The organism is Novosphingobium sp. fls2-241-R2A-195 (assembly GCF_030209485.1).
Taxonomy (GTDB): Bacteria; Pseudomonadota; Alphaproteobacteria; order Sphingomonadales; family Sphingomonadaceae; genus Novosphingobium; species Novosphingobium resinovorum.
Map to the genome: position 1 here is coordinate 1 of NZ_JARVRY010000013.1, position 54934 is coordinate 54934.

Sequence of the window (54934 nt, forward strand, 5' to 3'; positions counted from 1 at the left end):
GAACTCCGGGAGCCGATACCTGCACTATGTAAAACGTATGGTTACGTTAGGACATATGCAGCATCGGCTTGCTTTAAACTGGTACCCGTGGCCCAAAGACCCACGAGACCAGGCGCCGTCGCCCACATGTCCCTTCATCTAAACCTACAATGTCAAAGAACCACCAGGCAACAAACCCGGACAACCCGTCGTCCCCGGCTTTAACCTCGGAGAGCTTGGTGCCCGTCAGTGCTTGGCGACCGATGCAAAACCGTGTGGTCCGCTGCGGTGAACGGGCCTCTAAGGCCACCAGGTGAGTCGGTCAAACACTAATTTCAAAAAAAGTTCATCAAGCACCAGAAACCCCGGTTTCCTGCGCCTTTGCAATTACATAACCCCTCTTACCGCGCAGCATCACCCCGTTCAGCCTGCATAAAAGCGCGAATCTCCCGTCGCTCCCTGCCACCAGTCGGGCATTCCTGCGTTCGCTATCGCAGCATGATTGCTTCGCGGGGCTCAGGTGCTATCGGAATGCACGTGTCGAGAATGTTGAAACCACGCGCGCGACTGGGCGGCGCGGCGCTTATGGCGCTCGCGCTCGCTTGTGCAGGATGCGCCGAGACCACGAGGGACGTCGCCAGCGCCCCGGCCCCTGCCGCCGGCGCCGAGACTCCTGTCGTACCCGCGGCCCCCGCATGGTGGCGTGAGGCGGGAGACCCCGTTCTGGCGACACTGATACAGCAGGGCCTCGATACCAGCCCCGAAGTCATCTGCCGGATCGCTTCGCTGCGCCAGTACGATTACCAGACCGAGCACGACGCCAAACGCATCGGCGCCAAGCTGGGGCGGCTGTTCGGCGACAAGAGCGTGAACGCCGACCCGCAGATCAGGACTGAGAAGGTCGACCGGGTATCGGCGCGTCGGGAACGACTCGCCCGGCAGATCGCGCTTACCTATGTCGAAGTGCGGCGCCTGCAGAAAGACGTCGCGCTGCGCGGCAATCTGCGGGCTCAGTACAAGGATAATGCGGAAGTCGCCCAGTTCCGCCGTGAGGCCGGGCTCGTTCCGGCGATCGACGGATCGCTCGCCCGTTCGCAGGACGAGACCGCGCAGGGTGAACTGGGGTTCGCGCAAGGGCGGCTCGATCAGGCCATTGCCGAACTGGCCCGCCTTGTCGGGGATCAGCCCGATGCCCTTGCCGCGAAGCTCGGCACCCCGGGGACGCTTCCCGATCCTGCGGTAGACCCGCTTGCCTCGGCCGCACCGGAGAACCCGCAACGGGCCGTTCTGGCCGATGCCGTCCTCAGGGAAGCCCGACTGACTCAGGCGCTGGAGGAATCGCGCCGCTCCGTCCGTGACGCGCGTACCGCCTACCGCGAGGGAGCCGGGGCCTTCTCCACGCTTTACGTGACCGAAGCCGCCGCGCTCGCGGTCGAACTCGCGCTGGCTGATGCGCGCGCGGCCCGGGTGACGGCGACGCTCGATCTCTGGTCCGGGCAGGACGGGAGTTGGGCGCGCGAAGGTCTTGCACCGGTCGTTGCACCCGATCCTTCCGCGACAGGCCCCACGATAACGGTGACCGCCGGCTGTGACTGAACATGATACGCATACCCCGCTCGACGCCCTGCTCGGCGCCGCACCGCGCCGCGTGTTCCGCCACTGGCTGAGCCTGCTGATCCTGGCCATCGCCGCGCTGGGGGCGATGACGTTCTTCGTGCGCTTCGTGAGCGGGGACGACTCCCCGTATTATTCCACCCCGGTCGAGCGCGGAAACCTGACCCCGCTGATCTCCGAACGCGGGCAGATTCGCGGCGCCGGCGAAGTGACAGTGTTCTCGGCGCTTCCCGGCCGCGTGACCTGGGTATCCGGCAAGAGCGACGGCGCGGTCGAACAGGGCGAACTGCTCGCCATGATCGACGCGGGTGAGATCAAGGGCGCGGTGGAAGTCGGCCGCTCGCGCCTGACTGCAGCGCAGGCCGCCCTTGAAGCGGCGCAAGTCACCGCGCAGGATACCGGATCACGCCTTGCCCGGTTCGAGAGCGTATGGCGTCGCTCGGGCGGCCGCGCGCCCTCGCTCAACGAGATCGAGCTTGCCCGTGCCGATGCCCGCCGCGCGGACCTTGGCGTAGAGGCGGCGCGCGCCGAAGTGAAGGCCGCGCAGATCCAGTTCAAGGAAGACGAGACGCGCAAGTCCGGAGCCGAAGTGCGCGCTCCGTTCTCGGGCATACTGACCATGCGCCATGCGCAGCCGGGGCAGATGATCGGCGATCACCAGCCGCTGTTCACGATCGCGCAGGGCATCGCACCGCTGACCATCGAAGTCCCGCTCGACACCCACAGGGCAGAGCCGATCAAGGCGGGAACGCTTGCGAGTATCCGGCTCGATACCCTGCCCGACGCGCCGCAATCGGCCACGCTGACGCTGATGCGCGTATCTCCGCCGCCGCAGACCACACCGCCGCTTGCCGTCTTCACGATCGAAAAGCCCGGCCCGCAGGTCCGTCCCGGCATGAAGGCCACCGTCGAGATCGAACTGCCCGAGCGGCAGAACGTGCTGCTGGTCCCCAATGCCGCGCTGGAATTCGAGCCGGGCGCGCGTGGACCACAGCGGCGCGAGCGCATCTTCGTGCTCGACGGCGGCGAGCCGCGCCGGGTCTACGTCACCGTCGGCGCCAGCGACGGCAAGCGCACCGAAGTCTTCGCGAACGACCTCAAACCCGGCGATCGCGCGATCATCGGTTGGCGGGACGCGACGGCCGGAGGCGGCCAGTCAGGCGGATGAAAGGTTCCTCCTGCAACAATTGCCGCGTCCGTGCGTATGGGCATTCGACGGAAAATCCGAGGCAACAAGGGTAAGCAGCATTCTGAACGACGACGCGCAGATGTCGCGCCGCACGGCCATGGGGCTGATGGCGGCGCTCGCAGCGGCAAGCGCCCTGCCTGACGGGGTGAAGGCCGCGACGGGCGGTCGTCTCGGTACGCCCGAGCCGTTCTCGTGGGATCGCCTGGTGGCCCAGGCCCGCGATCTAGCCCGCAAGCCTTATGCGCCGATCGCCGAATCCACGCGCGCCGCCGCCGACTACGATGCGGCCGGGAAGCTGACTTACGGCGATGCGCCGATGGTCGCGGGCAACGTGCGGCTGTTCCCCGCCGTGCGCGGCACCGCGCCCAAGCCCGTCGTCATCTCGGTCGTCGAGGGCGGGCAGGCGCGCGCGATCGTCGATACCAGCGATCTGTTCGTCGGCGGCCACAACACCGACGCCGTAGGCTTCCGCGTCATGGACGCGACCGGCCGCAGCGACTGGCTGGCCTTTCAGGGCGCGAGCTATTTCCGCTCCTCCGGCGACCGCGACCAGTATGGCCTCTCGGCCCGCGCCATCGCCATCGACACCGGCCTTGCCACTGGCGAGGAGTTTCCCGACTTCACCCGCTTCTGGATCGAGCAGACCGGCGCCGACAGCGTACGCATCCATGCCCTGCTCGACGGGCCGAGCCTTGCCGGCGCCTATGCGTTCGATTGCCGCAAGACGGCGAATGGGGTGACGCAGGACGTCACTGCGGCGCTGTTCCTGCGCAAGGACGTCAAGCAACTGGGCCTCGGCGCTGCTTCGAGCATGTTCTGGTACGATCAGTCGAGCCCCGCCCGTACGCACGGCGACTGGCGGCCGGAAATCCACGATTCGGACGGCCTCGCGATCTGGTCGGGCAATGGCGAGCGGGTCTGGCGGCCGCTGGAAAATCCCGCGGTGGCGCGACTTCACGCGCTGCGTTCGGATTCGCCAAAGGGCTTCGGCCTGCTGCAGCGCGACCAGGCTTTCGATCACTATCAGGACGACGGCGTATTCTACGACCGTCGCCCCTCGCTCTGGGTCGAGCCCAAGGGAGACTGGGGCGCGGGCGCGGTCGGCCTCTATGAAATGCCGACGGGCAGCGAGACGCTCGACAACATCGCGCTGTTCTGGCGCCCCGACCGTCCCGCCAAGGCCGGGCAGCGCCGCGATTTCGCCTATCGGCTGACCTGGACGTCCAAGGACCCGACCATCGATGGCGGCTCACGCTGCGTCGATGTGTTCGAAGGCCCCGGCGGCAGTCCGGGTTCGCCGCCGCTGGAAGGCGTGCGCAAGTTCGTGTTCGATTTCTCCGGTCCCGCGCTGGCGGGCCTCGACCGGACCAGCGGCGTCACGCCCGATACCGACTTGCCCAAGGCTGCGGTGGTCTCCGCCGTCGCCTATCCGGTGGCGCGGTCTGACGGGCGCTGGCGAGCGATGATCGACGTGCGATCCGCCGCCCTGACCCAGCCCCAGTTCCGACTTTTTCTCAAGCGCGGCAACTCCGCGCTCAGTGAGACCGTTATCAAGGCTCTAGAATCGTGAGTGCGACGCCGATGAACCATTCGCCGATGCTTCCGGCCGAATCGCCCATGGCGATGCCGATCCAGAACCTGTGGGGCAATCCGCCCGGCGCGCGCGAGGTGAAGACCGCGCCGCACGGGATGCTGGTCAAGCGCCTGCTGCTGCTCGCGCTCACTGCCGCCATCGGCCTCGCCGCATCGAGCACGGTGCGCATGGAACTCTCGCGCGACGGGCTCGACTGGGTCGAAGCGCTGCTGCTGGTGTTCTTCGTGCCGCTGTTCTGCTGGATCTCGTTCGGCTTCGTTACCGCGACGATGGGCTTCCTCAAGCTCATCACCGGCGAGCATCCCGGCTTCACCGCGCTGCCAAGCCCGGCCTCCAGCCTGCGCCACAAGACCGCCGTGCTGATGCCGGTCTACAACGAGGGCGTCGAGGAAGTCTTCGCCCGCGTGCGTGCCATGGCCTACTCGATCGCCGAAGCCGGCGGCGCGCCGTGGATCGACTTCTTCGTCCTCAGCGATTCCAACCCCTTCCACGGCAAGCGCGAGGAAGCCGCCTGGCACGAACTGGCCGACCACGCGCCGATCAAGATCTATTACCGCCGCCGCGAGAAGAACATCGCCCGCAAGCCCGGCAACATCGCCGAATGGGTCAAGCGCTTCGGCGGCGCCTACGAGAACATGCTGGTGCTCGACGCCGATTCGATGATGAGCGGCGAGACGATCGTGGGCATGGCCTCGATCATGGAGGAGCGTCCCTCGATCGGCCTGCTCCAGACGGTGCCGATGATCACCAACGCGCGCACCCTGTTCCAACGCTGGATGCAGTTCGCGAGCGAGGCTTACGGCCCCATCGCAAGCGCCGGACTGCTGTGGTGGTCGGGCTCGGAAGCCAACTTCTGGGGCCATAACGCGATCGTGCGCACCCGCGCCTTCGCCGAAGCCTGCGGCCTTCCGGAGCTTCCCGGCAAGGCGCCGTTCGGCGGCCATATCCTCAGCCACGACATGCTTGAATCCGCCCTGCTGCGTCGGCGCGGCTGGGCGGTCCACATGGTCATGATCGGCGGTTCCTACGAGGAATTCCCGCCGACGATCATCGACATGGCGATCCGCGACCGCCGCTGGATGCAGGGCAACCTGCAGCACCTGCAGCTGCTCGGCGCCTCGGGCCTGCACTGGGCCAGCCGCCTGCACCTGCTGATCGGGGCTTCGGCCTACCTCACCTCGCCGGGCTGGCTGCTGCTGATCCTGACGATGATCGGCCAGGTCGCGACGCATGGCGATGGCGGCTTCGTCACCCTCGCCCCGCCAAGCGTGCTGGCATTGACAGTGATGCTGCTGTTCGGCCCGAAGATCATGGGGTTGATCTGGGTCCTGGCCGACGGCGAGCGGCGTCGCAGCTTCGGCGGCGGCTTCGCGGCCGTCCGCTCGGTCCTGCTGGAGACGGTACTGGCCATGCTGCTCGCACCAATCACCATGGTGACCCAGACCAAGGCACTGCTCGGCCTGCTGCTGGGCATCTCGGCGGGCTGGAACACCCAGACCCGCGATGCCCGCCGCATCACCGTGCGCGAGGTGCTGCCCGACTTGCGCGAGCACCTGCTGCTCGGCGCGGGCCTGACGGCGACCGCGTTCCTCGACATGACGACGGCGATCTGGCTCTCGCCGATCATCGTCGGCCTGTTCCTCTCGCCATGGCTCATCAGCCTGTCGTCTAGCGAGAACCTCGGCGACAAGGCGGACGCAGCCAAGGTTTTCCGCGTGCCCGAACCCGGCATCGTCGAGGCCAGCGAAGATCCGCGCAAGGAGGCCGCGATCCTCACCGAAGGTCAGTCGCTGGTCGAAGCCTGAACGAAAAACCGCGCCGCCGCTTCGGGAGCGGACGGGAAGTAGCCATGCATGTAGCTCGCCGTGAGCGAGCCGACGCGATAGAGCGCTTCCCCGTCCCGCCCGTCCGGCGTGCTGGCGCGAGCCTCCGGGACGAGCCCGGTTTCCAGCCGCGAATAATGAAACGTGTGCCCGCGCAAGGTCCCTCCCGGCAGCGCGATGTGCTGCATGCCGAGGGCGGCGAAACGCCGCTGCATCGCGGCGTGCCCCTCCAGCAATCCGAGCAGATCGGCCCGATACCCCTCTACGTCCGTCAGCGATGCACAGGCGTAGAGCATGCCCCCGCACTCGGCGAGAATCGGCCTGTCCGCCGCATGATGTGCCCGGATCGCTTCCAGCATCGGCGCATTGGCGGCAAGCGTCTGCAGATGCAGTTCCGGATAACCTCCGGGGAGCCAGATCGCCTCGCAATCGGGCAATCGCGCGTCATGAAGCGGTGAGAAGAAGGCGAGCTGCGCGCCTGCCCGTTCCAGCCATCGCAAGTTGGCGTGGTAGATGAAGGCGAAAGCCTCGTCCCGCGCGATGGCGATGCGCAGACCCCCCAGATTGGGGCTTTCCTCCGGGACCTCGGGCGCCGGGAAGCTCACCGGCGGCGGCAGGTCCAGCACGGCATCAGGCAGCAGGCTCGCCGCCCGATCCAGTCGCGCGTCGAGATCCGCGACCTCGGCTGCCTGCACCAGCCCGAGGTGCCGCTCGGGCAGCGTCACTCCGGCCTCGCGCGGGAAAGTGCCGAGCCACTTCACCGACGGAGGCACGCCCTGCTCCAGCAATTCCGCGTGCCGCGCGCTGCCGACGCGGTTGGCGATCACCGCATGGACCTCCAGCCCCGGCCGATACGTCGCAAGACCGTGGACCACCGCCCCGAAAGTCTGCGCCATCGCCGATCCATCGACCACCGCAAGCACCGGAAGGCCGAAGCGCCCGGCGAGGTCGGCGGCGCTGGGATCGCCGTCGAACAGGCCCATCGCGCCTTCGACGAGGATCAGCTCGGCCTCGTGCGCCGCTTCGTGGAGAAGGGCGCGACACTGCGCTTCTCCGCACATGAAAAGGTCGAGTTGATGGACCGGCGCGCCACTCGCGACTTCGAGCACCATGGGGTCGAGGAAGTCCGGCCCAACCTTGAAAACGCGCACTTTTCTGCCCGCTTTGAGGTGCCTTCGGGCCAATGCCGCGGTCACCAGCGTCTTGCCCTGACCCGAGGACGGAGCGCTTATCAGGTAGGCCGGGCAGGCCGGGGCATCGTCTTGGCGCGGAGTGTCCATCGCCTCCGCACCTATGGTTTCCCGCAGGTTGGCGCAAGCATTGGCCTCTTGCGCGGCAGCCCGGCGCACGATACTTGCCGCGCCGCGACAGGTTCCCCGCGAGGGGATTGAAAGGGAACGCGGGTGAAATACCCGGGCTGCCCCTGCAACTGTAAGCGGAGAGCCGTTCGGCCACATGCCATTGGGGATGCAAGTCCCTGAGAAGGCGGCCGAAATGGGCGAAGACCCGTGAGCCAGGAGACCTGCCCGTCGCCGTCGTTCTTCGACCGGACAGGGTGTGCCGGACGAACGGGGGAAGTCATTCCTCGCGCAACGACAGCCATCGTTCCGGCGGCCTGAGGGGGCTTGCGGGAGGTGTCGCGCTGTCTGTCCGCGCCCACTGCCCATGATCCTTCACCAGCCGGCGGAGCACCGCCGTTTGCATGAAGGAATACCAGTGAAACAGTACCTTGCCACGACCGCAGCCACCATCACGCTGCTCGTTTCGGCCTCTCCGGCGCTTGCGGACACAGCGGCACCCAACGATACCACAACGGCACCTGGCGACACCGAGAGTACACCAGGCGCGGCCGACAACATCCTCGTCAGCGCGCTTCGCACCCCCGTCGCGATCGAGCGCGTCTCCGCCACCGTGACCGTGCTGGGCGAGCCCGCGATCGTCGCCCTGCAGCCCATCGCCCTGACCGATGCCCTGCTGCGTACCCCCGGCGTCTCGATGTCGCGCAACGGCGGATACGGCACCACCACTTCTCTGCGCATCCGCGGCGCCGATGCGGGCGAGACCGTGATGGTGATCGACGGCATGCGCTTGTCCGATCCCTCGGCGACGGCGGGCGGCTACGGCTTCTCCAACCTGCTGCTCGACGACGTCGACCGCATCGAGATCCTGCGCGGGCCGCAGTCGATCCTGTGGGGCAGCGACGCGACCGGCGGTGTCGTCAACGTGCGCATCCGCCGCCCGACCGAGCCGCTCGAAGGCAGCTTCGCCGTTGAGGCGGGAACCCATGACACCGTCTCCGCCCGCGCGGGCGTGGGCGGCACCTCGGACCTCATCGACTGGCGCCTCTCCGCCTCGCGCTTCACCACCGACGGTATCTCCGCCCGCGCGAACGGGACCGAGGCCGACGGTTTCCAGCGCAGCGCCGCCAGCGGCACCGTCACGGTGCGCGTCGCCCCCGGCGTCAGCCTCGACCTGCGTGGCTACTGGGCCGACGGGAAGAACGATTTCGACGGCACTTCGGGCGACACCCTCGCTTATGGCACCACGAAGGAATGGTCGGGTTACGCCGGCCTCAACTTCGCGCTGCTGGACGGCAAGCTCGTCAACCGCGTCGCGGTGCTGCAGAACGTCACCGACCGGGAGAACTTCGACCCCACCCGCTCGATCCGCGCGATCACCTTCGACGCGCACGGCCGCCTGCGCCGCTACGAGTACCAGGGCACCTACACCTTCAGCGACGCGATCCAGGCCGTGTTCGGCGCCGAGCGCGAGGAGCAGCGGATGACCACCGCCTCGCCGACGAACTCCGCCACGCCCTATACGCTGACGCCCTACGCGGTGGACATGGACAGCCTCTACGCCGAACTGCGCGTGAGCCCGGTCAAGGGCCTCACCCTCGACGGCGGCGCGCGCTACGATCACCAGTCGCGCTTCGGCGGGCAGACCGTGTGGAGCGCGGGCGCGGCCTATACCCCCAACGAAGGCGCCACGGTGCTGCGCGCCAGCTATGACGAGGGTTTCAAGGCCCCCTCGCTCTACCAGATGTACAGCGCCTACGGCACCGCCGACCTCGCCCCGCAGAAGGCCAAGGGCTGGGAAGTGGGTGCCGAGCAGAACTTCGGCGAGGCGCTGCGCCTCACCGCCACGTGGTTCCAGCGCGACACCGACAACCTGATCGACTTCGCCTACTGCCCGACGGCTAGCGATTCAGGCGGCACGCTCCCCACCGCCTGCTACATCCCCGGCACCACGACCACGCGCTTCGGCTACTACGCCAACGTCAAGACGGCCAAGGCCAGCGGCCTGGAACTCGCCGCGTCTGCGAAGCTGGGCGTGCTGTTTGCCGAGGGCAACTACAGCTGGACCCGCGCCGAGGACCGCACCGAAGGCGCCTCGACTTATGGCCGCCAGCTGCAGCGCGTACCGCGCCACATGGCCAATGCCGAAGCGGGCATCGACCTGCCGCAAGGGCTTCGCGCCAGCGTCGCGGCGCGCTACTCGGGCGAGACCTTCAACGCCGCCACCGGCACCGCGAAGCTGGACGACTACTGGCTGATCGACTTTCGCGCGCAAGTGCGGATCAAGGAGAACCTGATGCTGCAAGGCCGCGTCGAGAACCTGACCGACAAGGACTACCAGACGGCGGCGGGTTACTCCGCGCTGGGACGGACGGTCTACGTCGGCGTGCGCAGCCGGTTCTGATGACAAGGAAGGCCCACCCCCGCCCCCTCCAGCAAGCGGGAGGGGAGACTTGCCCAAGACTTGGGAGCCCGCTGCCTGAAGCGGAACCGTCCTTGATAGTACCGTCGTCATTCCCGCGAAGGCGGGAACCCATCTCCCGACTTCGCCTGTTGCACCCGCATCAGTTGGGTCCCCGCCTTCGCGGGGATGACAAACTAGCTTTCAACCGCAGCAGGGCGGGCCTGCCCTCAAGAGAAACACCCCCATGCTGACCCCCGTACCTCCCGGCCCTTCGGTGGTCGTCTGCAACACCTGCCGCCACACCGCCGACGCCCGCGAGGACGAGACCGGCCAGCGGGGCGGCGCCCTGCTCGAAGCGGCGATGCGCAGCGTTCAGGCCACCGACCCGGACCTGCAGGGCGTCCAGATCCAGGCCATGCCCTGCCTCTTCGCCTGCAGCCGCCACTGCACCGTCCACGTCCGCGCACCGGGCAAGGTCGGCTACGTGCTGGGCGACTTCATGCCGGACGAAGACGCCGCCCGCGCCATCCTCGAATATGCGGCGCGCCATGCCGAAAGCGAGCACGGCCGCGTGCCCTTCAAGGAATGGCCGCAAGGCGTGAAGGGCCACTTCATCACCCGCACGCCCCCGGAAGGCTACGTCTGCACATGACCCGTTTCGCCGATCCCGCCTCCTTCGCCGCTGCCCTTGCCGCGCTGCCCGAACCCGACGAGGCCAGCCGCGCCGCCGCGCTGAACCGTCAGGCCCGCCTCACCAAGCCCACCGGCGCGCTCGGCCGACTGGAGGACATCGCGGTGTTCATGGCCGGCTGGCAAGGCTGCGAGCGGCCCGAGGCGGACCCGGTGCAGGCCGTCGTCTTCGCGGGCAATCACGGCGTCACCGCGCAGGGCGTCAGCGCCTATCCGCCGGAGGTCACCGTGCAGATGGTCGCCAACTTCGAGGCGGGCGGCGCGGCGATCAACGCGCTGACGGAGGCCTGCGGCGCGCGGCTTTCGGTGGTGGCGCTCGATCTCGACCGGCCGACCGGCGACATCACCCGCGAGGCGGCCATGAGCGCGGAGGAATGCCTCGACGCCCTGAACCGGGGCGCCGCCGCGCTGGGCGCCGATACCCGGCTGCTGCTGGTGGGCGAGATGGGCATCGGCAACACCACGCCCGCCGCCGCGCTCTGCGCCGCCGTACTGGGCGGCTCCGCGCAGGACTGGATCGGACGCGGCACCGGGATCGACGACCTCGGCCTGTCGCGCAAGGCGGTGGCGGTGGAGGCGGCCGTGGCGCTGCATTCCGGCGCCGCCATCGACGCCTTCGAGACGTTGCGCCTTCTCGGCGGGCGCGAGATCGCCGCGATGGCGGGCGCGATCCTCGCCGCGCGGCTGGCGCGAGTGCCGGTGCTGCTGGACGGGTTCATCGCCTCGGCCGCGATCCTGCCGCTGCTGCGGGACAACCCGCGTTTCACCGATCATTGCATCGCCGCACACTGCTCGGCCGAGGCGGGGCATGTGCGGCTGCTGGACAAGCTGGGGCTGGAGCCACTGCTTCACCTCGGCCTGCGGCTGGGCGAAGGCACCGGCGCTGCGCTGGCGGTGCCGATCGTGCGCGGGGCTCTGGCGACGCACAACCGGATGGCGACGTTCGACGAAGCGGCGGTGACCGATAAGGCATGAGCGGCATCGCGCTCCACCTGATGCGCCACGGCGCTCCGGCAAGGCCGGGCCTCCTGCTGGGCCACCGGGACGAGCCCGCGTTGCCGTCCGAGATCGCCCGCTGTGTCGCGCGCGCCGAGGGACTGGCGTTCGACCGCGTGGTGTCCTCGGACCTCAGCCGCACCCACGATCCCGCCGCACGCATCGCCGCCGCGCGCGGGCTGGAGCACCGCGTCGATCCCGACTGGCGCGAGCTGGATTTCGGCGACTGGACCGGCCTTGCCGCCGCGGAGGTCGACCCTGCCGCCTATGCCCGCTTCTGGCAGGACCCCGACGCCCACGCCCCGCCGGGCGGCGAGCGCTGGTCGGCCCTGCGCGCGCGGGTGGAGCGGGCGCTGGCGGGGATCACGGTGCCGAGCCTCGTGCTGACTCACGGCGGCGCGATGCGCGCGGCGCTGGCGGTACTGTTCCACATGGAGCAGCCGCAAGTCTGGGCCTTCGACCTGCCTTATGCGAGCGTGCTGAGCCTGCGCCTCTGGCCTGGCGAAGGCGCGCAGATCGTGGGGTTGAGTACATGACCCTCCCCTCCGCGCGCATGCCCCGCCCCGCCCGGCCTCCCCACCCCTCGTCATTGCGAGCGCAGCGAAGCAATCCAGGGCGGCGCAGCACTGCCCTGGATTGCTTCGCTGCGCTCGCAATGACGGTGAGGCCGGGGAAATCCTCATGAAGCACCTCGTCCTCGCCCTTCAGTTCCTCACCCGCCTGCCGCTCCCCGCCGTTCAGGCCGACGCGCAGGATTTCGCGAAGGCCATGCGCTGGTTCCCGGTCGCCGGGCTGCCGGTGGGCGCGGCGGCAGCGCTCCCATGGTGGCTGCTCCAGCCGCGCGATCCGTGGCTGGGCGCTCTGGCCGCGCTTGCCGCGTGGGTGGCGATCACCGGCGCACTGCATCTCGACGGCCTCGGCGACGTGGCGGACGGTGCGGGAGCCGCCCACGGCGACCGCGCGCGCCTCTCCGCCGTCATGGCCGACCCGCACGTAGGCAGCTTCGCCGTCGTCGCGATCGGCCTGCAACTGCTCGCCAAGCTGGTGCTGCTGCACGCGCTTACCCCCGTGCAATGGCCCGCGCTGGTCATGGTGCCGGTGCTGGCGCGCATCGCCCCGATCGGCTGGACGCTGTTCCTGCCGCCGCTCCACTCCGGCCTCGGCTCCCGCTTCCGCGAGGGCGTCGGCCGCCTGCACCTGATCGGCTGGAGCCTCGCCGCGATCCTCGCCGTCGTGCTGACCTCGCCCGCGCTGCTGGCGCTGTTCGTCGCCGTGCCGCTGTGGGGCTGGTGGCTGCGTGCGAAGCTCGGCGGCATCTCGGGCGATGGCCACGGTGCCGGGATCGAGCTGGTCGAGACCGCCCTGCTACTCGCGCTGGTGCTGCTGCCGTGACCCCCGACCTGCTCCACCACGGCGGCCGCCTGGCCGAAGCCGCGCGCCTTTACGGCGGCGATCCGGCGCAGTGGCTGGACCTCTCCACCGGCCTCAATCCCGTGCCTTGGAGCCCACCCGACAATCTGCGTATCGATTGGCACGCCCTGCCCGATCCCGAAGCGCTCGCCGCCCTCGAACGGACCGCTGCCCGCCACTTCGGCGCCGAGCCCCGCCACGTCTGCGCCGTCCCCGGCAGCGAGACCGCGCTGCGCCTCCTCGCCGGAATGCTGGACCTGCCCGGCCGCGCGCTGGCCCCCGCCTACCGCACCCATGCCGAGGCTTTCGCCCGCTCCCGCCCGATCGCCTTCGCCGCGCCAACCGAGGGTGCCGAGGCCGTCGTCCTCGCCAACCCCAACAACCCCGACGGCCTGCTGCGGGGAGCCGCCGCCGTGCTCGGCTGGCACGACGCCATCGCCGCGCAAGGCGGCTGGCTGATCGCCGACGAAGCCTTCGCCGACTGTCACCCGCAAGCCAGCGTCGCCCGCCACGTCACGGATCACCGCCGCCTCATCGTCCTGCGCTCGTTCGGCAAGTTCTTCGGCCTCGCAGGGCTACGCCTCGGTTTCGTGATCGCGCCGAGCGAAGTGCTGGACCGCCTGCGCGCCCTGATCGGCAGCTGGCCCCTCCACACCGCCGCGCTCGAACTCGGCCGCGCCGCTTATGCCGACGCCGCGTGGATAGAGCGCACCCACGCCGAACTCCCCGGCCGGGCCGCCGCGCTCGACGCGGTGCTGAAGCGCCACGGCCTGTCCCCGCAAGGCGCCTGCCCGCTGTTCCGCTACCTCTCGGGCGTGGACGCAGGCGCGCTGTTCGAGCGGCTGGCCAAGGCCCGCATCCTCACCCGTCCTTTCGCCGAGCGCCCCGACACCCTGCGCCTCGGCGTCCCTGCCGATCCCGCCGCGCTGGACCGCCTCGACCGGGCGCTCCGCCATGGCTGAACCCATCGCCGCCGCCGCACTCGCGATCGAGGCCGCGCTCGGCTGGCCCGCCCGGCTCCATGCCCTGACCGGCCACCCCGTCGGCCTCTTCGCCCGGATCATCCGCGCTTGCGAGCGCCGCCTCAACCGCCGCGACGCCTCGCCCGCACGGCGCCGCCTCGCGGGCATGCTCGCCACCGCGCTGCTCGTCGCGCTCACCGGCGGTCTCACTCTCGCGATCGAGATCGCCGTCCGCGCCCTCGCAGGCGCATGGGCCTGGCCGATCCTCGCCGTGCTCGCCTGGCCCGCGATGGCCGCGCGCAGCCTCGACGACCACGTCCGCCCGATCCGCGACGCCCTGCTGCGCGGCGACTTGCCCGAGGCACGCCGCACCGTCGGCATGATCGTCGGCCGCGACACCCGCAATCTAGACGCGCCCGCCACCGCCCGCGCCGCCATCGAGAGCCTGGCCGAGAGCTTCTGCGACGGCGTCGTCGCGCCGCTGTTCTGGCTGCTCCTGCTGGGCCTGCCAGGCGCGTGGATGCTCAAGGCGATCAACACCGCCGACAGCATGATCGGCCACCGCGAGGAGCCTTACGGCTCCTACGGCTGGGCCGCCGCGCGCCTCGACGATCTCGTCATGCTCATCCCCGCGCGGCTTGCAGGCGTGCTGCTGTGCCTCGCAGGCCTGAAAGGCTGGCGCATCATGGCCCGCGACCACGCCCGCCACGCCTCGCCCAACGCGGGCTGGCCCGAGGCGGCGATGGCCGGCGCGCTGGGCATCCGCCTCGCCGGGCCGATCGCCTACGACGGCGTGCTTGCCGACAAGCCGTGGATCGGTGAAGGCGGCATCGCGACACCGCACCACCTCTCCCGCGCGCTGACGATCTACCGGCGCGCCTGCCTGATACTGGGCCTGATATTGGGGATCATCGCTATGGGAATCGCATGGCTGGCCTGATGCTGCAGGGAACCGGCTCCGACGTCGGCAAGTCGGTGCTGGTCGCAGGGCTCTGCCGCGCCGCCGCCAACCGGGGGCTCACCGTCCTGCCGTTCAAGCCGCAGAACATGTCGAACAACGCCGCCGTCACGCCCGAGGGCGGCGAGATCGGCCGCGCGCAGGCGCTGCAGGCCATCGCCGCGCGCGCGCCGCTCCATGTCGACATGAACCCGGTGCTCCTGAAACCCCAGGCCGACCGCACCTCGCAACTGATCGTCCACGGGAAGGTGCGCGGCACGCTGGGCGCCGCCAACTTCCGCGAGGCGCGCCGTCCCTTGCTGGGCGAAGTGCTCGAAAGCTACCGCCGGCTGGAGGCGCGCTGCGACCTCGTTCTCGTCGAAGGCGCGGGCTCTCCCGCCGAGATCAACTTGCGCAGCGGCGACATCGCCAACATGGGCTTCGCGCGCGCCGCCAACGTCCCGGTGGTGCTGGCGGGCGACATCGACCGGGGCGGCGTCATCGCCGCCGTGGTCGGCACCCGCGCGGTGATCGATCCCGAGGACGCGGCGATGATCCACGGCTTCATCATCAACAAGTTCCGCGGCGATCCCGCCCTCTTCACCGACGGCTACGAGGCGATCGAGCGCCTGTCCGGCTGGCGCGGCTTCGGCGTCCTGCCGTGGGAGCCCGCCGTCGCACGGTTGCCGAGCGAGGACGCCGTGATCCTCGAACGCGGGCTCGGCGCGAAGCCGGGCAAGCTGCTGGTCGCCTGCCCGATCCTGCCGCGCATCGCCAACTTCGACGACCTCGACCCGCTGCGGCAGGAGAGCGGCGTGGACGTCGCGATGATCCCGCCCGGCACCCCGATCCCGGCCGAGGCGGCGCTGATCGTCCTGCCCGGCTCCAAGGCGACGATCGCCGACATGGCCTTCCTTCGGACACAGGGCTGGGACATCGACGTCCTCGCCCATCACCGGCGCGGCGGGGCGGTACTGGGCATCTGCGGCGGCTACCAGATGCTCGGCCGGACCATCGCCGACCCCCTCGGCATCGAGGGGCCTCCGGGCGAAGTCGCCGGGCTCGGCCTGCTCGACGTGACGACGGTGCTGGCGGGCCGCAAGACGCTGCAGCAAGTCGAGGGCACGGCGATGGACGCCCCGTTCGCAGGCTACGAGATGCACATGGGCGTGACCGAGGGGCCCGACGCCGCGCGGCCTTTCGCGCGACTGGCGCAGGGCCGCGCGGACGGCGCCATCGGGCGAGACGGGCGGACTTTCGGCACCTACTGCCACGGCCTGCTCGCCAAGCCGGGCCTTCGCAGCGCCCTGCTCGCCCGCATCGGCGCGCAGTCGGACGGCTTCGACAACGACGCCCGCGTCGATGCCGCACTCGATGCGCTGGCCGAGGCGATGGAGCGCCATCTGGACATCGACGGGCTACTCGCCCTGGCGGGAGTTACCTTATGATGCGCAGCCTTCTGGTCTTGGGCGGCGCCCGTTCCGGCAAGAGCCGCCATGCGCAGGCGCGCATAGAAGCGCAGCCCGGCCGCCTTTCCTACATCGCAACCGGGCAGGCGTTCGACGGTGAAATGACCGAACGCATCGCCCGCCACCGCGAGGATCGCGGGCCGCGCTGGACCACGCTGGAGGAACCGCTCGATCTGGCAGGCGCCATCGACAGGGCCGCGCGGGAGGCGGATGCGGTGCTCGTCGACTGCCTGACACTGTGGTTATCGAACCTGATGCTGGCGGACCTGCCGCTGGACGGGCCGGTCGCGGCTTTGCAGGAGGCGATCCGCCGCTGCCCGGTCCCGCTGGCGCTGGTATCCAACGAGGTGGGCCTGAGCATCGTCCCCGAGAACGCCCTCGCCCGGCGCTTCCGCGACGAAGCGGGACGCCTGAACCAGACCATCGCCGCGACGGTCGATGAAGTCGAATTCGTCGCTGCGGGGCTGCCGCTCAAGCTGAAATAGAGAAATTCCGCCTCAATTGGGCAGTGAATGCCGCCGATCCTGCGCAAACGGATCGTGGCGATAGCCGGCTTCCCATGCGGCTCTCTGCTGGGGACTGGCGTAAGGATTGCTGGAAAGCGGAATGCCGGCCTGCGCGGCCTTGATGCCCCAGAAATGGGCACGTTGAACATTGGACAATGTGCGGCTCACGTCTTGCTGATACTGCCTGCTGCAACGCGGCAACGCACGTGCAAGCTGCAGGTCTTAACGCATGTTAACGGCAGACAGCGCCGCGGGCGCGATGAACTGCGCGGGGGCGATGAGACGTCAATGTGGGGATATGGTGCACCCGACAGGATCATAACTCTTTGTTCGCGAATGTTCGGGGTTATCCTCGACTCGCCCGGTTTCCCTAGGTTGTGCCAATCCGAGTGTTCGCATATGTTCTCTTTTATTCGCGGCAAACCACGGCTTTGTGTGGTAACGGATGAGGGAACAGAATGGGCAAGCTCAATGCCCTTGGAGTGAAAAATGCAAAGCCCGGGCGTCATGGTGATGGCGACGGGCTCTATCTGGTCGTGAAGCCTACGGGCGCCAAGTCCTGGATCCTCAGGGTGCAGCGCGACAAGATGCGCCGGGACATCGGCCTTGGATCGCTGGCGGCTCTGACGTTGGCCGAGGCCCGTGAGAAGGCCGCCGAGCTGCGGAAACATACCCTCAACGGGCGTGACCCTATCGCCGAGCGCGATCGTGACCGGCGCCCCATCCCAACTTTCAAGGAAGCGGCAAAGAAGACGCATGCCGCTCTCAAGTCCGGATGGGTGGGTAAGAGCGCAGACGCCTTCCTGTCCTCCCTGGAAACCTACGCCTTTCCCTCGCTGGGCAATCGCCGGGTTGATACGATCGACGCGGCCAACATCCAAAAGATGCTGACGCCCATCTGGACTTCGAAGCCGGAACTGGCTCGCAAGCTCCGTATGCGTGTGGGGCAGGTGCTGAACTTCGCTCATTCCAAGGGCTGGCGGGCCACAGAGGCTCCGGGGCGATCGGTCGGCGTGGGCCTGCCCAAACAGCCAAAGGGCGGAAACTTCGCAGCGATGCCCTATCCAGATGTGCCCGCTTTCATGACCCGACTAGCTGACGAAAGCCAAACCAGCGGGCGGCGAGCCCTGATGTTCCTGATCCTGACCGCTGCCCGCCCCGGCGAGGTCCGCTTCGCAGCATGGGGGCAGATCGATTTCAAGAAGGCGGAATGGAACCGGCCTGCTGAGATCATGAAGCTGCGCGAGCCGCACACCGTCACGCTTAGCAAGGCAGCCATGGCGCTGCTGTCTGAGATCAAAGGCAAAAGGGAGGTCGATCCCAAAGCGCTGATCTTCCCCGGACAGCGTCTCAAGCCGTTGTCCGACATGGCACTCAGCAAGGTAATGCGGGACGCTGGGCTGATCTACAACGCCCACGCATTCCGCTCGTCCTTCCGGGATTGGGCTGCGGAGAAGATGCCGGACGTGCCTGATGCGGTGGCGGAAGCTGCCTTGGCGCATACCGTGCCGGACAAGGTGGTGCGGGCCTACAAGCGGACCAAGTTCATGGAGATGCGTCGGACTCTCATGGATTCGTGGGGCGTTTACATCGGCGAGGCCCATAATGGCTGAAGGTTGGCCAAACCCGTCCGATTGGATCTCTGAGCTGCTGAATGAGCTCAAGGAGCTTGATAGGGTCTATCTCATCTATGAAGGCATCCGGACGAAACGGCTTATCCTTACGCAGGATGAACTCGATCAGCTCGGAATCATCGAGCCGGTTGAGCCAGAGGTGACGCACCAGTATGCGCGCGTCGTTTCACGGATAATTGAAAGTCTCGAAACGTTGCCGCCTTTCGCTACTGGCGAGGGCCTAGCAGCTCTGCGCGGTCTCCGATTTGACCTCGTTTCACTCGACGGCGGGGGTGTACCCGATAGGCTTCGTCCACGATCAGGCACTTCGCGTGGAGGCGACAATCAGGGGCAACGGGTAGCAAAGGCTCATATGGTGGCTTACGTCCGCCTGCTGGAGGAACTCGGCGTTTCCAATGCCGCCGCCCGATCGACAGTGGCCGCAATCTTCAAACACGAAGGCTTCAAGGTCAGCGCATCGTCATTGTTCCGCTGGGCCACAGAGGTTTGCGGCGCCGATGCCAGTGAGCCCGATGCTCCAGGCCGGGAACGGGTCGAAGCGTTATTGACCGAGTGGAAAGCGCATCCCGCCTGGCCCTTTGATCGTGAACACGCCGAGGAATTGGTCCGCCGGGCGGCAGCGGGGACTACTATTTCACTTGCTCACACGACCTGAAACGGTGTGAACGGCCACGAACTACCTACCACGTAAGCGGATTAACCGCTCGTGCCGGAGTAGTGGAAATGGAACCTCTCACCCTCACGATCGACGATACGAAGAAGGCGATCGGCCTCGGCCGGACCAAGATTTACGACCTGATCGGACAGGGCAAGCTGGAAACCGTAAAAGTAGGCCGCCGCACCCTCGTGAAGACCGCCAGCATCCGCGCCCTCGTGGATCAGGCCGCGTGAAGCGCCATGCGCACCACCGCGAGGGCAGCGTCGCCCCGTAAGACGCGAAAGGCCCGCACCATTGGCGTGGTGCAGGCCCCCACAAATTTCCTCTACAGCAGCACTGACGAGGATAATCTGATCGGCCAGCAGGCGCAACGTCTCGTTCGCCTCTTCGGCCTTCCTGACAGTCGCGCGCGCACCATCGCCGCCCTAGCTTGGGGAGGCGCACATGGCTGACGACATCGTGACGCCGGAAGCGGCAGAATTTCTCTCGATCATGCTGGAGGAGACCAGACTTCCCGACGATTGGGATGTGTCCGGTTTCTGGCTCGGCGGCGCTCAACAGCTAGCGCAGTTCTTGGCCGATCACCGAGGCGAAATCCGTTTGGACGATGCTGCTATGCTGGTCGGCCTTGGGGCCATGCTGGTTGAGATGGCCAAGCGTGAGGCTGAGGCATCCGAAACCGCAGGAGCTTTCCTGCGAGGCGACGGAGGTGCACATGGCTGATCCCTTCGCCACGCCACGGTCCGCCGCGCTCGCGTTGCTCAACTCCGATCAGCATCTGACCCGCAAGGCAGGCTCGTTCCTCGGTCAGACGGCCGTTGATCCCAAGCCGCTCACTCCGGCGCAGATCGAATGGCTGGCGACGCTGCTAGAGCGTGCTGGCTTGCCCAAGCTCGCAGAGGGAGGCCGCTCGTGATTCACGAACCGATCTATCCCCATGTGCCCGGCCATCGCGGCGTAGACACGTCCATTGAAGCTGCGGAGGCTATCGAGATGTCGGTAGGGCACCTCCAGCGTGTTGCGCTGCGGGCTATTCGCGCCGCCGGCAGCCGAGGCCTGACGACGAACGAACTGGTTGCAGTCGTCCGCATCGGTCGGGACTCCATTCAGCCCCGCACGTCAGAACTGCGGGAAATGGGCTTCATCCGGGACAGTGGTGCGCGCCGTCGCAATGCCAACGGCAAGAGCGCCATCGTCTGGGTCGCTGCATCCGCTCGCGGGAGGGCCGCACGATGACCGGCACGCTACTGTCGTTCCCCGATAGGTCCGCCATTCTCCTAGACCGTTCTCCTTTTGGGAACGGTTACGAAGTCGAACCTTATCTATGCCCCGCAGCTTCGGGCAAGGGGCGTTGGTTCCCCACGTTCATTGAAGCGCACGATTATGCCGAGGCCATCGCCCGTGGTGCTGGCACCGGTGTGTTCGTGATGTGCATCGTTTCTGAAGGGGGCTCGGAATGATCCATTCAGTCATTTCGCGCACCCACATCGACCGGAAGCTCGACGAGGCGGAACCCCATCTCGTCCCGATCCTCGAAGCGGTGCGTGACCATAAGGTGGGCCTCATGTTCGTTCGCCAGAGCGGCGAGGCTTTCCGCCTACCCGTCGATCGGAAACGCTCGGCCATCACCATCATCGGCGATGACCTGCACGAGGCTCTCGGGCCTGCGGGTTTCCACATGCCCTCAGTCCGCAGGATCATCCGTGCCTCGCAGACCTTTGCGGTCGTCTCCTGCGCAGCGCTGGAGCCGGTCTATGACGCGCTGGCGTTTGCGGCATCCACGGCGCGCAGGAACGCTTTGCTCGTCGAGACGCAACCGGAGTTCGAGGCCCAATGGGTTGGACTCATCCGCAAGCTGGCACCCGGTCGCCCGTTGACCATCGCCACCGTGAAGGGCTCGGAGGGTGCCGCATGAGCTGCGCCGACCACATCGACAGTTTCATCGTGTTCATGATGGCAAATGGCGTCGAACCCGATGAGCCGATCGCGGCCCGTCTTGCTTCTGGCTCACTCATTCGCTTCCGTTGCAAGGGAGACGGCAAGGGCCGCAAGAATGGGTGGGCGATCCTTTACCTTGATGCCCGTCCCGCAGGCGCCTTCGGCAACTACAGGCAGAGCACCGGCACGCTTAAATGGAAGGCGGATGCTTCTGGCCCCGCCCTTTCCGTCGAGGAGCGTGCAGCTTTGCAACGCGAATGGAAGGAGGCACGCGAACGTCGTGAAGGCGAGCGGCGGCAAAATGAGGCGGAAGCAGCGCTCGATGCTGCTAATCTCTGGACCTGCGCCCGCCCCGTAGCTCCGGGCCATATGTACGCATTCGAGAAGAACCTCGACACCCGGCCCCTACGTGAACTCGGTTCCGACATCCTGATCCCCATGTGCGATGAGGGAGGTACGATCTGGAACCTGCAGCGTATCCGCCCGACGGGTGAGAAGCGCTTCCTGAACGGCGGTCGGATCAATGGCCTATTCACGCTGATAGGCGAATTTACGCCAGTTGCGCGCGAAGCCGTATTCGTAGAGGGCTACAGCACTGGCGATACGGTGCATCGAGCCACTGGCCTGCCGGTCATCGTGACCTTCAATACGGCGAACATGCCCAAGGTGGCGCGGCTCTGGTCTGAGTTGCGGCCCGATCTGGAATACACGGTCTTCGCCGACGACGATGAAGCGACGGCACTGCGGGAGTTGCAGCGGACGGGTGCCTACAAAAACCCTGGGATCGAAACGGCGGAGGCTGTGGCGGCCGAAATCGGCGCCAAAATCGCGTACCCTCTGGGCCGGCCCCAAGGGAGGGCGGCATGAACATGCCTGACAATTTTGACGCTAACGACGTAGAGACCCGCATCGGGCTGGAGAAGGTCCGCGAGGCGTTCTCACAGCGCAAATCCATGCTGCCGCCTTTCGCGCCGGATGAGGCCTATGCGGATGAATTTGGAGCGACTACGGCACCGAACGCCATCGCCCTTAAGGCAACGCCCTTTCAGTGGCGTGATCCCGCCACGATCCCAGCTCGTAAGTGGCTGTACGGTCGGCACTTGATCCGTAAGTTCGTGTCGCTCGACATTGCGCCCGGCGGCCTCGGCAAGTCCAGCGTCAAGATCGTGGAGGCGCTGGCGATGGCAAGCGGTCTCCCACTGCTAGGCAAAGATCTGCACGAGGGGCCGCTTCGGGTATGGCTCTACAACCTCGAAGACCCTGCGGAGGAAAGCGAAAGGCGCATCCACGCGGCGGCGCAGCACTATGACCTCAGCCCAGGCCAATTCGGCGACCGCCTGTACGCGGACTCGGGCCGCGAGCAGCCGATCTGCATTGCGGAGGAGACGGAAGGCGGCGCCAGGATCGTTCGCCCCGTCTCCGATGCCGTTATCGCCGAGTTGCAGGCCCGGAAAATCGACGTCCTCAGCATCGACCCCTTCGTTTCTTCCCACGCCATCAGTGAGAACGACAACCGGGCGATCGACATGGTTGCCAAGGAATGGTCACGTATTGCCGACGTGTGCGACTGCGCGATCAACCTCGTGCACCACGTCCGCAAGAGCAACGGAGCCGAGGTGACAGCCGAAAGCAGCCGTGGTGCCGTCTCCCTGATTGGGGCCGCCCGCAGCGTCGTCGTCTACAACCGGATGACGAAGGAGGAGGCCGAGCGCGCCGGGATCGATGCAGATGAGCGCGGGTTCTACTTTCGCACCCAGAACGACAAGGCGAACCTTGCGCCCCCCGAGGGCGCAGACTGGTTCCGCATGAACAACGTAGACCTGCCCAATGGTGACAGCGTTGGCGTCGCTTGCCGGTGGGAATGGCCCGACGCCTTCGAGGGGCTGGAGACGAGAGATCTCTACAAGGTCCAGCTTGCGATCGACGGGGCTGAGTGGGGTGAAAGCGTCCAGGCGAAGGATTGGGCTGGCAACGCCGTCGCCACAGCGCTCGGAATGGACGCCGAAAAGGACAAGCACCGGATCAAGGCCCTGCTGCGCACTTGGATCGCCAGCAAGGCCCTCACAGTTGAGAAGCGCCCCACGGCGAAAGGGAGGCCGAAGCCCTTCGTAATCGTCGGAAGCTGGGTTGATTCTACCACTCTCCCCACTTCGCAAAGTGGGGTGGGAAAGGTGGGGTAAGTGGGGGTTAAAGTGCCCCCGCAACCACACCCCACCCCACCCCTATTCTTAGGGGTGGAAGTGGGGGTGGGGTGGGGCACCGGGGCCGTTTTGAAGTGGGGTAAATGCTGCCTCGAACCACCAGACAAGAAGCTCTAAAATGAATCGGAAAATGCGGGCGCCGGTTTGCGGCACGAGGAGGCGATGGGCTGAAGTTCATTGATGAGGAGGACAGCGACGCGAAGCAGAAGGCGTGGGCGGTGGTGAGGGTGGCTTGAACAGCGTCCCAGACGATGGCACGTAAAGGCACCGCGATTTGAGATCGGCGCTGAGGGGCTTGCTCATTCATGAAATTCAGGGGGTAAGGTTGCGCGTTCAAGACGTGATCTTGGCCGATAAGGCTGAGGTGAGCTTTGGCGAATGGGGCAGCGGGAAATACCCAAAAGCTAAATTCCCGCTGTCAAAGGCCGGTCGGCGCGCGCATGCGTTGGGCAGCGCCTGGTCTTGGCGTTTCGCAGAGTTCGAGCACGCGGGGGAGCAGTTCGTCCTCAGGCTGATCCTAAATGAGGGGAAGGCAAAGGCGTCTGCGCATCTAGCGTTGAGAACCGCCAAAGATTGCACGGTGCTGTGCTGCCTTGAATATCACGTCGATCACGAAACGGGATGGCACCTCCACACTCTATGCGGCGAACGGAATAGCGTGGCAGACGCTCCCACAGGCACGCTGGTCCATGGCCCGTGGGTGAAACGCATTCCTGATGCTCGGCAAAGGCATCGACGGGATGAGCTTTTCAAAGACATGTACGGCGGCGCGAAGGCTTGCGTTTGGAGAGAAGTCGTGGGATTCTTCCGCTTGGAAATGAAGGGCGATTTGGTGTGAAAGAGGCGCTTTGCAAGGCCTTCTGCAGTGACCTCAACTTGGTAGAGGTGCCAGTAGGATATGCTGTCGCGACCGCCTTTTTGCGCGACGATGGCGATCATGTGAGCTTCTACATTGTCCGCGATGAAGTGCTTCCCGGTAAATTTCGTATCGAAGATGGCGGCGACACCGTGCCCGATTTAGAGGCTCGCGGCGTCGATTTCTCGACCGGGACAAGAAGGACTGCGTTCGCTCAACTCTTGGAAAGCCACGGCGCCGAGTTCAATGAGGACGAAATGCTCCTTCAGACGCAGGCCATGACTGAAGATGAATTGCCGCAAGCGGCGATGCGCTTCGTTGCCCTGATGCTGCGTATGAGTGATTTCCTCCTACTTACTCAGGAAAAGGTTGCCAGCACTTTTAAGGAGGATGCGGCGAAGGCCATTCTCAACCGTATTGGTGACCGGGCAAAGGTCGCGATCGACGAGCCGGTGTCATCGGATCTATCGGACACTGTCCCTGATCTTTTAATCAAGGCGGACCAACGTCCCGCCGTCGCTGTTTTCTTTGGAACTTCTAGCCAGCGCGTTAATGATGCAATCTTCCTTCAGATGCAGGCGCTTTATGAAGCGGGCAGTGACGTCCAGGTCATATCGCTTCTGGAGAAAGAAAGCGTGATCGGCCAAGATCTCCGCAAGCGCGCGATGAACCGATTGGCGGCAATGCCAATTTACCGGGGCGATGAGGCTGTCGCAATTAGCCGAATTGAGCGAGAGGTTTTCGGAAGGCCGCAAGCCGTCCTTCACTGATCTGCTCCGCTATCCGACAACGACCAGCCCCGCGTTAGGTTGGGGACATACCCGCATTACCCGCAAATTCGGACTGAGCCATGAGCCTTCACGTTTGGAGGATGGCCCTTCTGTTACGCCTCGCTCTCTTGCGTAGCGCCTTACACCGGGTACACCTGCGTTGTAGGCATTGGGGGCACCATGCGATCAAAGGTTCTCTGCGCGTTGGCACTATCACTTGTCGTCGTTCCGGTAGGCGACGCGATCGCCAGATCTGTGAGCAAGGAATTCCAGGAGGCATGGACCGACCGGGAGCAACGATACGCGGCTAGATACCGAGAGGCCGAGGGCCAGTTGCCCGCAGCACTGGCAGCGTTGAACGACCCCAATGCCGACTCGGCCACGACAAAGGATCGCCTGGACCGAGCGCTGAGGACTACCTTCGATCTCGGCTATAACAGCGCTCGCACCCAGGTTGTCACCGAGACCAAGGCTTTCGTCGAGAAGAAGCCTTCAGCGGAGCGAGCGCAGCTTTGGTTGCAGGAGCAGGCCGACCGGTTGCGCGACCGAGCGCGATCGGCAGACGAAAAAGCCGCCATCGTCAAAAATCAAACGTCACAGGATGACAGTACCACCTTGCAAGCGCGGCTGAAAAATCTCGGCATCGCGCTGTTCGAGGCGGCGACGGTAAAGGGCATGGCCGACGAATTGACGCTGATCGACCAGAACCTTGCGATCTACTACCCGGCCAAGAACGTCGAGGATCAGCGGAGGCGGCAGGCGCGTGCGGCTGCGCTAGGTGCGATCGGGCAGGCCATGCAGGCAAGTGCGAACCAAGGCTGGACGGCGACTTGTACGAGGGCGGGGCAGACGACGACGTGCATGGGTAACTAGGCGCTAGGGGAGCGGGTGCCATGGCGAGGGACTACATTGGCCGAGGAAGGCAAGCATTTAGGAGGTCTACAACGGTCATAGGCGCGGACGTAGAGGCGCTGATGGCCGACCACTCTGCTAAAGGCCTGCTCCGCAGCGGTGCGACCGTCAAACGCAGCGTGCGAGCCTTTGAGGATCGAACAAGGGCAACCCTCGAGGAACTGCAAAGCCAATTCTCTCGCCAAGTGGATAGCCGAGGGCGAGAGGGGAAATGCGCGATGCGGGATCTAGAGACCGCCCTTACCGAACATATCGCGGCAGCACCGCAGATACTTGCCAAAGGGCTTCGTGCTGCTGGCTGTGATGCCGAGGCAGAAGGCGGGCGTGGTTCATCAATCTTTCGCGCGTTTCAAAATTTGATGCGAGGGGTCTCCCAACGTTTGCTGGAAGAACAGCACCTCTTCCGAGACGAATGGAACGCGCCGCCAGGGAAAAGTTGGATCGAGCGAAACAAGATCAAATACGGCATCATCGCGGCCATTGGTGGGCTGTTGCTGGCAAAAGGAAGCGATCTCGTCATCGCTTGGCTCAATGAACCAGAGAGTCCTCCCATCGCTATGCAACCACTGCCGCAAGGGCAGAAAAGTTCGAAGTAAGCCGGTCTTCCGATCAATGCGGAGGGCTGACGATCCGCCGGAGCACCACGGCATCATTCGCCCCGAACGCGCCATGCTCCGCCTCATGGGCTGCAACCGCGCTCTCACGGGTCTGTCCGACATGCTGGACCACCCGGTGCCAGGTGCGCCCGATCGGCGGGCTCATCGAAACTTCCAAGGCCTCGATACGGCGGATGTGATTGTTCATTGAAGCTTCCTTTCCTGAGGCAGCCCCTTCGACCGCCCATCGACTTGCTTGAGAATGTGATCGAGCAGAGCCGACTTCTCTGCCGCATTGCCGCCGGGCGCGAGGAGCCAGGCTGTGGGGTCGGGCTCGCGGGACAGAATGGCCTCGACCAGCGCAGCGTCCGACATGTTGGCGCCCAAAGCTTCCAGCCTCTCCAGGCGCGCGCTCAGCCGAGGCATTGGTGGGCCTCGATCGCAAACGGGGGCCAGCGGCCATCGTCGAAGGTCGTCACGGCGATATGGCCTTCGCCGCCGCCAAGCACGATACCACGAAGCTGAATGCAGGTGATGGGTTCGGCCGACGACGGTTGCGTCGCTTCCAGACGCTCGACACGGCGGCGGATGGGGTTGTTCATGGTCGTTCTCCAGATTGGGTTCAGTGCAGTCGGGGAATCGGCTTATCGATCCAGACAGTGAGCGCGGCGGTTATGGGATCAGCCCCGCCGCCCGCCAGATGACGCTCTCGGGCTTCGTCCAAGGTCTCTCCGGCGTAGACGAGGACGGTCACGACGCCCGACGACGCAAGGGTCGTCTCCAGCTTCGAAATCCGACGTTCAAGGTTCATGCCTGCTTCTCCTCCAGTGCTGCGATGCGTGCCTCCAGATCCCCAGCCTCGACCAGCGACTTGTGAGCCGTCAGGAGAGCCATGACGCGCCCGGCCTCGTCAGGGGTTACCTCGCCCTCCGAAACCGCCTGCAGCAGCGCACAGGATGCCGAGACGGTATCTGCCGCCGTCTTGATGGGCGGGAGGTCAAACGTGATCGGGGCATCCTTGCGGGGAGGCGCAATGCGATCCAGGCAAAGGCGCATCGCGGTGGTGTCCCCAGCAAGGGCCATGTCGATCGCCTTTCGTGTCAGGCCCTCGTGTTCGCCAGCCAACATCGCTTCTATGGCGCGCGTGGCGGCATTCCGCGTCCCCGGCTTTTTACCAGCCGGATTGCCAGATGCGCCGGGCGCGAAAGTTCCGTTGGTATTCCGCCCGTCCTGATGCCTTCCTGCACTTGCAGGTTCGCCGTCTGTCAATGAAAGCTCCCCTCAGGCACGATCGCGCAGGCTTGGTACGAAACGCGAACGGTGGTAATCCGCACGCTATGGCAGACATCGGAACGGTCATGTTCGGCAAGGCTTTGGTCCTCGCCGCCTGGGCTTGGGGCGTGGAGCGATACCATGCCTTCAAGGCAAAGCGCCGCGCGGCTGGCGTGGTGCTGCGGTATGATGCGAAACGAAACATCCATTACGATCCGCTCCTGCGGATGGAGAAAAGGATCATCGTCGCGCTCTGGATCGTAGGCGTTCCGCTGGCCATGTATGCCGTGCTCGCGATCGGGCTGTTCATTGCGCCCCACCTAACCGCAACGCCACCGGGATAAGTCCCCGGCCGAACATGCCGCGTCGCGCAGTTATAGCTTGGCCCGCGCGACGAATTAAATCGGGCCGTACGAAGATCGCATTGTCGAGCGCTTGTTGACCACCGCGCGTGCCGCCGAGTCCAAGCGCTGCGGCGAGAGCGAGGCCAGTCAGGGCACCGCTCTGCGCTCCATCTGCGCCGCCCGTCAGACCACCATAGGCCGCACCCGACCCGCCCAGCGCGGCTGGCAGCGCGAATTGGGCAACCCGCCGCGCCGTCCCGCTGTCAGGAATCCGCGAAGGCAAAGCCTGCTGTCCTGCATCAGCAAGGTCGGCCATCGGGCGGGCGCCGGGGAACCGGCTCTCTGTCGCCAACCCGGCGCGTTGCAGTTGGCTTGGCGTGAAAAGGAAATTCTCCCCAGATCCGCTGCCTCCTGCCGCGCGGCGCGTGGCATCCTCGATCGTCGCGACATTCCGGTTCGCGGCATTAGCCGCATCGAGCCCTTCAACGACGCTGGCCCCGCCACCTCGGCGCATGTTGCCCTCAAGCGCACCCATGGTGTCGGTCAGGAGATCGCGATACTCCTGCTCGAAGCCGGTGTTCCCGACCTGGTTCGCGTTGCGACGTGCCGCTCGCAGACCGCGCAGCGCCTGCTGGTAATCATCACCGCTCATTGCGCCGCGATCGATCAGCGGACCAATGCGGCTTTCGCCGATCGCATTGAACGGCCCTTGATAGTCAGAGGGTAGGCTGCGGGACGCCCGGGCGATGTCGGAAAGGTCTGTGTTCAACCGCGCGTCCAGCGGGACGTTCACGCCCGCCGTTGCGGTGTTGTATGCGTCGCCCACCTGACGGCGCAGATCGGCGACACCGGCCTGACCCACATCACCAACAGTTGCACCGATCGGAGCGCCAGCCTCGTTCATGGCTGCCTGGTTGAACGCTCGCACACCTTCGAGACGGCGGGCATTGATGATGTCGCCGATGATGGGGGCACTGGTCAGCGCATCTTCAGCCGATTTCACAAAGCCGCCAAGCGACTGGCCTACGGTTGTGGGAATCCCGCGTGCCCGCAGGACATCGGCAGCGGCGGTTCTGGACAGGCCGCCAGCCACCGATCCGAGGGCACCAGTTACTCCACGGCCAGCAAGCGAACCACCGACCCCGAGTGCAACCGACGTGAGCGGGTCTTGCCCCTGCGCAGTGCCGTAGATGCCGGAGTAAACCGCGTCGGTGCCGAGGTCGCGAGCAAACTGCGCGCGACCGCCACCGCCAAGAAGGGAAGGGGCTGCACGGCCGATTGAAGCCCGACCCATCATCCCAAGGCCTCTGGTTCCAGCCACTGATCCAGCAATCTGGCCGGCCATCATGCCCAAGGTATTGCCTGTCGAAGCGCTGCCGAGGGCACGCACATCGTCGCCAGCAAGAGCCGAGACGGCCCCCATGCCGAGCGCGTCACCAAACCCGACGACACCGGCACCGACAGGATTGTTCACCACATCATTGCGCAGACGGTCGAGTCCCGTCAGTGGGACGGTCTGGGCTGGAATGTTGGTGTCGATTTGGCCGCCGTCACGCAGGGCCTTGATCGTTGACTGGGCGTAGGTGTCCAAGCCAGGTCCCGGCGTACCGCCGTATCGTGCGTAGAGGTCGGTTACGAAACGGCTAAGCCCACGCTCATCAAGTCTGCGGCCCTGCTGCTGGAAGTAGGCGTCCAACTCGGCCTGCATGCGGGGATCGATCGACTGAGCCTGCATGGTCGATCCTGTGGGCGCGGCACCGGGGGCTGTGGGCGCGGTGCCGTAAGTCTTCTGCCAGACGGAACCAGACCCATTGCCTCCGGAGCCACCTCCAGGATTGCCCCCTTGGTTTAGCGGAATGAAGTCAGGGCGCTTGCGCTTCGGATCGATCTCACCCTCGAGGTCGGTGCCGCCAGCGCCTTTATATGCGCGGTCATAGAGATCGATGACACGCTGGATGTTGCGCTGGTACTGCTCGTCGCTCTGGCCCGGTTCAAGGTTCGACAGGCTGCTTGCAAGCGCCTGGAAGTCGGCGTTGGAGAGCGGCGTCAGCGGGTTCTTGCCGCCGTTCTGAGCCGACATCTCCATGATGCGGGTAAGGGCACCAGCATTCTTGAGGGTGTCAGTGTCCTGTGCGAGATCGTAGGCAGGCGTTCCCTTGAATGACCCCGCGATGCCCGAGCCGAAGCCGGTGGTGAACCAGCCGTTTTTGGAGCGGTCGACGAGGGAGCGAGCCAGCTTGATCTTGTCCACGGCCTCCGCGCGCACGGACGCACGGTCCTCATCGGTCTTGGGAGGCGGTGCCTTCGGATCGACATATCCGGGGATCGAGACGACGCTTCGGCCGTCAGGCGCCCACATCTGCCCGTTCTGAAGCCCCGCCGTCTGAGCGTTCCGCTGCGAGGTGAGCGCATCGGCGGCGGCCTTCGTGATGGTCGAGCCCTTCGTGGCCTGCGTGATCTCGTTGTCGATCGCGTTGCCCTGGGTTGTGACAGTCCTGCCTTGCAAGTCCGCCTGCGCCTGCGGCCCTTTATACTGGAAAGCCGGGTCGGCGGGCATCTGCGGAGCGCGCGAAGGCGCAGCGCTTGCCAGGCTGATCGGGTTTCCCTGATCATCGACGTTCCAGATGTTGCCTGCTTCATCGCGTGCCTGTGGCATTTCAGTTCCCGATCTTGATGCCGTGACGCGCGGCCCACGCATCGGTTGCGGCCTTGCCCATCTGATTGACCACGGCTTGATACTGATCCCGCGTGAGAGCGGCAGGCAGGCCGTTGCCGCCTAGCTGCGGCGCAGGGGTGTTTTGTGTAGTCGGGGCTATGAGCGTGAGCTTTCCAACGGGGGCTGTTGGCGCCGCCCCTCCGCCCAGCGACGAGCGCGCCACTGGGTAGGTCAGCCCATCCGGACCCGCCTTGTAGATCGGATGCATCTGGTCGTAGATTGCCTTATCGGAATCCGACAAACTCTTGTACCAGTTGTAATCGTTGATGGTGTCGTTGTTGACCGGCTTGGGGTTTTCTCGCTCCCAGCGCTGTTTCCAAAGCCAGTCATCACGGTCGGACTGCCTGCGCGCAGCAGCTTCAGCTAAGGCTCGTTGATGCTGGCGATTGGCGGTTAGCATGGGAAGGAATGTCGCTTGACCACCTCCAGCCCGCGCCATTGCGTCACCAAGCGAGCCAAGCGTGAGCGCGAGGCCGTCCTTCCAGGTGAACTTTCCGCCGTCGAACCATGACTGTCTTTGCTGTGGTATAGCCGCTCCGTACGGGATCGCTTCGCCGGGCATTGAGTTGGGTGACAAGGTGCTCGGCTGGGACATGCCCAGCCGCCCAAACATCCCTGCTCGAGCAGGTGGGGGGCTAGTCGATTCAGGCGAGGGCATGGTCGCGACAGAACCATCGGCGTTCCAAGTGCCGCCGCCATAGCCGCCGATCACCCCAGGCAAGCCGATTGAGCGCAGAAGGTCAGGCGAAAGCGCGCCCATGCTGTTTTGGATGCCCTGCATCACGCAACTCCTCCCATTAACGGCATTGCGTCAGCCAGTTCTCGGGCGAGTAGCGCGGCCCGAGGACTGGTGGCCGCGCTTAGGCCGAGCAGCATCTTTTCGGCTTCAGGCACCCCGGCGTCTGCCAACCGGGAAGCGATGGCAAGCATCTCGGCATCAGCGTTATCGGCCGACGCCGCTTGGTTGGGGTGTTCGTGCGCGAAATCTGAGACACATCCGAGTGCGGCAAAGAGCAAACCCGCTTCGCCTTCACCCCCGATTGCCGCCGCGAGCCTGGCAAACGTCAGGCCCTCCATCAGGGCAAAGGGATCATCGTTCGTCCTGAACAGCGTGATCCCGGACACCGCCAGTTGGCGTAGGGCATCAACATCGCCCCGCGCAGCACGCGGGAGAAGGGCGTAATCAGCCGAGGCCTCGATTTCGTCGGGCCCGATCAATGGAGGTTGACCTTCTCACGCACCATCGCGCGCAGGTATTCGGAAAGGGAGCACCCGGCGCTTCGGGCACGTTCGCTAAGGGCCGCGACCACGGCCTCATTGGCGCGGAATGTGACGTGCACGTTCTGCATTATCGGCTCCACTGTCATCTCGACGTTGAGTGTTCCAACTGTAACACAGAGGGCCCGAAACTCAAGGATTTCGGCCATTTTGCCATCCTTCGCCGCTGTTCGGGGGCGTTCGGATTGTAAATTCTTTTGGGGCGTTGGGGTTGGCCGTCGTTGCGTCGGCCACGAAAAGTTGGGCCCCTTCACACGCCACGGACATTACGCCGGCGCCGACAGTATGACCGGCTGCTCGACGACGCCGGCGAGGGCGGAATGAGATACTACAGGGCGGCTGAAAGATTTTTCGGCTTGGCGGTAGAAGTTTATCGCGCTCGGACGGGCCGCTTTGGTAAAGTCAGCCCTTAACTAAGAGAAAGTGTTACTGAGTGCCATATTATGCAATTCGGATTAAAGGCCCGAACGAGGAAGCCGACGGAGACGAGATCAAAGAAACCTTCAGGGGACGTGAGGCCGATCATACCGGGTCTCGAAATTATGTCCTGGTGAAACATCACAAGCTGAAGGCGGCGGTGAAAGCGCGGGCAGAGGGGCTGGTGACCGAAGGCAGCACCGTTACGGTGAAGCGGGTGTCTAAAAAGACCTACGAGTGGCGCTCACACCAGTGATTCGTTCAACACCTTGGTGCTTTGCGGTGCCAAGGTGAGTCTATCAGTTATCGTCAACAGGCAGCGCGCAGTTGCTCCCAAGAGCCTTCTTGACCAGGCGGCGGATGGCCTCCGGTCGGGAGGGCTGGTCGGGCTGCTTTTTTGCCCAAGCGTCTGCCGCCTCAAGCACCTCATCAGGAAGTCGTACCACGGAAGTAGGGGCCTTAGATGGCCTCCCCCTCTTTTTTGTAACAGAAATTCCTTGACCGGTCATCGAGAATTACTGTAACGAATAATCAGGCCGGATGGAAGCGCCAACTTCCGCCCGGCCCTAACCGAAACCGATCACTTGGAGATCGATATGGCTAAAGCCCGAGTACCGGCGGATTCCGCCGATAGCAATGTCGTGCCTTTCCGGCAGCGGACCGGAATTCCGGCCTACGCGGCTGGCGTCGCACCTTTCGACCCTTTCAATCCCGCCCATGTCGAAGCATGGAACGCTCTCTTCCAATTAGGCTGGAGTGAGGCCAGGTTCCGCGACAAGGAACGTCGTGAGCGCGCCAACCACACCGGAATGGAGGTGGTGCGATGAACCGGCGCAAGCTGCTAATCGCCGCGATGGTGGCACCCATAGCGACAGCCTTCCTTCCTTCCAGCGCACGAGCCCATGCTGACGATGCCCGAATTCTTGCGGCATGGTCCGATCGAAGCTCGGCATATGATCGCTACCACAGCCTTGACCGCACGGTTGCCGAAGGGCCCCAAGGCGATGCCATTTGGGCTGAAATCGACCGCGCCGAGCAGACCATCTGCGATGCTGTTGCGATGACTCCTGAAGGAGCGGAAATCCAGCTATGGGTTGCATTCCACCACACCGTGGGCGGGACCGTAGCCGACGATGATGCCATCCGGCGTCGAGATCTCAATCACTTCCAGGCGCAGTCCGAAGATCTGGATTGGAACGAGCGGATGGCTGTCGCCGCGCTAACGTCGATCCGCAACCTAAGCGCCGTTAGCGAGGAGGCTCGGGCATGACCTTCCAGTTCAAACGCCATTCCAGCAGCGGTGACGTTGCCCAGGTAACCTATGAACTGCCGGCATTGCCCGCCGGTGTCAGCGGCGATCTTCACCGCGCGATCCAGCGCTATGGCGAGGCAGTCAAAGAGGGGCCGGACGGTGCCGACGATGAGGCTTTCCTGGCGGTAAAAGCCTTCGAAGCTCGGACCACCCAGGATGTGATCGCAAAGCTTTTGTACCAACTTCACCTCAACCATCGAGGATGGGACGGCGAAACCGACACGCTCGTGATTACCGAAAGTTCGGACGCTGACAGTGCCGCGATCGAATTTGCCGCCGTCGCGCTGGATGAGCTTTATCGTCAAATCCCACGGTGTTGGGAATCGGCGCGCAAAGCCTACCACGCTGCGGTGCTCGCCGAAAAAGAGTACGACGACCGAGCCTGGACCCCGGCTTACCACGTCTCGGAGGCTGGCGGCCCTCCAATCCCGGATGCAGTCAATTCCGAGTATGAGCGTCTGCAAGAAGTTCGCACGACCGCCGAAGACGTGCTGCTTACCGTCCCGGCGCCTTCCATCTCGGAATGGGCGATTAAATATCTGATCTGCTTCGACAACGGGCGCGAGTGCACCGGGGCGGTGGACCTTCTATGCTCCGAGGCCAAACGGCTGCTCGGCATTCGTGAGCGGGAGCAGGACGCGATAGATGACCTAGCGCTGCTTCAAGATGTCGCCGTCTGGCAAGCGAATGCGTCTGCCCCAATCGGCGGGGAGGCGTGACATGGCGACCCAACTCGCCTTCGACGCTCCGGCATGGATGGCCCGCTTTAAGGGGGCAGGCGGCGCCTACGTCCTCGCCGACGACCACCTCCACCTCTGGCCCGCACCCGGCACGCACAGTCACGCCGAACGCGCGGAGACGTTCGCCATGGTTGTCGGCCTCTCGAACGCCGATCGTCAGCAACTCGCCGAGCATCTCAGCTCGGCCAAGATGGTGGAGCGCTGAACATGGCGCTTCTGACCATCACCACGGCGGGACTGCGCCCGCTGCCGCTTGGCCTCCTGTCTCAGTCGATCCCGCTGCTTTCGCGAGGTGAACTTGAGGACGTGATCGAGCGTCTGATCGACGAACTGGACCACCGGGACGGCGACCACGATCTGGAGCCTGAGGAGGATGTCTGCCTCGCTGGCGACGATGGCTGCGCTCCCGTCTATCGCCATGGGCGGTTGTACTGGGGCGGCGATCGGGAGGAGGGGCTGTGAGTTTCCCTACTTCCTCCATCGGCGACCTACCCCAATCTCCAAGGATCAAATTGATGAACGTGAAACCCAGTCAGTGCCGCTCCTCGGGCGATGCGACAACCAAAGCAGTCCGTGACTTCATTCGAGCCGGTGGCCGTATCCTCACCACCCCTGACGGCGAACTTACCGAAGGCGGCGGGCTACCCCGCGCTTTCACGCATGGCTCTGCGGCTGAAGCAGACGAATACCTTCGCGCGGGACGGGCGTACCTTGTCGCACGGGCAACTCGCGGAGGTGACGCACGGATTATGAGGGCAGTTCGATGGCTAGGGCGGCGCACCGAAAACGGTTGGCTGAGCTTAGGGACATCGGGGGCCAGTACCCGAAAGCGAGGCTTCCACTGAACGAAACGCAGCATCTGCTGCCGATGGCGCCCTGGTCCCTGCCGGATCAGGGCGTCTCGGCGCGCGTACCGCAGGTTCACGACTTCGCGGCCAGCCTCGCCATGTCCAACGAGCAGGCCGACGCAGGCTGGTGGGTCGAACTGTACCGCAAGGCGTTCCCGACCATGATCTCCGCCGTCTCAGTGCGCGACGACGGCTGGGCGCAGCGCGGCGGTATCGATCGGGTCATCACCCTAGCCTGCGGACGGACGTACACCATCGACGAGAAGGTTCGCGCTGCCGACTGGCCCGACATCCTCCTGGAGCAGTGGAGCGACGAGGAGCGACGCAAGCCCGGCTGGGTGCAGAAGCCCTTGGCCTGCGACTTCATCGCCTACGCCTTCGCGCCGTCGCGCCGATGCTACCTCCTGCCGGTCGTGCTTCTCCAGCGGGCTTGGCGCCACAATGGGCGGCAGTGGATCGAGCGGTTCGGGCAGCGGCGAGCCCGGAATGTCGGGTATGTGAGCACCAGCGTGCCGGTGCCGCTGCCTGAGATGGCCCACGCGTTGTTGCAGGCGATGTTGGTGGAGTAACGTGCGGGGAACCGTTTTTACAAGCGATGGATCGAATTTAGTAGATAGGGAATTGAGAGCGGCGAGGAAGAGGGCTCGCGAGCAGATACCTGATGTTTTTCGCTGTAAGCTTCATGGAGGGTGATCCATTACGCATGCTCTAATCTTTGCGGGTTGCTACCACTTCGGACGATTGGCAATCGCCATAACTTTCGGCCGCATCGTCGTTGAGCGTGAAAATTATGGATTCAGCTACCATCTGATCGCTGCTGGCTTCGGTCTCGTCGCGATTGGGTCCTGTGATCCGCCATGACAACACATCTCGTCGGCCCGCAGGTGTACTGAAGGCGACGATCCGACAAAGACGATTTGCGGGCTCGTCCACCAGCGCTACGTGATCTCCCTCCACTTCGAGCAGCTTGACGTGACAAAATTCTCCACAATAGGCGCGGCCCGCGAGGTGATCGCATTTGGAGAAGTCATCGTCGCATATTGAACATACTTGTCGTTTCACAATCATGCCTGCGCTTAAAAATTGAACAGATGGAAAGAAGTGCTTTTCCATCTCTCTCAGCCTTTTGTATTTTCCTTCAACATAGCCAAATGAGCTATGAGCTCGTATCGCCGCAGAAAAAGATGACTGCGATCTGATCAAGGCGTCCCAAGCATCGTTAGGATGATCTCTTTTCAGAGAACGATAAACCCTTAGCTCAGATATTAGGCCGCTTACGATACACTTAAATCCGAGCAGTATATTGGCTGGATCTTCGGCTTTAGCGGCAGAGGCCGCCGCTCTAAAGCTTTCCAGCTCTTGCGACAGAATTTCAAGGTCATGAATGGCCGCAAGTTGAAGTTCACTGTCGCGACTCAGAACCAAGAGTGGCTCTACATCGTGCGTGCGTTCATTGAATTTCTCAATGATTTCGTGAAAACTAGTCGGTTGCATTAATTTTTGCCACCATATCTGCTATCGTCGAGAGGCCTGCAACATCTCCTTCGTAGGTGATTTTCTTGAAAGATTTATCCCCGTCTCGTTCTATGACAATTTCAGCCTTTACTTTTTTACTTGGGCTAAGTGTTTTGAACAGGCTTGCTACATGATCACGGATTGTATCTATAGCCAACGATATAAGGTCAGGATTGGTCTTTAATAGCTCAGCGGAAATAAATATGATGGGTGCCGCCCAATCATGGCTCTTATTATGAATATATCCCGGCTTTTGTCCGACAATATTATCGCCAATTAAGCTTGAGTCTATACCGTTAAATCGCAATATTTTCTGGATGCTAGTAAGCTCTCCGCGAAAAACAAACTGGCTTGTTGAAGCTGCTTCTTCAAAGTTGCTTGGGAGGAAGACTACAGTCGGGGTCAAATTGCAATTTAACGCGCTGACGCGTGCGCGTACATCAATGTAATCCGAAATTGTGATCATCCGCAGTCTCGCTCCATCTCAAACGTCACGTCATTGCCCTAGTTGGCCGTCGTCACTATTCACGTGACCTGTGAAAGGGGAAAGCCGAATTTTGATAATGGATTGACTTGGTGGCGACGGAAGGCGGCCGGCGAGTTTGTTCGCGAGGCTGCGTCTCAGCAGTTTGGGGAGGGGGTGCTTATGCAACAGGCCTAGCAGCCTCAACAGGCGCGGTGAGGGCGGTGAGGCACGATGCCGTTGCCTTCGTGCCGATCAAACGTCCTTCGGTATAAGCCGCCCGAGGTATGAGGTCTCGCCCTGTCTGCGCGCCTCCCAAGCGTTCGTCCGTTCGCGCGCATAGGCCTTCTGCACCCGGACCTTGCTGATGCCGTACCGCTCGGCAAGTTGGCCGAAGGTCGCCCCGTCGATAACAGCGACGTAGATCGCGGCGTTCCGTTCGCGCTCAGGGCTTAAATTTTCGGCAGTCATCGTCGTCCTCCAGTCGCTCAGGCGAATCAAACCCGAGCCCAACGCGGCTTTCTAATCGAAGCCGCTCCTCAAGGAGACTCCGCTCTTGTCGCTCAGCTATCGCTAATTCCCCGCCGCCGAAGCGATGGAGCGCTACTTCTACGAAATCGTCTCAACCGGCACCGTTGCCGGTCAGATGTCGGGTACCGATGCGGGAGCCGGGCTGGGGCCGGCTCCCTGCAAGATTCAGGCTACGTCCGGCTCGGGATTGGCAGGCGCCGGAGTGGGTGCGGTGCCAGGCGCAGCAACAGCGGGGGCGTACGGCGCTTCCGCTACGCCGCTGGCGGCCAACATACCGTTCAGCGAACCGCCGTTCATGCCCAGCTCGGTCATGAGGCTGTCGATCAGCGGACCGCCCACGCGATAGCGCATTGCGGCGGAGACAGCCGCGTCGGCGAGGTTCTCGTTCGCAGCAGGGCCGCCGCGCTCGCCGGTGGCGGCATCGCCGTGCAGGCCCCGGGCATCGAGGATGCTGATCCTGTCGATGTTTTCCATCGGCTTGCTGGCCGCTGCGATGATCGCGGGCAGGGCTTCCAGCACGGCCTTCCGGACGAGTAGCGCGGTCTGCGCTTCGTTGAGCAGGTTGGTCGCCTCGTTGATCGCAGCTTGGCCGGCGGCATCGACGGCGAAAGCGGCTTCGCGGCCCTGAGCACGGACCTTCTCGGCGTCGGCCTCGGCGGTAGCTTCGGTGCGCAGGGCGCTGGCGCGGGCTTCGGCGGCTTCCTTCTCGGCCGTGGCGGCGACAGTGATACCCACCGCCTCTTCCTGCGCGCGCTGGGTGGCGGCGATGACCGCTACGTTCTTATTTCGGTTGGCGATTTCGGTGGCCTTGGCCGTCGCCACGCTTTCCTCGGCCCGGACGGCGAGCGCGCGCGCCTCGTTGGCGGCGGCGGTCGCGGTCGATTCCTCCTCGGACTTCTGCGCGGTCTGCACCGCAGTAGTAATGCGGGCGATCTCGATGGTGCGGTCCCGCTCGATGGTGGCGGTCTGGATCGCGCCGTCGCGCGCGATCGTGGCGGTCTGGATGATCTTGTCCGCCTCGGTCTGGGCCACCGTCTGCGCCTGGCTTGCGGTGATCCGCGCGATCTCGGCAAGGCGCGTCTGCTCGGCTTCGGCGGTGGCAATCGCGGTCGCCTGCTCGGCACGGCGGGCGGAGAGCGTCTGCTCCTGCGTCAGCCGCGCCTGCTCGGCCGCCTGGGCGATCTCCAGCGATTGGTTGTTCGCCTCCAGGTTGCGCTGCTCGATCTCGACACGGTTGGTGGCGACGATGTCGTTGCGAATCTTCTTGCGTTCCTCGATCGTGCGAGTGAGCACGGTCAGGCCCTCAGCATCGAAGGCATTGTTTTCGTTGAAGTGTTCGAACGCAGTCTGGTCGAAATGCGTGATGCTGACCGATTCGAGTTGGAAGCCGTTCATATCCAGGTCGGTCATCAGCGCTTCCTGCACCTTCTGGATGAAGTCGGCGCGGTTGGCGTGCAGGTGCTCCATGGTCATCGTAGCGGCGACCGAGCGGAGAGCGGAGACCAGCTTTCCATCGAGCAGCGACTTCACCGCATCGGGGCTGTTCACCGAATCGCCCAGCGTCTGCGCGGCGGCGGCTATCGACTGGGCATCGGGCTTCACCTTGATGTGGAACAGGCCGATCACATCGACGCGCAGCTTGTCGAGTGTGATGAGCGCGTCCTTGTTGAGACGGGAGACTTCCAGCTTCACCGTGGTCAGGCGCACCTGCATCAGTTCGTGCAGCACCGGGATCACCATGATGCCGCCGTTTAGCACCACCTTTTCCCCGCCGAAACCGGTGCGGATCAGCGCCACGTCCTTGGTCGCGCGGCGATAGAGGCGCGTCAGGATGATGCCGATCACGATGAGCGCCAGCAGCACGATGCCGGCATAGATCAGGACGTTGAGTAGCGAATCAGGCACGTTGGACCCTTCCCCAGTTTGCTGCGCGACCGCCGTGCATCAGGGCAGTCGCAAGGACGCAGGCCGATCGGGCACTGCGAAGAAAACTTGCCCCTCGCGCCGGACCAGCAGTGCGGTCTCGCCCGAGGGGATGGCATCAGAATCGTCGTGCGGCTCCACCATCACGAAGTGGGCTTGGCCGTGGCGGTCCACTACCTTGGCGCGAGCCGGGGCACCGCGACGGGCGGTGCCTTCGAGGATAGTGCCGCGCTGCCGCAGCAGATCGTCGGTGGAGATCACCGTCGTCTCGAAACCCGGCAGGATGCGCGCCAGGCCGTTAGCGGCGAAGGTGTTGAGCGCGGCACCTGCAACGAGAGCGCCACCCGAGGCCCCCAGCCAGGGCAGCGGGGCGCCGCCGATCGCGGTCATGCCCTGTTGCAGCGCGATGCCGGCCAGCGTGAAGCAGCCGAGCAGCGAAGTGAGCCAGATCAGGATCGGCAACTCGCCGCCCAGGCCCAGCCAGCTGAGCATCCCGCCATCGCCGTCCCCGCTGAAATCGCCGTCGAGATCGAACTGGCCGAGGCCCAGCCCGATGGCTTCGATCAGGCCGATACCGATCATGAGCACGAAGGAGAACGCGAAAGGGAGGTAGGCTGGCGTCAGCATCTGAGACAACATCGCGCTCAGGCTATCATGAGGGAATGCGCCTGTCATGTTGAACAGGCAGGGAAAAGTGCGATCATCAGGAGGCGATGACAGCCTATTTCCATGTCATGACGATGAAGTTGTTGCGCAGAACGTGGTTTCCTCCGCGTCGAGGCTATTTCTTGCTAGCCGAGATCACGAGGACTTGGCGCTTGGCCGTTTAACGGTCCGCCCCGCATGGGGACGGCGTGCGGCGGTTGTGCCAGCGTTGGGCAGGTTTCCAGGCCGTAGTAGAGGGCTACCGATGCCAGCAGCACCAGCGCAAGGAAGGCGCTCGGTGCAACGATCATGCTTTCGGCATTGGCCCCTAGAGTAGCGATGGATGCGCTGGTTGTGTGCCGTCCGCACATTTGGCCTTGCAAGCTTTTAACTGGCCCGGGATGCTTCCGAGCGCATGGTCTTCGTCACCATCAGGAGGAGAGCCCAGATGAAGAACCAGTCGTTCCGGGAAATTACCGAAGACGACATCGCGGCAGCACTTCACGGAGCCTCTTTCGAAGGCTGGCCGGCCGACGAAAGCGAACTGCTCGAATTGGTCAACATCGTCATGGATAGCGCGCAGGCGGCAGAGCTTGGCCAGTTGATCGGCGCGGCCCATGAGCCTTATCGCTTCCTCGCACGGGTCAGGTAGGCGCGGCGATCCCCTGCAAGTCGCCGCGCCGTGCCCTCGCTAATGGCGATGCCGGTGGGAATGACTATGCACTTGTGCACATTGTGAGCCGGTATGCGGTGAGCCGAACAAGAGCGTTCGATTGCAGGCCAATTGCCCCCGGAGTCCTTGCCGGTCCGCGACGCCATATGGTTCAAGGTCGGTGCGCCCGCAGAGGGGCGGCCCTAAGGTGAAAGGTCAAACGACATGACGGAAGGCACTTCACTCTCCGAAACGGAACAGGCGCTCGTTCGGGCTACCGGCGGCGCGCTCCTGGTGATTGCCACTTTGCTACAGAGGGAAGGCCTGCTGTCCGTTGAGGAGTTGGCTGGCAAGCTGGGAATTTACGGCGCCATCAGTGCGGAGACCAGCAAGGAGGAAGGCCTTATGATCGGTTGCTGGGCCGGGATGCTGTCAGACATCGCGGGTGACCTCCCGAAGTTTCACAAGCACTGATTGCCTGTAGGTCCGCCAACGATGATCGCCTATGAGAAGCGGCTCTGGGTGTTGGCGGCGATGCTCGCGGCCTTGGCTGGCTTCGTTGATGCGATCGGGTTCATCAGCCTCGGCGGCTTTTTCGTATCGTTCATGAGCGGCAATTCCACGCGGGTGGCGGTCGGGCTCGTTCGGGACATCCCGGCGGCGTTCGTTGCAGGATCTCTGGTCCTGTCGTTCGTGTCCGGGGTGATCGCAGGTTCTTTCGTCGCTTCCCGCGCGGCTCGACATCGTAAGCCCGCCGTGCTGGCGCTCGTGACCGGGCTTCTTACCGCAGCCGCATCCTTGAGCGAAGTGACTTCCCACCTGCCGGTCGCGATGGTTCTGGCGGCGGCCATGGGCGCGGAGAATGCCGTCTTCCAACGTAACGGCGAAGTTTCGATCGGTGTGACCTACATGACCGGCGCGCTGGTCAAGCTGGGGCAGCATATCGCGTCGGCTTTCATGGGCGGCCCGAAGTGGAATTGGGCGCCCTATCTGATCTTGTGGGCATCGTTGGTCTGCGGGACTTCCTTGGGTGCCTTCGCCTTCATCCGGGCGGGTAACGTCGCGATCTGGGTGGCGGTGCTCGCAGCAGGATCGATGACCGCATATGCCGCAGTGGCGGGACCATCAAAGCGCTCCCCCTAGGGTTCGAGCCGCCTCAGCAAGGATCACTTGGTTGACAGCCTGTTAGCGAGTTGTGGAAAACTGCATCACTGTTGCCCAAAAGACTCGCTCTTGAGCGGCATCCACGGAATCATGTGACTGACATGAAGTGGGAGCCGAGTCGTTACCTCGGCCCCCTTCATTCCACCACGGTTTGCAGCCGCCGGTGGGCATGAGCGTACTCGCGCCGGACAAATTATCCGGTCGGCTCTGGAGGTCAAGGCGGTTGCGATAGTCTGTAAGGAATATCGTACTATGGCAAAACAGCCGCCCAACCACGGAAAGCCGTGGGGTTCGTCCGAAGTTAAGCAGCTTCAGCAGCTTGCATCTCAGAACACTCCCACCCGGGTTATCGGCCTGAAAATGGGGCGCTCTGAAAGCGCGGTTTACAGCGCAGCCTCTGAGGCAGGCGTATCGCTCAAACCGACGAATCAAAGCCCATATAGCCGTCGTAAACCTTAATTAGGAAACGGAGCGTGTGGCGGCAGTTTAATGCGGTCGCCACACGCACTCGGCGCAAGCTTTACTGATTCTGCAAATATTTGTTCTGCTTATTCTCGCTCTATCCAGCCCAAAACTTCAGAGGCGACATGACCGACGATCCGCTCGCTAGGTACGCCCCCCTCGACGACAATTTCCGTGATCAATTGGTTGCGATCGGAAAAGGCGCGGCAAGCCTCATTCCGCTGATTGGTGGCCCCCTGGCAGAGATCATCGGCGTCGCGGTTCCCAGGCAGCGGGCTGACCGCATTGCCGCGTACGTCAGGGAATTGGACACCCGCATTCAGAAGCTCGCGGAAGAGACGAGACAGGCTCTCGCCGGGAACGCTGCCAAGATCGACCTAATTGAAGAGGGCGGTTATCAAGCAGCGCGGGCAATGTCTGAGGAGCGCATCCTTCAGATCGCTAACGCCGTGGCAGGAGGCTTGGACGCCAACGACATTGACGTTCTGCGGCGCCGGCGGCTTCTCGTCATGCTTGGCGAACTTGATGACGATGAGGTGGCAATTTTGAACGCCTACGGGCGAACCTATGCTGGCGGCGACAGGCGCGCTTTCGCCGAGATCCAGATGCCGGGGCGGGCGCATCTTGGCTCGCCACCAGAGGCCCACGAACAGCAACGGCTTTATGAGGCAGGTAAGGCTCACCTGTTACGCCTAGACCTGCTGAAACGAAATTACGGTAACGTGAAGAAGGGGGAGCTACCGGAATTTGAATCCCGGATCGGCGACTTCAAGCATCGAGTGGAGATCGCTCCTCTCGGCCGACTACTTCTGAAGGAGATCGGGCTAGCGACGCCGTTCGACGAGGCGCGAGAGTCGAGGCGCTCTACGGAAGCTTAGCGTAGCGTGTCCATTGGCCCGCGCCTCGGAGGCCTCATGTGCTCCGTCACAGCTTGATCTGCTTTGAGGCCTAGCGCGACTTACTTCGCCCTAGGCCTGCCCCGGGTTTTCGGCAGGGCTTTGTCCTGCTCCCTCAAGGTGGCGATGGCACGATCTGCCTCTAAACGCCGCTCGGCTTTCCGCTTCTCATCGTAAATCTTGTATTGCTGCTCGGCATGACGATCCGCATCCGACTTTGATACGTGGCCGCCACTCGTTAGCACCACGCGCCCAAGATTTTTCAAGTTCTGATCCAAGAGCTTTTGGGCATCATTCATCATCACGAGCCGCCCGATTTCCGCTTGGTCCTCGAAAATGTCGAGCAGGATGTTGGTCAGCCGGTTAAGTTCCTTAACCTCGGGGTCGCCAAAATAATTCTTGGAGACTGTGACATCGTTCTTCCGAATGTTGTCGTTCGGCCAGCTCCGCAAGCCCATGTGCGGCTGCTCTGCATCGGCTCGGTCGCGTATCAGCTCAGCCGGCGTCATTGAAGTGACCGCGTAGACGATCTTGGCCTGGGTGTTCTTGTAAAACTCCCGCCACCTCTCGGAATCGCCGTCATAGTCCTGACACATCGCGCAGATGCGGCGAAGTTCACGGTAAACGTTCGCTTCATCCGATCGGATGTCGCGGATGATTTCTCGCAGTTCAGCAAGCCGATCGGAATTTTCCGGCTGCTTGAGCCTCACCGAGTCAATGACAAACCCTTTAACCGCAAACTGGACCAGCTTTTCAGTGGCCCAACGCCGGAACAGGGTCCCCTGCTTTGTGGAAACCCGATAGCCAATTGCTATGATAGCATCCAAATTATGGATGAACGTCCGGCGGCTTACCTCGCGTTCACCCTCGATTCGAACCTGCAAGATTTCCTTGCAGGTTGCCTCTCTGTCCAGTTCACCTTCGTCGTAGATGTTGTTGACGTGGCTGTTTACCGCTTGCCGTGAAACCCCGAAAAGCTCCGAAATCTGCGCCTGCGTCATCCATAAGGTCTCGCCCTCATAACGGATGTCGAGGCGCAGCCCCTTATCCGTGCTGTAAACGAGAAAGCGGTCTCCAGTGGACTCGTCCTCTTGGAGAACCACCGGTTCCGAATCGGTCATCATCTGCTCCACGATCTAGAACAAATAGTGATCCTTGGACTCGTAACGCGAGTCCACCGACGGCTACCGATTATACACAGCGCTGGGTGGGGTATCCGCCCCAATTCATATCTGGGGGGCTATCCCATGACACCATCACTTCGACCCAAGCGCCCGCTAGCCGGCTGACACCAGCGCATAGCTAAAACCAAATGTGGGGAGAAGTGTGGGAACGCTGTCTGAGTGCATTCCAAATTCCCATTCAATCTCAACGCGATAGCGGAGATACAATGGTGCACCCGACAGGATTCGAACCTGTGGCCTCTGCCTTCGGAGGGCAGCGCTCTATCCAGCTGAGCTACGGGTGCAGTGCCAGCGCGGTTAGCAGACGCAAGCGGGGCTTGCCAGCGCCAAATGCGATGACTTGTCAGTTCTCGATATGTTCCTATGATGGCGATCATGGCCGAAGCTGATTCGCTCTCCCTCGCCCCTTCGCATGGGCATACCGCCGTGGACGTGGCTCGCGGGATCGCCCGGCTGTTCGCCCGCAACGGCATCTGGTGCATGCCGGAAATGCCGCTGCGCTGCGGACGGCGGGCCGATCTCATGGGGATCGACGCCAAGGGGCACGTCATCATCGTCGAGATCAAGGTGGCGCGCGCGGACCTGCTCGGCGACGGCAAGTGGACCGACTATCTCGACTACTGCGACCGGTTCTACTGGGGGCTCTCTCCTTTGCTGGACCGCAGCCCGCTGGAGAGCGAGGCGTTCCTGCCCGACAGTTGCGGGGTGATCGTGGCCGATGGCTACGACGCGGAAATCCTGCGCCCCGCTCCCCTGCGCCAGCTTGCCGCCGCCCGGCGCAAGGTGGAGACCGAGCGGCTGGCGCGTGCCTCGCTGCGGCGGCTGGTGACGCTGGGCGATCCACATACGCTGCAGTGGGGGAATGAAGGTGGTTGAGGCCGAAGCTAAGCTGGAACAAAACTTGCCCTTGGCACGTCATTGCGAGCGCAGCGAAGCAATCCAGGGCGGCTCTACACTGCCCTGGATTGCTTCGCTGCGCTCGCAATGACGAAGAGGGCTCAACTGCACCGCCTCGATTTTCGCAGCGAGTGGGCACTTCTGCAACTTATCCGCAATTTTCTTGCGCTTTGCCGTAATTCACACTAAGTGACCCGCCAGCAACCGGCGTGCGGGGTCCGCCCCGCCGCAATCCGAGAGCAGCGTGAGGTCGCGGCATCCAGCCAAGACCGGCCCGGACTGGCGGTTGCGACCAACTAGCTTCCTTCCTCACGCAGGGTCGCCGCAACGACACCTCGCTGTGCGCGCGCCTTTTTTTCAAAAGCCTTGCGCGCCCCGCACTTTTGAAAGTGACGCATGTCCTATTTCTCCGAACTTGGCCTCGCCGAGCCGATCCTCCGCGCGCTCGCCGTCAAGGGTTACACCGATCCCTCGCCTATCCAGCGCAAGGCGATCCCCTCGCTGCTCGAAGGCCGTGACCTCCTCGGCATAGCGCAGACCGGCACCGGCAAGACCGCCGCGTTCTCGCTGCCTTCGCTCCACCGCCTCGCGCAGGACCCCAAGCCGCGCCAGAACGCCGGCTGCCGCATGCTGGTGCTCTCGCCCACCCGCGAACTCGCCGCGCAGATCGCCGAGAACATGCGCGGCTACGCGAAGTTCCTGAACCTGACGGTCCAGTGCATCTTCGGCGGCGTGCCCGTGGGCAAGCAGGCCCGCGCGCTGGAGCGCGGCGTCGACATCCTCGTCGCCACCCCCGGCCGCCTACTCGACCTGATCGACCAGCGCGCGCTGACGCTGCGCCACGTCGAGATCTTCGTCCTCGACGAAGCCGACCAGATGATGGACCTGGGCTTCATCGTCCCGCTCAAGCGCGTCGCCGCGCTGCTGCCCAAGACGCGCCAGAGCCTGTTCTTCTCGGCCACCATGCCGCAGGCGATCGCCGACCTCGGCCGCCAGTTCATCAACGACCCGGTCAAGGTCGAAGTGGCGCCGCAGTCGACCACCGCCGAGCGCGTCGAACAGTTCGCCACCCACATCAACCAGGCCGAGAAGCAGGCGCTGCTGACCCTCTCGCTGCGCGCGGGCCTTGCGCCTGACGCCGAGGAGAAGGCATCGCACGGCGCCATCGACCGCGCTCTGGTGTTCACCCGCACCAAGCACGGCGCCGACCGCGTCGTGCGCCACCTCGTCGCCGCCGGCATCCCGGCCGCCGCGATCCACGGCAACAAGAGCCAGGCCCAGCGCACCGCCGCCCTCGGCGGCTTCCGCCAGGGCACCGTGCGCGTCCTCGTCGCCACCGACATCGCCGCGCGCGGCATCGACGTCTCGGGCGTTTCGCACGTCTATAACTTCGAGATCCCGAACGTCGCGGAACAGTATGTCCACCGCATCGGCCGCACCGCGCGCGCCGGCGCCACCGGCGTCGCGATCAGCTATGTCGCGCCGGACGAAAAGCCATACATCCGCGACATCGAGCGCCTGACCCGCGTGAAGCTCGACCCGCTGGCGCTGCCGGAAGACTTCCAGAACCAGGCCGCACGCCTGCCCGCACCCTCGCGCAAGGTGGAGCAGCCGCAGGGCGAGCGCCGCCAGGGCGGCGGCGGACAGCGCGGCGGCAACGGCGGCGGCCGTGGCGGCCAGCCGCGCCGCGATGGCCAGCGCAGTGACCGTCCGCAAGGCGAGCGTCGTGAAGGCGGCGAAGGCGAAGGCGAGCGCAAGCGTCGCTTCCGTCCGCGCGGCCCCAAGGGGCTGGGCGCGCACAAGGGTGCGGTGAAGCGCGCAGGGTAAGATGAAATAAAGGGAATCTGGGGCCATTGCCCCAGACCCCGTTACTGTCGTCGTTGTTCGCGCAGCTACCTAGCGCGCTCCCTGCAATGGGCAGCACCGCGAAGCTGCGCGCGTGACCACGGCAGTATGGGGGTCTGGGGCCTTTGGCCCCGGGTTTCCTCTTTTTATCTTCCCCTTCCCCTCCTGAGGGCATACTCCCCGCGCCCATGGCGCTCGACGCTCCCCTTGTTGCGGTGCTTGTTTCCGCCTTTGCCATGACGGCAATCGTGGGCGTCCGTTATCTCCTCACGTCCGGCCTGTTCGCCTGGATCACTGCGCGAGTGCGGCCCGGCCATTACAAGGGCTTGGACCGCCAGATCCGCGGCGAGATCGCATGGTCGCTCGCCTCGGCCGCGATCTACGGCATTCCCTCAGGCGTCGTCGCATGGGGCTGGCGCGAGCATGGCTGGACGCGCATCTATACCGATGTGCACGACCGGCCGCTCTGGTGGCTGCCGGTTTCGGTGCTCGTCTACCTTTTGCTCCACGACACGTGGTTCTATTGGACCCATCGCTGGATGCACCGGCCACGGGTATTCCGCATCGCCCATGCCGTCCATCACGCCAGCCGCCCGCCGACGGCATGGGCGGCGATGAGCTTCCATCCCGTCGAGGCATTGACCGGGGCCGTGGTGATCCCGGCACTGGTGCTGCTCGTGCCGATCCACGTCGGCGCGCTGGGCGTGGTGCTGACGATCATGACGGTGATGGGGATCACCAATCACATGGGCTGGGAGATGTTTCCCCGTGCCCTCGTTCATTCGCCGCTCGGGCGCTGGCTCATTACCGCCAGCCATCACCAACGGCACCATGAAAGCTATCGATGCAACTACGGCCTCTATTTCCGCCACTGGGACCATCTGTGCGGCACCGATGCCGGACTGTCACAGGCGTTCTCGCGGCCCTAAGCCTGGTCGTATTGCTGGCCGGGGCGACGGCGCCGCAGAACACGGACGTGTCGGTTTCGGTGACGGACATGCGCTCGGCAAAGGGGCAGGTGCTGGCCTGCCTGACGACGCGGCCCGATGCTTTTCCCGATTGCGAGAAGGACCCGCAGGCCCGCAAGCTGACGGTCCCGGCGGCAAGCGACCTCCATTTGGACTTCGGCGCGGTGCCGCAGGGCCGCTATGCAGTGTCGCTGATTCACGACGAGAACGGCAACGGCAAGCTCGACACCCGGCTGATGATCCCGCGCGAAGGCTACGGCTTTTCACGCGACGCGCCGGTGCGCATGGGACCGCCGAAGTTCGCGCAGGCCGCGTTCGATGTCGCGGGGGAACCTGTCCGCCTGGCGATCCGGATGCGATATCTGCTCTGACCGACTTGCCCCCGCCACCGCCGCGCCTTACGCCTGAAGTGTGAGACGGGAAGAGGACAGGATCGAGGAGGCCGTCGAAAAGACGGTCGAGGTGGCAACGGCGGACCTCGTGCCGCCTCCGCCGACGGGCGCGTTCTCGCCTTTTCGCTATCCGGTGTTCCGCGCGATCTGGACCGCCAACTTGTTCTCGAACCTCGGCGGCACGCTGCAGGGCGTTGCGGCCGCCTGGATGATGACCGAGCTGACCGCCTCGCACCAGCTCGTCGCGCTGGTGCAGGCATCGGCGACGGTTCCGATCATGCTGTTCGGCGTCTTCGCGGGCGCCATCGCCGACAACTATGACCGCCGCCTCGTCATGCTGACCGCGCAAGTGGGGATGCTGGTGGTCTCGGCCGCGCTGGCGGCGATGGCCTACGCGCACATGCTGACGCCGTTCCTGCTGCTGGCCTTCACGCTGAGCGTCGGCATCGGCACTGCGCTGAACTCCCCGGCATGGCAGGCCTCGGTGCGCCAGCAGGTGGAGCCGCGCGAGCTGCCGCAGGCGATCGCGCTCAACTCGATCTCCTTCAACATCGCCCGTTCGGTCGGCCCGGCGCTGGGCGGATTGCTGATTTCCATTTGGGACGTATCGTTCGCCTTCGCTTTCAATGCGATAAGCTACATCGGCCTGATCGGCGTGCTGCTGTGGTGGAAGCCGCCGCCGCGCCAGATCGAGCGCCGCCCGATCCTGCCCGCCGTGGGCGTCGGCATCCGTTACTGCGCCACCAACCCGCAGCTACGCCGCATTCTGGCGCGCTGCTTCGCGCTCGGGTTCAGCCTTGCCGCCTACCAGTCGCTGCTGCCGACCGTGGTGAACGGCCCGATCCATGGCGATGAGCTGGACTACGGGTTGATGCTCGGCCTGTTCGGCATCGGCTCGATCACCGCCGCCCCGCTGACCGGGCCGATCCGCCGCAGGATCGGGCTCGAGGGCATTCTCGCGATGGGCGCGGCGATGTTCGTGTTCTCGCTGTCGCTGATCGCCGAGGTGGACCGCATCGCCTACGCCCTGCCCGCCGCCTTCGTATCGGGCATGGCCTGGGTGATGATCCTCACCACGCTGAATACGGCAGTGCAGCTGCGTTCCCCGGACGCGATCCTCGGCCGCTGCCTGTCGATATACCAGGCGGTGACCTTCGGCGGCATGGCGCTGGGATCGTGGACCTGGGGCATGCTGGCCGACTGGAAGGACCTGCCCTTCGCCCTGCATGCCGGATCGATCTTCCTGATCGTCTCCTTCGTGGCCCTGCGCATCCTCGCCCCGCTGCCCAAGCCGGGCGAGGGAATCGTCAAGCAGGCCTGATGATTCCGGCAAGCTCCACGGGCGCAACTTAATCCTTATTACACCAAGTTGCGCCAGAACCGGCCCTCTACAGGGGCGAGTCGGGATTCGACATGGACAGTTTACACGGCGAGTTTTCGGGTGAAGGCGATTCCGAAGGGGACGACGTCACCGCCGCCGCCCCGGTCGCCAAGCCGGGCAACGACGAGCGCCGCATGCAGGTGCGGGCCTACAATTTCTGGGCGAGCCTGCTGGGGGAGAAGACCTTCCCCGACATCGCCGATCTCGATCCCGCCAACTTGCCCGATTTCGGCCCGCGCAGCGTCCTACTCGATTTCACGGACGGGATCGAAGATCCCGCCATCGCCTATGTCGGCGCGATGCTGGTGCAGGAGTGCGACGCGCAAGGGACGATCCGTCGCCTTGCCGATGTGCCCAGCGGCTCGCTGCTCTCCCGCATCACCGACCACTACATGCAGATCCTCGCCAATGAGGCGCCGATCGGGTTCGAGGCCGAGTACGTCAACCCGCAGGGCATGACGGTGCTCTATCGCGGCATCCTGATGCCCTTTTCGCGCGACGGGCGGCGGATCGACTACATCTACGGCGTCATCAACTGGAAGGAGAGCGCCGAGCCGCTGCCTCCCCGCCGCCAGTCGAGCGACGACGAAGAGGAAAGCCGCCCCGCCATGCTGCGTGCACCCGAACCGCTGACCGACTGGGCGGACGGGCCTGCGGATTTCGGCAGTGGCGACTTCTCACTCCCCGCGATCGATGCCTATACCCCGATGGAGCTGCCGAGCCCCGGCTTCTCCTTCGAGGTCGAGCCGACCTCCTTCGTCGATCACGAGATGGGCCTCGCCGACTGGCTCGCTTCCGCGCGCGAACTGGCGCTGCTGGCCCGGCGCAGCGAGGAACGCTCGCACCAGGCGCTCTACGACGCGATCGGCCGCGCCCACGACTTCGCGCTGGCGGCGCGGGATGCCCCGGAAGATCTCGCCGAACTGATCGAGGATGCGGGGCTGAAAGCGCAGGAACGCGCGCCGCTGTTGCCGCTGGTCAAGCTCGTGTTCGGCGCCGACTATGACAAGACCCGCCTGACCGGGTTCGCCACCGTCATCGCCCATGCCGGACGGATCGGCCTCGCGGTCGGCACGCTCTCCGCGCATCTCGCGGCGACGCCCGGCGGCGTGAAGGCGCTGGTCCGCGAGGAACGCCGCCTGCGCCGCGAGGAAGCGGGGAGCGTCCCCGCGAATGCCCGTGAACGCCTCGCCAGCGAACTGCGCGCGATCGAGGCACGCCCGCTGGCGGAACTCGATGGGAGCGGCGAGGAATTCACCGTGCTCGTTGCGCGGCGGCTGCCCGGCGGGGAGATCGTGCTGGTCGGCGAAGTCAGCGACGACGAAGCGCTGCTGCAACGTGCGGCGCGGCGGTTGCTGGGCTGAACCACCCTCGTCATTGCGAGCGTAGCGAAGCAATCCAGGGCAACACTACGCCGCCCTGGATTGCTTCGCTACGCTCGCAATGACGAAAGAGGCGTGGGCCTCGACACCTCCACCCCAACCGTGCATGCATGCGGCTTCATCGCCGGTTAAGCCCCCGGGGTCCCCAAGAGAACCGATGCCCAAGCTGCGACTACCTGCCCTGCTGTTCGCGATTCCCGCGCTGCTCGGGGCCTGCGCCGCTTCCGCCTCCGCCCAGTCGATCCTGCGCGATGCCGAAACCGAAGCGCTGCTGCGCGACATGGCCGCGCCGCTGGTCAAGGCCTCGGGCCTGAGGCCGGGCGACGTCGACATCGTCCTCGTCAACGATTCCTCGGTCAATGCCTTCGTCGCGGGCGGGCAGGCGGTCTACGTCAATTCCGGGCTCATCGACGAGGCGGACACCGCCGCCGAAGTGCAGGGCGTGGTCGCGCACGAACTCGGCCACGTGACCGGCGGCCATGCGGTGCTCAACATGGGCGGCAAGGGCGCGACCAATATCTCGCTGCTCTCGCTCCTGCTCGGCGCGGCGGCGGCGGCTGCGGGCGGCGGCGAGGCGGCGATGGGCGTCATCATGGCCGGCCAGCAGGCGGCGATGGGCAAGTACCTCGCCTATAACCGCTCGCAGGAAGCCTCGGCCGACGCGGCGGGCGCGCAGTATCTGTCGAAGGCCGGGATCAGCGGGCGCGGCTCGATCGCCTTCTTCGAGAAGCTCCAGAACATGGAGTTCCGCTACGGCTACCGCCCCAAGGACGGCGACGAGTTCTACTCCAGCCACCCCCTTACCGGCGACCGCATCGCCACGCTCAAGGATACCTACGAGAAGGACGCCGCCTGGGAAAAGCCGGACGACGCGGCGATCCAGAAACGCTTCCTGCGCGCCAAGGCCAAGCTCTTCGGTTTCCTCGCCGAGCCTTATCAGGTCCTGCGCAAGTACCCGATGACCGACAACTCGGTCCCCGCTCGTTACGCCCGCGCCTATGCCTTCCATCGCGAATCGAAGTTCGCCGAGGCCCGCGCCGAAACCGAGGCGCTGATCACCACCGATCCGAACGATCCCTATTTCCTGGAACTCGACGGCCAGATCCTGCTCGAGGCGGGCAAGCCGGCCGAAGCGCTGCCGATGCTGCGCAAGGCCAACACGATTTCCGGCAACACGCCGCTGATCGCCACCCTTTTCGGACACGCCCTGATGGCGACCGAGGACCGGGCGAACTACAAGGAAGCGCAGGAAGTCCTCAAGACCGCCGCCGCGCGCGACCGGGAAAACCCCTTTACCTGGTATCAGCTGGGCATGATCTACGCCGCCAACGGCGACATGCCCCGCGCCTACCTCGCCAGCGCCGAGCAGCAGGTGCTTTCCGACCGCATGGAGGAAGCGCTGCGCAGCGCCCAGGCGGCCGAAGCGGGCCTCCCGCAAGGCTCGCCCGACTGGATCCGCGCGCAGGACATCGAGATGCAGGCACGTGCCGAACTGGAACGCGACAAGAAGCGGCGCTAGATGGCTTCGAAATGCTCCCCTTTATCCCCCACCCTTTCGTCATTGCGAGCGCAGCGAAGCAATCCAGGGCGGTTTGCGCTGCCCTGGATTGCTTCGCTGCGCCCGCAATGACGAAGTGTTGTCAGAAACAGGCGTCGGCCGAGTTGGCTGCCCCCAAGCACTACGGAAACGTTCTGGAATCATGAGTACAGCCGGCAAGTTCGCAATGGGCATCGTGGGACTGGCCGTCGTCGGCGGCGCAGGCTGGTACGGCGGCCGCATCGCCGTGCAGCACGTGGTCCACGACTATATCCTCGAAAACCCCGAAATCCTGCCACAAGCCATGGACGAACTGCGCCGCCGCGAGGCCGCCAAGGCGCTCGGCGGAGTCCGTCAGGCGGTCGAGACGCCCTTCCCCGGCGCCGTGCTCGGCAATCCGAACGGCAAGGTCACGCTGGTCGAGTTCTCCGACTATGCCTGCGGTTACTGCCGCCAGAGCCTGCCCGACGTCGCCCAGCTGATCGCGAAGAACCCGGACCTGCGGATCGTCGTGCGCGAACTGCCGATCATCAGCCCGCACAGCCCCGATGCCGCGAAGATGGCCCTGGCCGCCGCCGAGCAAGGCAAGTACGCCCAGTTCCATGATGCCATGTACAAGGCCGGGCAGGTCGATGCGCCCACCATCGAGGCAGTCGCCAAGTCCATCGGCCTCGACATGGACCGCGCCCGCCGCATCGCCGCCAGCCCGACGGTGGAGGCCGAGCTTGGTCGCAGCATGGAAATGGCCCAGCGCCTCGGCTTCTCCGGCACCCCCAGCTGGATCGCGGGCGACAAGCTCATTCCCGGCGCGGTCGGCTTCGATCAGTTGTCGGAAGCCGTGAAGGCCGCACGTGGCGCATGATTTGAAACCTTTGCAAGATCGTCTAGGCTCTTCCGCATGAGCGTCCTGCCGATCCAGCCCATCCCCTTCTTCGCCAACAAGGACCGCGCGTTCTGGCGCCTGCAGCTGATCGGCTGGGGCGGCGCACTGATCCTGCGCTCGATGTCGTTGCTGGCCAACAACCTGCCGCTGACCGCGCTGGTACAGCCCGTCATCGCCACCATCACCGGCTTCTCCATCTCGCTGGTGCTCTCCGTGATCTACCGCACGCTCATCAGGAAGCGGGCGCTGGTCACGTGGGGCCTGACGGTACTGGCGCTGCCGGTAGCGGTGGCGCTGCATGCGTTCATCGACGGCTGGGTCATTTCTCTATGGCGGGTCGATGCCGACACCAGTTTCGCGCAGATCTTCGTGGGCGTGTTCTACCTCGACGCGACGCTGCTCGGCGCCTGGACTGCGCTCTATTACATGGTGAACTTCTACCTTCAGGTCGAAGAGCAGAACGACCAGCTGATCCGGCTGGAGAACCAGGCCACCAGCGCCCAGCTGGCGATGCTGCGCTACCAGCTGAACCCGCATTTCCTGTTCAACACGCTGAACTCGATCTCGACGCTGGTGCTGCTCAAGCAGACCGAGCCAGCCAACGCGATGCTGTCGCGCCTGTCGTCGTTCCTGCGCTATACGCTCATCAACAAGCCCTCCGCGCGCGTCACCGTGGAGCAGGAGGTCGAGACCCTCCAGCTCTACCTCGACATCGAGCGGATGCGCTTCGAGGAACGACTGCGCACCACCTTCAACATCGATGCTGCCACTACAGCCGGGCTGCTGCCCTCGCTGCTGCTCCAGCCGCTGGTCGAGAATGCGATCAAGTACGCCGTCAGCCAGCAGGAAGC

65 protein-coding genes, 1 tRNA gene and 1 riboswitch (1 of these 67 cut by a window edge) are annotated in these 54934 nt (G+C 64.6%); of the genes, 48 read left to right on the top strand and 18 right to left on the bottom strand.

Translation table 11 applies throughout. The annotated features are described in order from the left end of the window. Positions 1-525 precede the first annotated feature (525 nt). From QRN25_RS10785 to mdoH, 4 genes are all read left to right on the top strand, one after another. Complete coding sequence (locus tag QRN25_RS10785) at positions 526-1575, top strand: TolC family protein (RefSeq protein WP_271182705.1); 1050 nt, start codon at positions 526-528, stop codon at positions 1573-1575. Beyond that, entirely contained in the window at positions 1568-2761 is a 1194-nt protein-coding gene (locus tag QRN25_RS10790; RefSeq protein ID WP_271182704.1) for an efflux RND transporter periplasmic adaptor subunit, read from the top strand. The genes QRN25_RS10785 and QRN25_RS10790 overlap by 8 nt, the downstream gene beginning before the upstream one ends. Before the next feature lie 100 nt (positions 2762-2861). Then, positions 2862-4352, top strand: coding sequence for an OpgD/OpgG family glucan biosynthesis protein (locus QRN25_RS10795; protein WP_271182703.1), 1491 nt, complete (start codon positions 2862-2864; stop codon positions 4350-4352). An 11-nt stretch (positions 4353-4363) separates the two neighbouring features. After that, positions 4364-6181, top strand: a complete 1818-nt coding sequence (gene mdoH, locus QRN25_RS10800; protein ID WP_285019533.1) for a glucans biosynthesis glucosyltransferase MdoH — start codon at positions 4364-4366, stop codon at positions 6179-6181. Here the strand turns inward: mdoH and QRN25_RS10805 are convergent. After that, positions 6160-7548 carry a cobyrinic acid a,c-diamide synthase CobB gene (locus tag QRN25_RS10805; RefSeq protein ID WP_285019534.1) on the bottom strand — a complete coding sequence of 463 codons (1389 nt, stop codon included), beginning with the start codon at positions 7546-7548 and terminating at the stop codon, positions 6160-6162. The two genes, mdoH and QRN25_RS10805, sit on opposite strands and share 22 nt — an antisense overlap. A gap of 3 nt (positions 7549-7551) precedes the next feature. After that, positions 7552-7743: riboswitch (cobalamin riboswitch) on the top strand. 172 nt (positions 7744-7915) lie between these two features. On the opposite strand from QRN25_RS10805, the gene QRN25_RS10810 reads away from it, so the two are divergent. The 9 genes from QRN25_RS10810 to cobU all read left to right on the top strand — a co-directional run bounded on the left by QRN25_RS10810 (position 7916) and on the right by cobU (position 16850). Then, the gene (locus QRN25_RS10810; RefSeq protein ID WP_271182700.1) at positions 7916-9901 is read left to right on the top strand and encodes a TonB-dependent receptor plug domain-containing protein; all 1986 of its coding nucleotides are present in this window, start codon (positions 7916-7918) and stop codon (positions 9899-9901) included. A 244-nt stretch (positions 9902-10145) separates the two neighbouring features. Then, entirely contained in the window at positions 10146-10553 is a 408-nt protein-coding gene (locus tag QRN25_RS10815; protein WP_271182699.1) for a DUF1636 domain-containing protein, read from the top strand. After that, positions 10550-11566, top strand: coding sequence for a nicotinate-nucleotide--dimethylbenzimidazole phosphoribosyltransferase (gene cobT, locus QRN25_RS10820; RefSeq protein WP_271182698.1), 1017 nt, complete (start codon positions 10550-10552; stop codon positions 11564-11566). Before QRN25_RS10815 ends, cobT begins: the two co-directional genes overlap by 4 nt. Next, complete coding sequence (locus QRN25_RS10825) at positions 11563-12123, top strand: histidine phosphatase family protein (protein ID WP_271182697.1); 561 nt, start codon at positions 11563-11565, stop codon at positions 12121-12123. The genes cobT and QRN25_RS10825 overlap by 4 nt, the downstream gene beginning before the upstream one ends. Positions 12124-12268: 145 nt before the next feature. After that, positions 12269-12979, top strand: coding sequence for an adenosylcobinamide-GDP ribazoletransferase (gene cobS / locus QRN25_RS10830; RefSeq protein ID WP_271182696.1), 711 nt, complete (start codon positions 12269-12271; stop codon positions 12977-12979). Further along, on the top strand, positions 12976-13959 hold the full coding sequence (locus QRN25_RS10835; protein WP_271182695.1) for a threonine-phosphate decarboxylase: 984 nt from the start codon (positions 12976-12978) through the stop codon (positions 13957-13959). The genes cobS and QRN25_RS10835 overlap by 4 nt, the downstream gene beginning before the upstream one ends. Next, the gene (cbiB, locus tag QRN25_RS10840; protein WP_285019537.1) at positions 13952-14899 is read left to right on the top strand and encodes an adenosylcobinamide-phosphate synthase CbiB; all 948 of its coding nucleotides are present in this window, start codon (positions 13952-13954) and stop codon (positions 14897-14899) included. The genes QRN25_RS10835 and cbiB overlap by 8 nt, the downstream gene beginning before the upstream one ends. Then, positions 14887-16344 (top strand): cobyric acid synthase, encoded by a 1458-nt coding sequence (locus QRN25_RS10845; RefSeq protein ID WP_271182693.1) that lies wholly within the window; start codon positions 14887-14889, stop codon positions 16342-16344. The genes cbiB and QRN25_RS10845 overlap by 13 nt, the downstream gene beginning before the upstream one ends. Then, the gene (gene cobU, locus QRN25_RS10850; RefSeq protein WP_271182692.1) at positions 16344-16850 is read left to right on the top strand and encodes a bifunctional adenosylcobinamide kinase/adenosylcobinamide-phosphate guanylyltransferase; all 507 of its coding nucleotides are present in this window, start codon (positions 16344-16346) and stop codon (positions 16848-16850) included. The genes QRN25_RS10845 and cobU overlap by 1 nt, the downstream gene beginning before the upstream one ends. A 12-nt stretch (positions 16851-16862) precedes the next feature. On the opposite strand, the gene QRN25_RS10855 is transcribed toward cobU, so the two are convergent. Then, entirely contained in the window at positions 16863-17039 is a 177-nt protein-coding gene (locus tag QRN25_RS10855) for a ribosome modulation factor (protein ID WP_155986223.1), read from the bottom strand. 290 nt (positions 17040-17329) lie between these two features. On the opposite strand from QRN25_RS10855, the gene QRN25_RS10860 reads away from it, so the two are divergent. The 14 genes from QRN25_RS10860 (at position 17330) to QRN25_RS10925 (ending at position 26436) form a co-directional block, all read left to right on the top strand. Further along, a complete protein-coding gene (locus tag QRN25_RS10860) occupies positions 17330-18484 on the top strand; it encodes a tyrosine-type recombinase/integrase (protein WP_285019540.1) in 1155 nt (384 codons plus the stop codon). Next, a complete protein-coding gene (locus tag QRN25_RS10865; protein WP_285019541.1) occupies positions 18477-19160 on the top strand; it encodes a hypothetical protein in 684 nt (227 codons plus the stop codon). The genes QRN25_RS10860 and QRN25_RS10865 overlap by 8 nt, the downstream gene beginning before the upstream one ends. 68 nt (positions 19161-19228) lie before the next feature. Next, the gene (locus QRN25_RS10870) at positions 19229-19396 is read left to right on the top strand and encodes a helix-turn-helix domain-containing protein (RefSeq protein WP_232493650.1); all 168 of its coding nucleotides are present in this window, start codon (positions 19229-19231) and stop codon (positions 19394-19396) included. Between the two features lie 211 nt (positions 19397-19607). Next, on the top strand, positions 19608-19886 hold the full coding sequence (locus QRN25_RS10875) for a hypothetical protein (RefSeq protein WP_285019543.1): 279 nt from the start codon (positions 19608-19610) through the stop codon (positions 19884-19886). Then, the gene (locus QRN25_RS10880; RefSeq protein WP_285019544.1) at positions 19879-20079 is read left to right on the top strand and encodes a hypothetical protein; all 201 of its coding nucleotides are present in this window, start codon (positions 19879-19881) and stop codon (positions 20077-20079) included. The genes QRN25_RS10875 and QRN25_RS10880 overlap by 8 nt, the downstream gene beginning before the upstream one ends. After that, the gene (locus QRN25_RS10885; protein ID WP_285019546.1) at positions 20076-20399 is read left to right on the top strand and encodes a hypothetical protein; all 324 of its coding nucleotides are present in this window, start codon (positions 20076-20078) and stop codon (positions 20397-20399) included. Before QRN25_RS10880 ends, QRN25_RS10885 begins: the two co-directional genes overlap by 4 nt. Beyond that, the gene (locus QRN25_RS10890) at positions 20396-20623 is read left to right on the top strand and encodes a hypothetical protein (protein WP_285019548.1); all 228 of its coding nucleotides are present in this window, start codon (positions 20396-20398) and stop codon (positions 20621-20623) included. The genes QRN25_RS10885 and QRN25_RS10890 overlap by 4 nt, the downstream gene beginning before the upstream one ends. Next, positions 20620-21078 carry a hypothetical protein gene (locus QRN25_RS10895; protein ID WP_285019549.1) on the top strand — a complete coding sequence of 153 codons (459 nt, stop codon included), beginning with the start codon at positions 20620-20622 and terminating at the stop codon, positions 21076-21078. The genes QRN25_RS10890 and QRN25_RS10895 overlap by 4 nt, the downstream gene beginning before the upstream one ends. Next, positions 21075-21968, top strand: a complete 894-nt coding sequence (locus QRN25_RS10900) for a primase/helicase family protein (RefSeq protein ID WP_285019551.1) — start codon at positions 21075-21077, stop codon at positions 21966-21968. Before QRN25_RS10895 ends, QRN25_RS10900 begins: the two co-directional genes overlap by 4 nt. Beyond that, positions 21965-23281, top strand: a complete 1317-nt coding sequence (locus tag QRN25_RS10905) for an ATP-binding protein (RefSeq protein ID WP_285019553.1) — start codon at positions 21965-21967, stop codon at positions 23279-23281. Before QRN25_RS10900 ends, QRN25_RS10905 begins: the two co-directional genes overlap by 4 nt. 367 nt (positions 23282-23648) lie before the next feature. Beyond that, complete coding sequence (locus QRN25_RS10910; RefSeq protein WP_285019555.1) at positions 23649-24140, top strand: hypothetical protein; 492 nt, start codon at positions 23649-23651, stop codon at positions 24138-24140. Next, positions 24137-24928 (top strand): DUF1828 domain-containing protein, encoded by a 792-nt coding sequence (locus QRN25_RS10915; RefSeq protein ID WP_285019557.1) that lies wholly within the window; start codon positions 24137-24139, stop codon positions 24926-24928. The genes QRN25_RS10910 and QRN25_RS10915 overlap by 4 nt, the downstream gene beginning before the upstream one ends. A 255-nt stretch (positions 24929-25183) precedes the next feature. After that, the gene (locus tag QRN25_RS10920; protein WP_285019558.1) at positions 25184-25801 is read left to right on the top strand and encodes a hypothetical protein; all 618 of its coding nucleotides are present in this window, start codon (positions 25184-25186) and stop codon (positions 25799-25801) included. Positions 25802-25902: 101 nt separating this feature from the next. Next, the gene (locus QRN25_RS10925) at positions 25903-26436 is read left to right on the top strand and encodes a hypothetical protein (protein ID WP_285019560.1); all 534 of its coding nucleotides are present in this window, start codon (positions 25903-25905) and stop codon (positions 26434-26436) included. A gap of 13 nt (positions 26437-26449) precedes the next feature. Here the strand turns inward: QRN25_RS10925 and QRN25_RS10930 are convergent, their stop codons facing one another. From QRN25_RS10930 to QRN25_RS10950, 5 genes are read right to left on the bottom strand one after another with little or no spacing between them, the layout of a single operon-like run. After that, positions 26450-26644 carry a hypothetical protein gene (locus QRN25_RS10930; protein ID WP_285019562.1) on the bottom strand — a complete coding sequence of 65 codons (195 nt, stop codon included), beginning with the start codon at positions 26642-26644 and terminating at the stop codon, positions 26450-26452. Beyond that, positions 26641-26811 (bottom strand): hypothetical protein, encoded by a 171-nt coding sequence (locus QRN25_RS10935; RefSeq protein WP_285019564.1) that lies wholly within the window; start codon positions 26809-26811, stop codon positions 26641-26643. Before QRN25_RS10935 ends, QRN25_RS10930 begins: the two co-directional genes overlap by 4 nt. 38 nt (positions 26812-26849) lie before the next feature. After that, positions 26850-27038: a hypothetical protein gene (locus tag QRN25_RS10940; protein WP_285019565.1), complete on the bottom strand. Its 189-nt coding sequence runs from the start codon at positions 27036-27038 to the stop codon at positions 26850-26852. A gap of 20 nt (positions 27039-27058) precedes the next feature. Next, the gene (locus QRN25_RS10945) at positions 27059-27247 is read right to left on the bottom strand and encodes a hypothetical protein (RefSeq protein WP_285019567.1); all 189 of its coding nucleotides are present in this window, start codon (positions 27245-27247) and stop codon (positions 27059-27061) included. Further along, entirely contained in the window at positions 27244-27705 is a 462-nt protein-coding gene (locus QRN25_RS10950) for a DUF5681 domain-containing protein (protein ID WP_285019568.1), read from the bottom strand. The genes QRN25_RS10945 and QRN25_RS10950 overlap by 4 nt, the downstream gene beginning before the upstream one ends. 89 nt (positions 27706-27794) lie before the next feature. Here QRN25_RS10950 and QRN25_RS10955 point away from each other — a divergent pair, with 89 nt between their 5' ends. Continuing rightward, a complete protein-coding gene (locus QRN25_RS10955; RefSeq protein ID WP_285019569.1) occupies positions 27795-28052 on the top strand; it encodes a hypothetical protein in 258 nt (85 codons plus the stop codon). Here QRN25_RS10955 and QRN25_RS10960 read toward each other — a convergent pair. The 4 genes from QRN25_RS10960 to QRN25_RS10975 are packed head-to-tail and all read right to left on the bottom strand — an operon-like array spanning position 28015 to position 32195. Beyond that, positions 28015-30708 (bottom strand): hypothetical protein, encoded by a 2694-nt coding sequence (locus QRN25_RS10960; RefSeq protein WP_285019570.1) that lies wholly within the window; start codon positions 30706-30708, stop codon positions 28015-28017. The genes QRN25_RS10955 and QRN25_RS10960 overlap by 38 nt on opposite strands. A gap of 1 nt (position 30709) precedes the next feature. Beyond that, positions 30710-31549, bottom strand: a complete 840-nt coding sequence (locus tag QRN25_RS10965; protein WP_285019572.1) for a hypothetical protein — start codon at positions 31547-31549, stop codon at positions 30710-30712. Next, a complete protein-coding gene (locus QRN25_RS10970; protein ID WP_285019574.1) occupies positions 31549-31986 on the bottom strand; it encodes a hypothetical protein in 438 nt (145 codons plus the stop codon). Before QRN25_RS10970 ends, QRN25_RS10965 begins: the two co-directional genes overlap by 1 nt. Next, positions 31983-32195 (bottom strand): plasmid mobilization protein, encoded by a 213-nt coding sequence (locus QRN25_RS10975; RefSeq protein WP_285019575.1) that lies wholly within the window; start codon positions 32193-32195, stop codon positions 31983-31985. The genes QRN25_RS10970 and QRN25_RS10975 overlap by 4 nt, the downstream gene beginning before the upstream one ends. Before the next feature lie 284 nt (positions 32196-32479). Here QRN25_RS10975 and QRN25_RS10980 point away from each other — a divergent pair, with 284 nt between their 5' ends. The 7 genes from QRN25_RS10980 to QRN25_RS11010 all read left to right on the top strand — a co-directional run bounded on the left by QRN25_RS10980 (position 32480) and on the right by QRN25_RS11010 (position 35932). After that, the gene (locus QRN25_RS10980; RefSeq protein WP_285019576.1) at positions 32480-32719 is read left to right on the top strand and encodes a hypothetical protein; all 240 of its coding nucleotides are present in this window, start codon (positions 32480-32482) and stop codon (positions 32717-32719) included. Between the two features lie 328 nt (positions 32720-33047). Then, on the top strand, positions 33048-33290 hold the full coding sequence (locus tag QRN25_RS10985; RefSeq protein ID WP_285019577.1) for a hypothetical protein: 243 nt from the start codon (positions 33048-33050) through the stop codon (positions 33288-33290). Then, positions 33287-33733: a hypothetical protein gene (locus QRN25_RS10990; protein WP_285019578.1), complete on the top strand. Its 447-nt coding sequence runs from the start codon at positions 33287-33289 to the stop codon at positions 33731-33733. The genes QRN25_RS10985 and QRN25_RS10990 overlap by 4 nt, the downstream gene beginning before the upstream one ends. After that, positions 33730-34494, top strand: coding sequence for a hypothetical protein (locus QRN25_RS10995; protein ID WP_285019579.1), 765 nt, complete (start codon positions 33730-33732; stop codon positions 34492-34494). The genes QRN25_RS10990 and QRN25_RS10995 overlap by 4 nt, the downstream gene beginning before the upstream one ends. Before the next feature lies 1 nt (position 34495). Next, positions 34496-34720 (top strand): hypothetical protein, encoded by a 225-nt coding sequence (locus QRN25_RS11000; protein ID WP_285019580.1) that lies wholly within the window; start codon positions 34496-34498, stop codon positions 34718-34720. A 2-nt stretch (positions 34721-34722) separates the two neighbouring features. Next, positions 34723-34977, top strand: a complete 255-nt coding sequence (locus tag QRN25_RS11005; protein ID WP_285019582.1) for a hypothetical protein — start codon at positions 34723-34725, stop codon at positions 34975-34977. A gap of 406 nt (positions 34978-35383) precedes the next feature. Then, on the top strand, positions 35384-35932 hold the full coding sequence (locus tag QRN25_RS11010) for a hypothetical protein (protein ID WP_285019583.1): 549 nt from the start codon (positions 35384-35386) through the stop codon (positions 35930-35932). A gap of 139 nt (positions 35933-36071) precedes the next feature. Here the strand turns inward: QRN25_RS11010 and QRN25_RS11015 are convergent, their stop codons facing one another. The 5 genes from QRN25_RS11015 to QRN25_RS11035 all read right to left on the bottom strand — a co-directional run bounded on the left by QRN25_RS11015 (position 36072) and on the right by QRN25_RS11035 (position 40434). Continuing rightward, positions 36072-36857 (bottom strand): hypothetical protein, encoded by a 786-nt coding sequence (locus QRN25_RS11015; protein WP_285019584.1) that lies wholly within the window; start codon positions 36855-36857, stop codon positions 36072-36074. Then, positions 36844-37344: a hypothetical protein gene (locus QRN25_RS11020; protein ID WP_285019585.1), complete on the bottom strand. Its 501-nt coding sequence runs from the start codon at positions 37342-37344 to the stop codon at positions 36844-36846. Before QRN25_RS11020 ends, QRN25_RS11015 begins: the two co-directional genes overlap by 14 nt. A gap of 252 nt (positions 37345-37596) precedes the next feature. Then, entirely contained in the window at positions 37597-37812 is a 216-nt protein-coding gene (locus tag QRN25_RS11025; protein WP_285019586.1) for a hypothetical protein, read from the bottom strand. Between the two features lie 225 nt (positions 37813-38037). Next, positions 38038-39777, bottom strand: a complete 1740-nt coding sequence (locus QRN25_RS11030; RefSeq protein ID WP_285019588.1) for a flotillin family protein — start codon at positions 39775-39777, stop codon at positions 38038-38040. A gap of 39 nt (positions 39778-39816) precedes the next feature. Continuing rightward, positions 39817-40434 (bottom strand): OB-fold-containig protein, encoded by a 618-nt coding sequence (locus tag QRN25_RS11035; protein ID WP_285019589.1) that lies wholly within the window; start codon positions 40432-40434, stop codon positions 39817-39819. 421 nt (positions 40435-40855) lie between these two features. On the opposite strand from QRN25_RS11035, the gene QRN25_RS11040 reads away from it, so the two are divergent. From QRN25_RS11040 to QRN25_RS11055, 4 genes are all read left to right on the top strand, one after another. Next, positions 40856-41092 carry a hypothetical protein gene (locus QRN25_RS11040; RefSeq protein ID WP_285019590.1) on the top strand — a complete coding sequence of 79 codons (237 nt, stop codon included), beginning with the start codon at positions 40856-40858 and terminating at the stop codon, positions 41090-41092. A 225-nt stretch (positions 41093-41317) separates the two neighbouring features. Continuing rightward, a complete protein-coding gene (locus QRN25_RS11045) occupies positions 41318-41566 on the top strand; it encodes a hypothetical protein (protein ID WP_285019592.1) in 249 nt (82 codons plus the stop codon). 21 nt (positions 41567-41587) lie between these two features. Continuing rightward, on the top strand, positions 41588-42235 hold the full coding sequence (locus tag QRN25_RS11050) for a YoaK family protein (protein ID WP_285019593.1): 648 nt from the start codon (positions 41588-41590) through the stop codon (positions 42233-42235). Between the two features lie 608 nt (positions 42236-42843). After that, positions 42844-43596 carry a hypothetical protein gene (locus QRN25_RS11055; RefSeq protein ID WP_285019594.1) on the top strand — a complete coding sequence of 251 codons (753 nt, stop codon included), beginning with the start codon at positions 42844-42846 and terminating at the stop codon, positions 43594-43596. Positions 43597-43676: 80 nt separating this feature from the next. Here QRN25_RS11055 and rhuM read toward each other — a convergent pair whose 3' ends face one another. Both rhuM and QRN25_RS11065 read right to left on the bottom strand, forming a co-directional pair. Continuing rightward, the gene (gene rhuM, locus QRN25_RS11060; RefSeq protein WP_285019596.1) at positions 43677-44735 is read right to left on the bottom strand and encodes a RhuM family protein; all 1059 of its coding nucleotides are present in this window, start codon (positions 44733-44735) and stop codon (positions 43677-43679) included. A gap of 270 nt (positions 44736-45005) precedes the next feature. Next, positions 45006-45082: transfer RNA gene (locus tag QRN25_RS11065), tRNA-Arg, on the bottom strand. Positions 45083-45173: 91 nt separating this feature from the next. Between QRN25_RS11065 and QRN25_RS11070 the strand changes: the two genes are divergently transcribed. The 9 genes from QRN25_RS11070 to QRN25_RS11110 form a co-directional block, all read left to right on the top strand. Further along, entirely contained in the window at positions 45174-45674 is a 501-nt protein-coding gene (locus QRN25_RS11070; RefSeq protein WP_271182653.1) for an MmcB family DNA repair protein, read from the top strand. A 417-nt stretch (positions 45675-46091) separates the two neighbouring features. Further along, the gene (locus QRN25_RS11075) at positions 46092-47522 is read left to right on the top strand and encodes a DEAD/DEAH box helicase (RefSeq protein WP_271182652.1); all 1431 of its coding nucleotides are present in this window, start codon (positions 46092-46094) and stop codon (positions 47520-47522) included. A gap of 206 nt (positions 47523-47728) precedes the next feature. Next, positions 47729-48469 (top strand): sterol desaturase family protein, encoded by a 741-nt coding sequence (locus QRN25_RS11080; protein ID WP_271182651.1) that lies wholly within the window; start codon positions 47729-47731, stop codon positions 48467-48469. A 68-nt stretch (positions 48470-48537) separates the two neighbouring features. Next, a complete protein-coding gene (locus tag QRN25_RS11085) occupies positions 48538-48879 on the top strand; it encodes a DUF2141 domain-containing protein (RefSeq protein WP_231958230.1) in 342 nt (113 codons plus the stop codon). Between the two features lie 40 nt (positions 48880-48919). Beyond that, positions 48920-50221 carry an MFS transporter gene (locus tag QRN25_RS11090; RefSeq protein ID WP_271182650.1) on the top strand — a complete coding sequence of 434 codons (1302 nt, stop codon included), beginning with the start codon at positions 48920-48922 and terminating at the stop codon, positions 50219-50221. A gap of 92 nt (positions 50222-50313) precedes the next feature. Continuing rightward, a complete protein-coding gene (locus QRN25_RS11095) occupies positions 50314-51645 on the top strand; it encodes a PAS domain-containing protein (RefSeq protein WP_285019600.1) in 1332 nt (443 codons plus the stop codon). Positions 51646-51820: 175 nt separating this feature from the next. Next, on the top strand, positions 51821-53182 hold the full coding sequence (locus tag QRN25_RS11100) for a M48 family metalloprotease (RefSeq protein ID WP_271182648.1): 1362 nt from the start codon (positions 51821-51823) through the stop codon (positions 53180-53182). Positions 53183-53363: 181 nt separating this feature from the next. Then, a complete protein-coding gene (locus tag QRN25_RS11105; protein WP_248006054.1) occupies positions 53364-54062 on the top strand; it encodes a DsbA family protein in 699 nt (232 codons plus the stop codon). 36 nt (positions 54063-54098) lie between these two features. Then, positions 54099-54934: the 5' portion of a sensor histidine kinase gene (locus QRN25_RS11110; RefSeq protein ID WP_271182647.1), read on the top strand. 328 nt of this gene lie beyond the right edge of the window; only the first 836 of its 1164 coding nucleotides appear in the window; the start codon lies at positions 54099-54101; its stop codon lies off the right edge, out of view.

Coding starts and splice junctions, on each gene's coding strand:
- QRN25_RS10785 (WP_271182705.1), top strand. CDS start 526: ATGTTGAAACCACGCGCGCGACTGGGCGGCGCGGCGCTTATGGCGCTC.
- QRN25_RS10795 (WP_271182703.1), top strand. CDS start 2,862: ATGTCGCGCCGCACGGCCATGGGGCTGATGGCGGCGCTCGCAGCGGCA.
- mdoH (WP_285019533.1), top strand. CDS start 4,364: ATGAACCATTCGCCGATGCTTCCGGCCGAATCGCCCATGGCGATGCCG.
- QRN25_RS10815 (WP_271182699.1), top strand. CDS start 10,146: ATGCTGACCCCCGTACCTCCCGGCCCTTCGGTGGTCGTCTGCAACACC.
- cobT (WP_271182698.1), top strand. CDS start 10,550: ATGACCCGTTTCGCCGATCCCGCCTCCTTCGCCGCTGCCCTTGCCGCG.
- QRN25_RS10825 (WP_271182697.1), top strand. CDS start 11,563: ATGAGCGGCATCGCGCTCCACCTGATGCGCCACGGCGCTCCGGCAAGG.
- cobS (WP_271182696.1), top strand. CDS start 12,269: ATGAAGCACCTCGTCCTCGCCCTTCAGTTCCTCACCCGCCTGCCGCTC.
- cbiB (WP_285019537.1), top strand. CDS start 13,952: ATGGCTGAACCCATCGCCGCCGCCGCACTCGCGATCGAGGCCGCGCTC.
- QRN25_RS10845 (WP_271182693.1), top strand. CDS start 14,887: ATGGCTGGCCTGATGCTGCAGGGAACCGGCTCCGACGTCGGCAAGTCG.
- cobU (WP_271182692.1), top strand. CDS start 16,344: ATGCGCAGCCTTCTGGTCTTGGGCGGCGCCCGTTCCGGCAAGAGCCGC.
- QRN25_RS10860 (WP_285019540.1), top strand. CDS start 17,330: ATGGGCAAGCTCAATGCCCTTGGAGTGAAAAATGCAAAGCCCGGGCGT.
- QRN25_RS10865 (WP_285019541.1), top strand. CDS start 18,477: ATGGCTGAAGGTTGGCCAAACCCGTCCGATTGGATCTCTGAGCTGCTG.
- QRN25_RS10870 (WP_232493650.1), top strand. CDS start 19,229: ATGGAACCTCTCACCCTCACGATCGACGATACGAAGAAGGCGATCGGC.
- QRN25_RS10875 (WP_285019543.1), top strand. CDS start 19,608: ATGGCTGACGACATCGTGACGCCGGAAGCGGCAGAATTTCTCTCGATC.
- QRN25_RS10880 (WP_285019544.1), top strand. CDS start 19,879: ATGGCTGATCCCTTCGCCACGCCACGGTCCGCCGCGCTCGCGTTGCTC.
- QRN25_RS10890 (WP_285019548.1), top strand. CDS start 20,396: ATGACCGGCACGCTACTGTCGTTCCCCGATAGGTCCGCCATTCTCCTA.
- QRN25_RS10895 (WP_285019549.1), top strand. CDS start 20,620: ATGATCCATTCAGTCATTTCGCGCACCCACATCGACCGGAAGCTCGAC.
- QRN25_RS10900 (WP_285019551.1), top strand. CDS start 21,075: ATGAGCTGCGCCGACCACATCGACAGTTTCATCGTGTTCATGATGGCA.
- QRN25_RS10905 (WP_285019553.1), top strand. CDS start 21,965: ATGAACATGCCTGACAATTTTGACGCTAACGACGTAGAGACCCGCATC.
- QRN25_RS10925 (WP_285019560.1), top strand. CDS start 25,903: ATGGCCGACCACTCTGCTAAAGGCCTGCTCCGCAGCGGTGCGACCGTC.
- QRN25_RS10930 (WP_285019562.1), bottom strand. CDS start 26,644: ATGAACAATCACATCCGCCGTATCGAGGCCTTGGAAGTTTCGATGAGC.
- QRN25_RS10935 (WP_285019564.1), bottom strand. CDS start 26,811: ATGTCGGACGCTGCGCTGGTCGAGGCCATTCTGTCCCGCGAGCCCGAC.
- QRN25_RS10940 (WP_285019565.1), bottom strand. CDS start 27,038: ATGAACAACCCCATCCGCCGCCGTGTCGAGCGTCTGGAAGCGACGCAA.
- QRN25_RS10945 (WP_285019567.1), bottom strand. CDS start 27,247: ATGAACCTTGAACGTCGGATTTCGAAGCTGGAGACGACCCTTGCGTCG.
- QRN25_RS10955 (WP_285019569.1), top strand. CDS start 27,795: ATGTTCGGCAAGGCTTTGGTCCTCGCCGCCTGGGCTTGGGGCGTGGAG.
- QRN25_RS10960 (WP_285019570.1), bottom strand. CDS start 30,708: ATGCCACAGGCACGCGATGAAGCAGGCAACATCTGGAACGTCGATGAT.
- QRN25_RS10965 (WP_285019572.1), bottom strand. CDS start 31,549: ATGCAGGGCATCCAAAACAGCATGGGCGCGCTTTCGCCTGACCTTCTG.
- QRN25_RS10975 (WP_285019575.1), bottom strand. CDS start 32,195: ATGGCCGAAATCCTTGAGTTTCGGGCCCTCTGTGTTACAGTTGGAACA.
- QRN25_RS10990 (WP_285019578.1), top strand. CDS start 33,287: ATGAACCGGCGCAAGCTGCTAATCGCCGCGATGGTGGCACCCATAGCG.
- QRN25_RS10995 (WP_285019579.1), top strand. CDS start 33,730: ATGACCTTCCAGTTCAAACGCCATTCCAGCAGCGGTGACGTTGCCCAG.
- QRN25_RS11000 (WP_285019580.1), top strand. CDS start 34,496: ATGGCGACCCAACTCGCCTTCGACGCTCCGGCATGGATGGCCCGCTTT.
- QRN25_RS11005 (WP_285019582.1), top strand. CDS start 34,723: ATGGCGCTTCTGACCATCACCACGGCGGGACTGCGCCCGCTGCCGCTT.
- QRN25_RS11010 (WP_285019583.1), top strand. CDS start 35,384: ATGGCGCCCTGGTCCCTGCCGGATCAGGGCGTCTCGGCGCGCGTACCG.
- QRN25_RS11015 (WP_285019584.1), bottom strand. CDS start 36,857: ATGCAACCGACTAGTTTTCACGAAATCATTGAGAAATTCAATGAACGC.
- QRN25_RS11020 (WP_285019585.1), bottom strand. CDS start 37,344: ATGATCACAATTTCGGATTACATTGATGTACGCGCACGCGTCAGCGCG.
- QRN25_RS11025 (WP_285019586.1), bottom strand. CDS start 37,812: ATGACTGCCGAAAATTTAAGCCCTGAGCGCGAACGGAACGCCGCGATC.
- QRN25_RS11035 (WP_285019589.1), bottom strand. CDS start 40,434: ATGTTGTCTCAGATGCTGACGCCAGCCTACCTCCCTTTCGCGTTCTCC.
- QRN25_RS11040 (WP_285019590.1), top strand. CDS start 40,856: ATGGTCTTCGTCACCATCAGGAGGAGAGCCCAGATGAAGAACCAGTCG.
- QRN25_RS11045 (WP_285019592.1), top strand. CDS start 41,318: ATGACGGAAGGCACTTCACTCTCCGAAACGGAACAGGCGCTCGTTCGG.
- QRN25_RS11050 (WP_285019593.1), top strand. CDS start 41,588: ATGATCGCCTATGAGAAGCGGCTCTGGGTGTTGGCGGCGATGCTCGCG.
- QRN25_RS11055 (WP_285019594.1), top strand. CDS start 42,844: ATGACCGACGATCCGCTCGCTAGGTACGCCCCCCTCGACGACAATTTC.
- rhuM (WP_285019596.1), bottom strand. CDS start 44,735: ATGACCGATTCGGAACCGGTGGTTCTCCAAGAGGACGAGTCCACTGGA.
- QRN25_RS11070 (WP_271182653.1), top strand. CDS start 45,174: ATGGCCGAAGCTGATTCGCTCTCCCTCGCCCCTTCGCATGGGCATACC.
- QRN25_RS11075 (WP_271182652.1), top strand. CDS start 46,092: ATGTCCTATTTCTCCGAACTTGGCCTCGCCGAGCCGATCCTCCGCGCG.
- QRN25_RS11080 (WP_271182651.1), top strand. CDS start 47,729: ATGGCGCTCGACGCTCCCCTTGTTGCGGTGCTTGTTTCCGCCTTTGCC.
- QRN25_RS11085 (WP_231958230.1), top strand. CDS start 48,538: ATGCGCTCGGCAAAGGGGCAGGTGCTGGCCTGCCTGACGACGCGGCCC.
- QRN25_RS11095 (WP_285019600.1), top strand. CDS start 50,314: ATGGACAGTTTACACGGCGAGTTTTCGGGTGAAGGCGATTCCGAAGGG.
- QRN25_RS11100 (WP_271182648.1), top strand. CDS start 51,821: ATGCCCAAGCTGCGACTACCTGCCCTGCTGTTCGCGATTCCCGCGCTG.
- QRN25_RS11105 (WP_248006054.1), top strand. CDS start 53,364: ATGAGTACAGCCGGCAAGTTCGCAATGGGCATCGTGGGACTGGCCGTC.